General features: G+C 59.5%; 64 protein-coding genes and 2 pseudogenes (1 of these 66 cut by a window edge). 14 read left to right on the forward strand and 52 right to left on the reverse strand.

What is annotated here, in order from left to right:
• Positions 1 to 337 (forward strand): annotated as a pseudogene (locus ACYP2A_RS22390) (permease); the annotation flags it as partial.
• A 110-nt stretch (positions 338 to 447) separates the two neighbouring features.
• Entirely contained in the window at positions 448 to 1152 is a 705-nt protein-coding gene (locus ACYP2A_RS22395) for a hypothetical protein (RefSeq protein ID WP_459748149.1), read from the forward strand.
• A 4-nt stretch (positions 1153 to 1156) separates the two neighbouring features.
• Here ACYP2A_RS22395 and ACYP2A_RS22400 read toward each other — a convergent pair whose 3' ends face one another.
• The 10 genes from ACYP2A_RS22400 to nrdR all read right to left on the reverse strand — a co-directional run bounded on the left by ACYP2A_RS22400 (position 1157) and on the right by nrdR (position 8309).
• Positions 1157 to 1585, reverse strand: coding sequence for an MFS transporter (locus ACYP2A_RS22400; protein WP_459748150.1), 429 nt, complete (start codon positions 1583 to 1585; stop codon positions 1157 to 1159).
• The gene (gene ribA / locus ACYP2A_RS22405; RefSeq protein WP_459748151.1) at positions 1582 to 2199 is read right to left on the reverse strand and encodes a GTP cyclohydrolase II; all 618 of its coding nucleotides are present in this window, start codon (positions 2197 to 2199) and stop codon (positions 1582 to 1584) included. Before ribA ends, ACYP2A_RS22400 begins: the two co-directional genes overlap by 4 nt.
• 97 nt (positions 2200 to 2296) lie before the next feature.
• Positions 2297 to 2806 carry a phosphatidylglycerophosphatase A family protein gene (locus tag ACYP2A_RS22410; protein WP_459748153.1) on the reverse strand — a complete coding sequence of 170 codons (510 nt, stop codon included), beginning with the start codon at positions 2804 to 2806 and terminating at the stop codon, positions 2297 to 2299.
• A complete protein-coding gene (thiL, locus tag ACYP2A_RS22415; RefSeq protein WP_459748154.1) occupies positions 2799 to 3767 on the reverse strand; it encodes a thiamine-phosphate kinase in 969 nt (322 codons plus the stop codon). The genes ACYP2A_RS22410 and thiL overlap by 8 nt, the downstream gene beginning before the upstream one ends.
• A gap of 18 nt (positions 3768 to 3785) precedes the next feature.
• The gene (gene nusB, locus ACYP2A_RS22420) at positions 3786 to 4283 is read right to left on the reverse strand and encodes a transcription antitermination factor NusB (RefSeq protein ID WP_459748155.1); all 498 of its coding nucleotides are present in this window, start codon (positions 4281 to 4283) and stop codon (positions 3786 to 3788) included.
• Positions 4280 to 4756, reverse strand: a complete 477-nt coding sequence (ribH, locus tag ACYP2A_RS22425) for a 6,7-dimethyl-8-ribityllumazine synthase (protein ID WP_056836201.1) — start codon at positions 4754 to 4756, stop codon at positions 4280 to 4282. The genes nusB and ribH overlap by 4 nt, the downstream gene beginning before the upstream one ends.
• A 127-nt stretch (positions 4757 to 4883) precedes the next feature.
• A complete protein-coding gene (gene ribBA, locus ACYP2A_RS22430) occupies positions 4884 to 5975 on the reverse strand; it encodes a bifunctional 3,4-dihydroxy-2-butanone-4-phosphate synthase/GTP cyclohydrolase II (protein WP_459748156.1) in 1092 nt (363 codons plus the stop codon).
• A 16-nt stretch (positions 5976 to 5991) separates the two neighbouring features.
• Positions 5992 to 6654 carry a riboflavin synthase gene (locus ACYP2A_RS22435; RefSeq protein WP_459748157.1) on the reverse strand — a complete coding sequence of 221 codons (663 nt, stop codon included), beginning with the start codon at positions 6652 to 6654 and terminating at the stop codon, positions 5992 to 5994.
• Between the two features lie 57 nt (positions 6655 to 6711).
• The gene (ribD, locus tag ACYP2A_RS22440; protein ID WP_459748159.1) at positions 6712 to 7848 is read right to left on the reverse strand and encodes a bifunctional diaminohydroxyphosphoribosylaminopyrimidine deaminase/5-amino-6-(5-phosphoribosylamino)uracil reductase RibD; all 1137 of its coding nucleotides are present in this window, start codon (positions 7846 to 7848) and stop codon (positions 6712 to 6714) included.
• Positions 7845 to 8309 (reverse strand): transcriptional regulator NrdR, encoded by a 465-nt coding sequence (gene nrdR / locus ACYP2A_RS22445; protein WP_459748208.1) that lies wholly within the window; start codon positions 8307 to 8309, stop codon positions 7845 to 7847. The genes ribD and nrdR overlap by 4 nt, the downstream gene beginning before the upstream one ends.
• A 179-nt stretch (positions 8310 to 8488) precedes the next feature.
• On the opposite strand from nrdR, the gene ACYP2A_RS22450 reads away from it, so the two are divergent.
• The 3 genes from ACYP2A_RS22450 to trxA all read left to right on the forward strand — a co-directional run bounded on the left by ACYP2A_RS22450 (position 8489) and on the right by trxA (position 10527).
• A complete protein-coding gene (locus tag ACYP2A_RS22450; RefSeq protein WP_459748161.1) occupies positions 8489 to 8938 on the forward strand; it encodes a hypothetical protein in 450 nt (149 codons plus the stop codon).
• Complete coding sequence (locus ACYP2A_RS22455; RefSeq protein WP_459748162.1) at positions 8935 to 9579, forward strand: class I SAM-dependent methyltransferase; 645 nt, start codon at positions 8935 to 8937, stop codon at positions 9577 to 9579. The genes ACYP2A_RS22450 and ACYP2A_RS22455 overlap by 4 nt, the downstream gene beginning before the upstream one ends.
• Before the next feature lie 72 nt (positions 9580 to 9651).
• The gene (gene trxA / locus ACYP2A_RS22460) at positions 9652 to 10527 is read left to right on the forward strand and encodes a thioredoxin (RefSeq protein WP_459748163.1); all 876 of its coding nucleotides are present in this window, start codon (positions 9652 to 9654) and stop codon (positions 10525 to 10527) included.
• On the opposite strand, the gene ACYP2A_RS22465 is transcribed toward trxA, so the two are convergent.
• On the reverse strand, positions 10524 to 10883 hold the full coding sequence (locus ACYP2A_RS22465) for a hypothetical protein (RefSeq protein WP_459748164.1): 360 nt from the start codon (positions 10881 to 10883) through the stop codon (positions 10524 to 10526). The two genes, trxA and ACYP2A_RS22465, sit on opposite strands and share 4 nt — an antisense overlap.
• A 157-nt stretch (positions 10884 to 11040) precedes the next feature.
• Here ACYP2A_RS22465 and ACYP2A_RS22470 point away from each other — a divergent pair, with 157 nt between their 5' ends.
• The 5 genes from ACYP2A_RS22470 (at position 11041) to ACYP2A_RS22490 (ending at position 14957) form a co-directional block, all read left to right on the forward strand.
• A complete protein-coding gene (locus ACYP2A_RS22470) occupies positions 11041 to 11631 on the forward strand; it encodes a DUF2796 domain-containing protein (RefSeq protein ID WP_459748165.1) in 591 nt (196 codons plus the stop codon).
• Positions 11632 to 11635: 4 nt separating this feature from the next.
• Complete coding sequence (locus tag ACYP2A_RS22475; protein ID WP_459748166.1) at positions 11636 to 12346, forward strand: ABC transporter ATP-binding protein; 711 nt, start codon at positions 11636 to 11638, stop codon at positions 12344 to 12346.
• A 1-nt stretch (position 12347) separates the two neighbouring features.
• On the forward strand, positions 12348 to 13613 hold the full coding sequence (locus tag ACYP2A_RS22480; protein ID WP_459748167.1) for an ABC transporter permease: 1266 nt from the start codon (positions 12348 to 12350) through the stop codon (positions 13611 to 13613).
• Positions 13610 to 14167, forward strand: a complete 558-nt coding sequence (locus ACYP2A_RS22485) for a DUF3299 domain-containing protein (protein ID WP_459748170.1) — start codon at positions 13610 to 13612, stop codon at positions 14165 to 14167. Before ACYP2A_RS22480 ends, ACYP2A_RS22485 begins: the two co-directional genes overlap by 4 nt.
• 103 nt (positions 14168 to 14270) lie before the next feature.
• Positions 14271 to 14957: an OmpW/AlkL family protein gene (locus ACYP2A_RS22490; RefSeq protein ID WP_459748171.1), complete on the forward strand. Its 687-nt coding sequence runs from the start codon at positions 14271 to 14273 to the stop codon at positions 14955 to 14957.
• 88 nt (positions 14958 to 15045) lie between these two features.
• Here the strand turns inward: ACYP2A_RS22490 and ACYP2A_RS22495 are convergent, their stop codons facing one another.
• The 4 genes and pseudogenes from ACYP2A_RS22495 to ACYP2A_RS22510 all read right to left on the reverse strand — a co-directional run bounded on the left by ACYP2A_RS22495 (position 15046) and on the right by ACYP2A_RS22510 (position 22557).
• The gene (locus tag ACYP2A_RS22495; protein WP_459748173.1) at positions 15046 to 15975 is read right to left on the reverse strand and encodes an NAD-dependent epimerase/dehydratase family protein; all 930 of its coding nucleotides are present in this window, start codon (positions 15973 to 15975) and stop codon (positions 15046 to 15048) included.
• Positions 15968 to 16852, reverse strand: coding sequence for a sugar nucleotide-binding protein (locus ACYP2A_RS22500; protein WP_459748174.1), 885 nt, complete (start codon positions 16850 to 16852; stop codon positions 15968 to 15970). Before ACYP2A_RS22500 ends, ACYP2A_RS22495 begins: the two co-directional genes overlap by 8 nt.
• Positions 16853 to 16885: 33 nt before the next feature.
• Positions 16886 to 19202 (reverse strand): annotated as a pseudogene (locus ACYP2A_RS22505) (mechanosensitive ion channel family protein).
• Positions 19203 to 19317: 115 nt separating this feature from the next.
• The gene (locus ACYP2A_RS22510; RefSeq protein ID WP_459748175.1) at positions 19318 to 22557 is read right to left on the reverse strand and encodes an AAA family ATPase; all 3240 of its coding nucleotides are present in this window, start codon (positions 22555 to 22557) and stop codon (positions 19318 to 19320) included.
• Positions 22558 to 22729: 172 nt separating this feature from the next.
• Between ACYP2A_RS22510 and ACYP2A_RS22515 the strand changes: the two genes are divergently transcribed.
• The 3 genes from ACYP2A_RS22515 to ACYP2A_RS22525 all read left to right on the forward strand — a co-directional run bounded on the left by ACYP2A_RS22515 (position 22730) and on the right by ACYP2A_RS22525 (position 26044).
• The gene (locus ACYP2A_RS22515) at positions 22730 to 24511 is read left to right on the forward strand and encodes an MAC/perforin domain-containing protein (protein ID WP_459748176.1); all 1782 of its coding nucleotides are present in this window, start codon (positions 22730 to 22732) and stop codon (positions 24509 to 24511) included.
• Positions 24512 to 24546: 35 nt separating this feature from the next.
• The gene (locus ACYP2A_RS22520; protein WP_459748177.1) at positions 24547 to 25395 is read left to right on the forward strand and encodes a hypothetical protein; all 849 of its coding nucleotides are present in this window, start codon (positions 24547 to 24549) and stop codon (positions 25393 to 25395) included.
• A 142-nt stretch (positions 25396 to 25537) separates the two neighbouring features.
• Positions 25538 to 26044, forward strand: coding sequence for a hypothetical protein (locus ACYP2A_RS22525; RefSeq protein ID WP_459748178.1), 507 nt, complete (start codon positions 25538 to 25540; stop codon positions 26042 to 26044).
• A gap of 82 nt (positions 26045 to 26126) precedes the next feature.
• Here ACYP2A_RS22525 and ACYP2A_RS22530 read toward each other — a convergent pair whose 3' ends face one another.
• The gene (locus ACYP2A_RS22530; RefSeq protein ID WP_459748179.1) at positions 26127 to 26693 is read right to left on the reverse strand and encodes a single-stranded DNA-binding protein; all 567 of its coding nucleotides are present in this window, start codon (positions 26691 to 26693) and stop codon (positions 26127 to 26129) included.
• Between the two features lie 9 nt (positions 26694 to 26702).
• A complete protein-coding gene (locus tag ACYP2A_RS22535) occupies positions 26703 to 28100 on the reverse strand; it encodes an MFS transporter (protein ID WP_459748180.1) in 1398 nt (465 codons plus the stop codon).
• A 129-nt stretch (positions 28101 to 28229) separates the two neighbouring features.
• Between ACYP2A_RS22535 and uvrA the strand changes: the two genes are divergently transcribed.
• On the forward strand, positions 28230 to 31070 hold the full coding sequence (uvrA, locus tag ACYP2A_RS22540) for an excinuclease ABC subunit UvrA (RefSeq protein WP_459748181.1): 2841 nt from the start codon (positions 28230 to 28232) through the stop codon (positions 31068 to 31070).
• Positions 31071 to 31131: 61 nt separating this feature from the next.
• Here uvrA and bfr read toward each other — a convergent pair whose 3' ends face one another.
• The 35 genes from bfr to rpoC form a co-directional block, all read right to left on the reverse strand.
• Complete coding sequence (gene bfr, locus ACYP2A_RS22545) at positions 31132 to 31596, reverse strand: bacterioferritin (protein WP_459748182.1); 465 nt, start codon at positions 31594 to 31596, stop codon at positions 31132 to 31134.
• Positions 31597 to 31750: 154 nt separating this feature from the next.
• Positions 31751 to 33199: a catalase gene (locus ACYP2A_RS22550; protein WP_459748183.1), complete on the reverse strand. Its 1449-nt coding sequence runs from the start codon at positions 33197 to 33199 to the stop codon at positions 31751 to 31753.
• 177 nt (positions 33200 to 33376) lie between these two features.
• Entirely contained in the window at positions 33377 to 33763 is a 387-nt protein-coding gene (gene rplQ / locus ACYP2A_RS22555; protein WP_056836247.1) for a 50S ribosomal protein L17, read from the reverse strand.
• A gap of 41 nt (positions 33764 to 33804) precedes the next feature.
• Positions 33805 to 34806 carry a DNA-directed RNA polymerase subunit alpha gene (locus ACYP2A_RS22560; RefSeq protein WP_056836250.1) on the reverse strand — a complete coding sequence of 334 codons (1002 nt, stop codon included), beginning with the start codon at positions 34804 to 34806 and terminating at the stop codon, positions 33805 to 33807.
• A gap of 22 nt (positions 34807 to 34828) precedes the next feature.
• Positions 34829 to 35449, reverse strand: coding sequence for a 30S ribosomal protein S4 (gene rpsD, locus ACYP2A_RS22565; RefSeq protein ID WP_056836251.1), 621 nt, complete (start codon positions 35447 to 35449; stop codon positions 34829 to 34831).
• 18 nt (positions 35450 to 35467) lie between these two features.
• Positions 35468 to 35857 carry a 30S ribosomal protein S11 gene (rpsK, locus tag ACYP2A_RS22570; RefSeq protein ID WP_002555466.1) on the reverse strand — a complete coding sequence of 130 codons (390 nt, stop codon included), beginning with the start codon at positions 35855 to 35857 and terminating at the stop codon, positions 35468 to 35470.
• Positions 35858 to 35887: 30 nt separating this feature from the next.
• Complete coding sequence (gene rpsM, locus ACYP2A_RS22575) at positions 35888 to 36244, reverse strand: 30S ribosomal protein S13 (RefSeq protein ID WP_459748184.1); 357 nt, start codon at positions 36242 to 36244, stop codon at positions 35888 to 35890.
• Between the two features lie 130 nt (positions 36245 to 36374).
• Entirely contained in the window at positions 36375 to 36491 is a 117-nt protein-coding gene (gene rpmJ, locus ACYP2A_RS22580) for a 50S ribosomal protein L36 (protein ID WP_002555468.1), read from the reverse strand.
• 28 nt (positions 36492 to 36519) lie between these two features.
• On the reverse strand, positions 36520 to 37851 hold the full coding sequence (gene secY / locus ACYP2A_RS22585; protein WP_459748185.1) for a preprotein translocase subunit SecY: 1332 nt from the start codon (positions 37849 to 37851) through the stop codon (positions 36520 to 36522).
• Positions 37852 to 38286 (reverse strand): 50S ribosomal protein L15, encoded by a 435-nt coding sequence (gene rplO, locus ACYP2A_RS22590; RefSeq protein WP_459748186.1) that lies wholly within the window; start codon positions 38284 to 38286, stop codon positions 37852 to 37854.
• Positions 38287 to 38289: 3 nt separating this feature from the next.
• On the reverse strand, positions 38290 to 38466 hold the full coding sequence (rpmD, locus tag ACYP2A_RS22595) for a 50S ribosomal protein L30 (protein ID WP_459748187.1): 177 nt from the start codon (positions 38464 to 38466) through the stop codon (positions 38290 to 38292).
• A 2-nt stretch (positions 38467 to 38468) separates the two neighbouring features.
• The gene (gene rpsE / locus ACYP2A_RS22600; protein WP_056836263.1) at positions 38469 to 38969 is read right to left on the reverse strand and encodes a 30S ribosomal protein S5; all 501 of its coding nucleotides are present in this window, start codon (positions 38967 to 38969) and stop codon (positions 38469 to 38471) included.
• A gap of 3 nt (positions 38970 to 38972) precedes the next feature.
• Positions 38973 to 39323, reverse strand: coding sequence for a 50S ribosomal protein L18 (gene rplR / locus ACYP2A_RS22605; RefSeq protein ID WP_459748188.1), 351 nt, complete (start codon positions 39321 to 39323; stop codon positions 38973 to 38975).
• A gap of 10 nt (positions 39324 to 39333) precedes the next feature.
• Positions 39334 to 39867 carry a 50S ribosomal protein L6 gene (rplF, locus tag ACYP2A_RS22610; RefSeq protein ID WP_459748189.1) on the reverse strand — a complete coding sequence of 178 codons (534 nt, stop codon included), beginning with the start codon at positions 39865 to 39867 and terminating at the stop codon, positions 39334 to 39336.
• Between the two features lie 13 nt (positions 39868 to 39880).
• Positions 39881 to 40273, reverse strand: a complete 393-nt coding sequence (gene rpsH, locus ACYP2A_RS22615; protein WP_056836269.1) for a 30S ribosomal protein S8 — start codon at positions 40271 to 40273, stop codon at positions 39881 to 39883.
• A gap of 209 nt (positions 40274 to 40482) precedes the next feature.
• Positions 40483 to 40788: a 30S ribosomal protein S14 gene (rpsN, locus tag ACYP2A_RS22620; protein ID WP_459748190.1), complete on the reverse strand. Its 306-nt coding sequence runs from the start codon at positions 40786 to 40788 to the stop codon at positions 40483 to 40485.
• A 14-nt stretch (positions 40789 to 40802) separates the two neighbouring features.
• Positions 40803 to 41342 (reverse strand): 50S ribosomal protein L5, encoded by a 540-nt coding sequence (rplE, locus tag ACYP2A_RS22625; protein ID WP_459748191.1) that lies wholly within the window; start codon positions 41340 to 41342, stop codon positions 40803 to 40805.
• A 20-nt stretch (positions 41343 to 41362) separates the two neighbouring features.
• On the reverse strand, positions 41363 to 41677 hold the full coding sequence (gene rplX / locus ACYP2A_RS22630) for a 50S ribosomal protein L24 (protein ID WP_056836274.1): 315 nt from the start codon (positions 41675 to 41677) through the stop codon (positions 41363 to 41365).
• A gap of 11 nt (positions 41678 to 41688) precedes the next feature.
• Complete coding sequence (gene rplN / locus ACYP2A_RS22635; RefSeq protein ID WP_045484118.1) at positions 41689 to 42057, reverse strand: 50S ribosomal protein L14; 369 nt, start codon at positions 42055 to 42057, stop codon at positions 41689 to 41691.
• A 23-nt stretch (positions 42058 to 42080) separates the two neighbouring features.
• Entirely contained in the window at positions 42081 to 42347 is a 267-nt protein-coding gene (gene rpsQ / locus ACYP2A_RS22640) for a 30S ribosomal protein S17 (protein ID WP_056836323.1), read from the reverse strand.
• A gap of 2 nt (positions 42348 to 42349) precedes the next feature.
• Positions 42350 to 42541, reverse strand: a complete 192-nt coding sequence (rpmC, locus tag ACYP2A_RS22645) for a 50S ribosomal protein L29 (protein ID WP_002555481.1) — start codon at positions 42539 to 42541, stop codon at positions 42350 to 42352.
• Positions 42541 to 42954: a 50S ribosomal protein L16 gene (gene rplP / locus ACYP2A_RS22650; RefSeq protein ID WP_009397508.1), complete on the reverse strand. Its 414-nt coding sequence runs from the start codon at positions 42952 to 42954 to the stop codon at positions 42541 to 42543. The genes rpmC and rplP overlap by 1 nt, the downstream gene beginning before the upstream one ends.
• 12 nt (positions 42955 to 42966) lie before the next feature.
• Complete coding sequence (rpsC, locus tag ACYP2A_RS22655) at positions 42967 to 43653, reverse strand: 30S ribosomal protein S3 (RefSeq protein WP_056836276.1); 687 nt, start codon at positions 43651 to 43653, stop codon at positions 42967 to 42969.
• Between the two features lie 13 nt (positions 43654 to 43666).
• Positions 43667 to 43999 (reverse strand): 50S ribosomal protein L22, encoded by a 333-nt coding sequence (gene rplV, locus ACYP2A_RS22660; protein WP_045484127.1) that lies wholly within the window; start codon positions 43997 to 43999, stop codon positions 43667 to 43669.
• A gap of 13 nt (positions 44000 to 44012) precedes the next feature.
• Positions 44013 to 44288, reverse strand: coding sequence for a 30S ribosomal protein S19 (gene rpsS / locus ACYP2A_RS22665; RefSeq protein WP_459748192.1), 276 nt, complete (start codon positions 44286 to 44288; stop codon positions 44013 to 44015).
• Positions 44289 to 44304: 16 nt separating this feature from the next.
• Entirely contained in the window at positions 44305 to 45129 is an 825-nt protein-coding gene (gene rplB, locus ACYP2A_RS22670; RefSeq protein WP_459748193.1) for a 50S ribosomal protein L2, read from the reverse strand.
• A 14-nt stretch (positions 45130 to 45143) separates the two neighbouring features.
• Positions 45144 to 45443, reverse strand: a complete 300-nt coding sequence (rplW, locus tag ACYP2A_RS22675) for a 50S ribosomal protein L23 (protein ID WP_056836280.1) — start codon at positions 45441 to 45443, stop codon at positions 45144 to 45146.
• Entirely contained in the window at positions 45440 to 46042 is a 603-nt protein-coding gene (gene rplD / locus ACYP2A_RS22680) for a 50S ribosomal protein L4 (protein ID WP_056836282.1), read from the reverse strand. Before rplD ends, rplW begins: the two co-directional genes overlap by 4 nt.
• Before the next feature lie 12 nt (positions 46043 to 46054).
• Entirely contained in the window at positions 46055 to 46690 is a 636-nt protein-coding gene (rplC, locus tag ACYP2A_RS22685; RefSeq protein WP_045484141.1) for a 50S ribosomal protein L3, read from the reverse strand.
• Between the two features lie 81 nt (positions 46691 to 46771).
• On the reverse strand, positions 46772 to 47083 hold the full coding sequence (rpsJ, locus tag ACYP2A_RS22690; protein WP_003186070.1) for a 30S ribosomal protein S10: 312 nt from the start codon (positions 47081 to 47083) through the stop codon (positions 46772 to 46774).
• Between the two features lie 141 nt (positions 47084 to 47224).
• The gene (tuf, locus tag ACYP2A_RS22695; protein ID WP_459748194.1) at positions 47225 to 48418 is read right to left on the reverse strand and encodes an elongation factor Tu; all 1194 of its coding nucleotides are present in this window, start codon (positions 48416 to 48418) and stop codon (positions 47225 to 47227) included.
• A 44-nt stretch (positions 48419 to 48462) separates the two neighbouring features.
• Complete coding sequence (gene fusA, locus ACYP2A_RS22700) at positions 48463 to 50568, reverse strand: elongation factor G (RefSeq protein WP_459748195.1); 2106 nt, start codon at positions 50566 to 50568, stop codon at positions 48463 to 48465.
• 30 nt (positions 50569 to 50598) lie between these two features.
• Positions 50599 to 51069: a 30S ribosomal protein S7 gene (gene rpsG / locus ACYP2A_RS22705; RefSeq protein WP_010490886.1), complete on the reverse strand. Its 471-nt coding sequence runs from the start codon at positions 51067 to 51069 to the stop codon at positions 50599 to 50601.
• A 122-nt stretch (positions 51070 to 51191) separates the two neighbouring features.
• Entirely contained in the window at positions 51192 to 51566 is a 375-nt protein-coding gene (gene rpsL, locus ACYP2A_RS22710) for a 30S ribosomal protein S12 (RefSeq protein WP_056836288.1), read from the reverse strand.
• Between the two features lie 199 nt (positions 51567 to 51765).
• On the reverse strand, positions 51766 to 54958 hold the 3' portion of the coding sequence (gene rpoC, locus ACYP2A_RS22715; RefSeq protein ID WP_459748196.1) for a DNA-directed RNA polymerase subunit beta'. It continues 1007 nt past the right edge of the window; the window shows 3193 of its 4200 coding nt (coding positions 1008-4200); the start codon falls outside the window, past its right edge — the gene reads right to left on this strand; it ends in the stop codon at positions 51766 to 51768.

Below are 54958 nucleotides of genomic sequence, written 5' to 3' on the forward strand. Positions count from 1 at the left end.
CGTGCTGGCGACAATCTTTCTAGGCATTTTTGTCGGCTCGATACTACTGGCCGTCTTCGGTCCGGTGTTCATTCTATTGGGTACGGGCGGGGCCTTGATGTCGTGGCAGCGGCCACTGCCCAAGCACCGTCCAGGCCTGCCTTGGGATAAATTCAACTTCGTCACGGTGGATCGCAAGTACCGCATCATCGTTCATCACTGCACTGACGTCACGCTGGGTTTCGAAGTTCGCTTTCCCGACAACGCTCTATTCGAGCAGTATCTGGCGTTTTTGCGCACCGTGCTACGGCCAACGGTGGAGTACACCGAAAAGGTATGGCCGGGGAGTTACCAGTAACCCTTCAAACCGCTAACGGCAACAGCGGCAGAATGCGGTACAGCATCAGCCTCGCCTGCATTTCCACTCAAGAGCCAGCTCCCCATAAAAACATTTAAAAAAACGAAAACATGAGCACTGACAATCCAGCTACAGAACAAGTCTCCGACAAAGAGGCCCTAAAACTAATGACCTGGTCGCTCAAGGCAATTATCCACCCTCCCCGCGACAGAAAATTTGCCATACTATTTTCTTTTGGCGCGCCCGGAATAGTCTTGGCCGGTATACTCTGGTCACTCGATCTAGCCACTATCGAGAGCTATGACTTTCCGATATTTATCACTGTCGCCCTGCTTTTAACCTCCTTCGCCATCCTGGCTGGGGTTCGCCAAAAAACCCTCTTCAACTACCGGGTTTACCCTGACCATGTAGAAAGCGACGAATGCCTCTACTACCCCGAGTACACAGAAGACCTGTTCAAGGGCATCGTTATTGTCTTTGTGCTGGCGACAATCTTTCTAGGCATTTTTGTCGGCTCGGCATTACTGACCATCTTCGCTCCAATATTCATTCTAGTGGGTACGGGCGGGGCCTTGATGTCGTGGCAGCGCCCATCACCCAGACATCATCCGGGCTTACCCTGGGACGAATTCAACTTCGTCACGGTGGACCGCAAATACCGCATCATCGTCCAGCACTGTGAGGATGTGAATCAGGGTTTCGATGTTCGCTTTCCGGACGACGAACTTTTCGAGCAGTACCTGGCCTTTCTGCGCACCGTGTTGCAGCCTACCGTGAAGTACACGGAAAAGGTCTGGCCGGGAGACTACGAATAAACCCTCAAACCGCCGGCGGCACCGGCACCAGCCGTGGAATGCGGTACACCCCCAACATCCCCAGACTGGCCAGCGCCAGCAGTACCACCGCCACCGCATGCAAGCTGAACAATATGCCAACGGCCGCGAACCAGGCAGGCAAGCTGGCGGCGAGGAAGGCGGTACGGCGTACGGCGGCGAGCCTCAGCCAGGCGGCGGGTTCGTCGGGGGTATCGAGGGCGTTGCGGGTCAGCTCCAGAGCGCGCTTGAAGGCGCCGTAGAGCTTGAAGCTGATGAACAGCGAACCGATACCGGCCAGAAACACCAGCAGCGCCACGATGCCGGGCTCGGAGACCGTAAAGAACACGCAGGCCACCAGCAGCGGCGCCAGGGTCAGGCCCAGTTGCCGCCACCACGCCAGTTCGAGGCGCTGGTAGACCTGGCCGCGGGTCACGCCGGGTCGACCTCGCTCTGGTGCTCGTTGCCCATCATGTGCCCGAGCTTGCCGGCCTTGGTGGCCAGGTAGAGTTTGTTGTGCGGGTTATGACCGGTGTGCAGCGGCACGCGCTCGGCGACCTTGATGCCCATGTCGGTCAGGGCTTTGACCTTGCGCGGGTTATTGGTCATCAGGCGCAGCGACTCGACACCCAGGTGCTGGAGCATCGGCAGGCAGATGGCGTAGTCACGCTGGTCGGCGGCAAAGCCCAGGCGCTCGTTGGCTTCGACGGTGTCGGCACCGCCGTCCTGCAGTTCATAGGCACGGATCTTGTTCATCAGACCGATGCCGCGCCCTTCCTGACGCAGATACAGCAGCACACCCCGGCCTTCGGTGGCGATGGCACGCAGTGCGGCTTCCAGTTGCGAGCCGCAGTCGCAGCGCTGGCTGAACAGCGCATCGCCGGTCAGGCATTCGGAATGCACGCGCCCCAGTACCGGCGCGCCATCGGCGATGTCGCCCAGGCTCAGGACAACGTGCTCGCGCCCGGTGGCCGACTCAAGAAAGCCATGCATGGTGAACTGTGCGAAAGGCGTGGGCAGCTTGGAAGCGGCGACAAAAACGACGGGCACCGTGTGCTCCTCAATAGGGAAACTGGCAAGGCCGGCATTGTAACAGCAGGTTCTGAGCGACGCTTATGCCGAATTTTCGTCCGTTAATATCCAAAAGCTAGATGAGTTCAACGACCCACGCCAGCCCTTGCAGCGACAGCCACGCCAGAACGGCCGCCAAGACATCGTCAAGCATGATGCCCAAACCACCGTGTACATGTCGGTCGACCCAACTGATGGGCCAGGGTTTGAGGATGTCGAAGAAGCGAAACAGCACAAAACCTGCCAGCAACCATAGCCAGCCTTCGGGGGCCAGCCACAGGGTGATCCAGATGCCGACCATTTCGTCCCAGACGATGCCTTCGTGATCGTGCACGCCCAGGTCATCGGCGACCTTGCCGCACAGCCAGCAGCCAAACAGCGTGGTAATGGCCAGCATCAGCCAGTACCCCCAGTCGGGCAGCATTTGCCACAGCGGCATGAACGGCAGGGCGATCAGCGAGCCCCAGGTACCCGGCGCCTTGGGCATCGTGCCGGTGCCAAAGCCAAAGGCCATGAAATGCCAGGGATTGGTCCACACCGAGGGCGGGACATACTCGGCTGAAACTTTGTCGGGGTTGTTATTCACTCAGACTCTCGAAATGTTGATAGCCGCGCACCGCCGGGGTGATGTCCCGGCCAGCAGCATCGATCAGCGCCACGCCCTCGCCCGCCACCACGCGACCGATGACCTGCACCGGCCAGCCAGCCACCTGCAAGCCGCTCAGGTGTTCGGCAGGCAGGGTGAAGGCCAGCACATAGTCGTCGCCACCGCTGAGCGCCGCCTGTTGCGCGGCGTCCTGGCCCAGAAAGCCAAGCAGTGCGGCAGACAACGGCAAGCGCTCGCGCTCGACCAGCAAGCGCACGCCCGAAGCCTTGGCGATATGCCCGCAGTCGGCCAGCAGGCCGTCCGAGATATCCAGCGCTGCCGTGGCCTTGCCACGCAATGCCTGACCCAGCGCCAACTGCGGTTGTGGCGCCCAGTAGCGCGCCAGCAGCGGTTCGGCCAGCGCAGGTTCGGCGCTGCGCTGGCCCAGCACCAGCGGCAAGGCTCCCGCTGCATCGCCCAGCTCACCGCCGACGCACAGCAAGTCGCCAGCTTTGGCAGCACCACGGGTCAGGGCAAAGCCGGTGGGCACGGCGCCGAAGACGGTGAGAGTCAGGCTTAAAGGGCCGCGAGTGGTATCGCCGCCGATCAGGCGCAGGTTGCAGCCTTCGGCCATGCGGTTCAGGCCTTGGGCAAAGGCTTGCAGCCAGTCGGCATTGAAGTCGGGAACGGTCAGGGCCAGGGTGAAGCCGATCGGGCGGGCGCCCATCGCAGCAAGGTCGCTGGCCGACACGCCAAGGGCGCGCTGACCGAGCAGCAGCGGGTCGCAGACCGCCGGAAAATGTACGCCGGCGACCAGCGTGTCGGTAGACACCGCCAGTTGCTCGCCCGGCGCGAGGGTGAGTAGCGCGCAGTCGTCACCAATGCCCAGCGCGACAGATTCGCCAGCCCGCGCACAGGGCGCGGCGGCGAAGTAGTGACGGATCAGCTCGAACTCACCCATGGACAGTACAGGCGCAAATCAGCGCTTGTAAGCCTGCACTTCAGCGGCGCGCAGGTGCGGCGCCAGCTTGTCGAGCACACCGTTGACGAACTTGTGGCCGTCGGTGGAACCGTAGACCTTGGCCAGCTCGATGCCTTCGTTGATCACGACGCGGTAAGGCACGTCGATGCGCTTGAGCAGTTCGAAGGTGGACAGGCGCAGGACCGCCAGTTCGACCGGGTCGAGTTCTTCGATGGTCAGGTCCAGGCAAGGCTTGAGAGCGGTGTCGATCTCGGTCTTGTAGGTCGCCACACCGTGCAGCAGCTCACGGAAATAGGCGCCGTCGACGTTGCTGAAATCGTTGTCGACGCGAAACTGCGCTTCGATTTCGTTCAGCGAATGATTTGCCATGTGCCACTGGTACAGGGCCTGGGTTGCCATCTGCCGGGCTTCGCGACGCTTGGCGCTCTTGCTTTTGGCGACGTCGGGCGACTTGGGTTCGCGCGGGTTGAACTGATCGGTATCGTCGGAAATCACTTGGCCTCCAACTGCGACAGCAGGCTGACCATTTCCAGCGCCGAGAGGGCCGCTTCTGCGCCCTTGTTGCCGGCCTTGGTGCCGGAACGCTCGATGGCTTGTTCGATGGTGTCGACGGTCAGCACGCCGAAGGCGACCGGCAGACCGAATTCCATCGAGACCTGGGACAGGCCCTTGACGCATTCGCCAGCCACGTATTCGAAGTGCGGGGTGCCGCCACGAATCACTGCGCCCAGGGCAACGATGGCCGCGAACTCACCGCGCTGGGCGACTTTTTGCACGACTAGCGGGATTTCGAAGGCACCCGGTGCACGGATGATGGTGATGTCGCTTTCGCTCACACCGTGGCGAACCAGCGCATCGACGGCACCGCTCACCAGGCTTTCGACGACGAAGCTGTTAAAGCGGCCCACTACCAGGGCGTAGCGGCCTTTGGGGGCGATGAAGGTACCTTCGATGGTCTTCAGGGTCATTCGGCTGGGTCTCGTATTAAAGAGCAAGCCCGCCCAGATGGCGGACTTTTAAAAGGGTCAGGTCAGAATGCCAACACGCAACGCGGACCTGCAAAACGTGAGTTTTGGCAGGTCCGCGTGGCAGCTGTCATTCAGAAGGCACGTATTCTACAACTTCCAGATCGAAACCGGATATCGCATTGAACTTCATTGGCGAACTCATCAGGCGCATTTTGCGCACGCCCAGGTCGCGAAGAATCTGCGAGCCGGCCCCTACGGTGCTGTAAGTGCTCGGCATTTTGACCGGTTGCTGGCCGGTGGCTTCACGAATGTGCGCCAGCAGCACGTCGCCGTCGAGCGGGTGACCGAGCAGCAGCACGACACCGCTGCCAGCCTCGGCCACCGCAGTCATGGCGGCGCGCAGGCTCCAGCGGCCGGGCTGTTTGACCAGTAGCAGGTCGCGCAGCGGGTCCATGTTGTGCACCCGGACCAGGGTCGCTTCTTCGGCGCAGATCTTGCCCAGGGTCAGAGCCATGTGCACATCGCCTTCGACCGAGTCACGGTAGGTGACCAGGTTGAAATGCCCCAGCTCGCTGTCCAGCGGCTGCTCGGAAATCCGCTGAACGGTACGTTCGTGGGTCATCCGGTAGTGAATCAGGTCGGCGATGGTGCCGATCTTGATGTTGTGTTCCAGGGCAAAGGTTTCAAGCTCTGCACGGCGCGACATGGTGCCGTCGTCGTTCATCACTTCGCAGATCACCCCGCTCGGCTCGAAACCGGCCATGCGCGCCAGGTCGCAGGCCGCCTCGGTATGGCCGGCGCGGGACAAGGTGCCGCCGGCCTGGGCCATCAGCGGAAAAATGTGGCCGGGGCTGACGATGTCTTCAGCCTTGGCATCCTTGGCCGCAGCCGCTTGCACGGTGCGTGCGCGGTCGGCGGCGGAGATGCCGGTGGTCACGCCTTCGGCCGCCTCGATCGAAACGGTGAACTTGGTGCCGAAGCCGGAACCGTTGCGCGGCGCCATCAGCGGCAGCTTGAGCAGTTCGCAGCGCTCGCGGGTCATGGGCATACAGATCAGGCCGCGCGCGAAGCGGGCCATGAAGTTGATGTGCTCGGCCTTGACGCATTCGGCGGCCATGATCAGGTCGCCTTCGTTCTCGCGGTCTTCGTCATCCATGAGGATGACCATTTTGCCCTGACGAATGTCTTCGATCAGTTCTTCAATCGTGTTGAGCGCCACGCGGCACCCCCTTAATTCAGGACTTCAGGTAGCCGTTGGCGGCCAGAAAGCTTTCGGTGATGCCGCCCTGGCCAGGCTCTGCGGCCTTGTCGCCCAGCAGCAGGCGTTCCAGGTAACGAGCCAGCAGGTCGACTTCGAGGTTGACCTTACGGCCCGGGCGGTAGTCGGCCATGATGGTTTCGGCCAGTGTGTGCGGGACGATGGTCAGTTCGAACTCGGCGCCATGCACGGCGTTGACGGTCAGGCTGGTGCCGTCGACGGTGATCGAGCCTTTGTGGGCGATGTACCTGGCCAGTTCTTTGGGCGCGCGCACGCGAAACTGGATGGCGCGGGCGTTTTCTTCGCGAGAAACGATTTCGCCCACGCCGTCGACGTGGCCGCTGACCAGATGCCCGCCCAGGCGCGAGCTTGGGGTCAGGGCTTTTTCCAGGTTGACGCGGCTGCCGGTCTTGAGGTCGACGAACGCCGTGACATCGAGGGTTTCGCGGCTGACATCGGCCCAGAAACCGTCGCCGGGCAGCTCGACGGCAGTCAGGCATACGCCGTTGACCGCGATGCTGTCGCCGAGCTTGACGTCGCCCAGGTCGAGCTTGCCGGTTTCGACGTAGACGCGCACGTCACCGCCTTTGGGGGTCAGGGCACGGATGCTGCCGATGGATTCGATGATGCCGGTAAACATGGAGGTCCTCCGCAGGAACGGGCTGCACGTCGAGGTGCGTTCGGGCAAAGCCGGAAATTATACGCTGCGTCTCGGCGCCGGGTGAGCGATGACGCGCCAGTCATTGCCGACGGCGCGGATATCAGTGATGTTCAGTTCCAGCGCTTCGCTCATCTGCACCAGCGGCAGGTCGAGCAACGGCCTGGCAGAGGAGCCGAGAAATTTGCCGGCAATGAAAATCTGGAATTCGTCGACCAGCCCTGCCTGCGCAAAAGCGCCGGCCAGGCGCGCACCGGCTTCGACCAGTACCTCGTTGGCGCCGCGTGCGCCCAGCTCGGTGAGCAGGCGCAGCAGGTCGACATGGCCGTCGGCACCGGGCAGGTTCAGCAGTTCATGGCCTTGCTCGCGATAAGTGTTTTCAGCGCTCTGACCGGCACACGCGGCCACCAGCGCAGGGCCGGCCTGAAAGAAGCTGGCGTTCAGCGGCACGCGCAGGCGGCCGTCGATCAATACGCGCAACGGTGGACGTGCGGCGGCCAGGGCGGTGACGTCAGGGGCAAGGCCCAACTCGTCGGGGCGCACGGTCAGCCGCGCATTGTCGATCAGCACCGTGTCGGCGCCGCTCAGCACCACGCTCGATTGCGCCCGCAGGCGCTGCACGGCGGCACGGGCGCCGGGGCCGGTGATCCACTGGCTTTCGCCGCTGGCCATGGCGGTGCGTCCGTCGAGGCTCATCGCCAGTTTGACCCGCACATACGGCAGGCCGGTTTCCATGCGTTTGATAAAGCCTTGGTTCAGCGCCCGCGCCTCGCCTTCGAGCACGCCGCTGTGCACCGCAATGCCGGCGTCCTGCAGACGCTGCAGGCCACGGCCGGCGACTTGCGGGTTGGGGTCCTGCATGGCGGCAACCACACGGCCGACGGCGGCATTGACCAGCGCATCGGCACACGGCGGGGTGCGGCCATGGTGGCTGCACGGCTCAAGCGTTACATAGGCGGTGGCGCCACGGGCGCGTTCGCCGGCCTGACGCAGGGCATGCACTTCGGCATGCGGCTCGCCGGCGCGTACGTGCCAACCTTCGCCGACGACTTGACCGTCACGGACGATGACACAGCCGACCCGTGGATTGGGATGGGTGGAATACAGGCCCTGGCGCGCCAGTTCCAGCGCACGCGCCATGTAATGGGCGTCGAGAATCGCTTGCTCGCTGCTCATTCCTTGCCTGGCTCACGAGCCAGCCGCTCGATTTCTTCGCGAAATTCGTTGAGGTCCTGAAAACGCCGGTACACCGAAGCGAAACGAATATAGGCGACTTCATCGAGCTTTTGCAGCTCGCCCATGACCAGTTCACCGACGACCAGCGACTTGACCTCGCGCTCACCGGTGGCCCGCAGCTTGTGCTTGATGTGCGCCAGCGCCGCTTCCAGGCGCTCGACGCTGACCGGGCGTTTTTCCAGGGCGCGCTGCATGCCGGCACGCAGCTTTTCTTCGTCGAAAGGCTGACGCCGGCCGTCCTGTTTGATCAGGCGCGGCATGACCAGTTCGGCGGTCTCGAAGGTGGTGAAACGCTCGCCGCAGGCCAGGCACTCGCGGCGGCGACGGACCTGCTCGCCTTCGGCAACCAGGCGCGAATCGATGACCTTGGTGTCATTGGCGGCGCAGAACGGACAGTGCATGGTGGCAAGCCACTGGATAAAGAGGAGCGCCATGGTAGCGCATCCCGCCGGCAAGACAAGCCATGTGGGGATGCATCGGGGGATGGACACGCAGGCATTGCAATATGAAACTGCCGCTATTGATCCATACTGCCTGCCGGAGCCGCTTTATGCTCCCTTACCGTTTCGCTGGAGCCTTCATGACACCAAGACGTATTTTGCTGCTCGGTTTTGCGGCCCTGCTGGCCGCCTGCAGCAGTAACGATGCCCCCAAGCAGCCGGCGGCGCCCACGACCGTGCCGGTGATCAAGACCCCGGAAGGTCCGGGACCGTTGCAAGCGCACCAGCGCGAGCTGAGCGGCCAGTTACTTGGCGTGCCGGCCGGTGCCGAGGTCGAACTGGCCATGCTGGTCATCGACGAGCGTGGCCGCCCGCAGAAACTGCTGACCAATACCCTGCTCAAGGGCAACGGCCAGTCCCTGCCCTTCCAGTTGCGCTTCAACCCGGAAGCGTTTCCGACGGATGCCAAAGTCGAACTGCGCGGCCGCGCCATTCAGTCAGGGCAGTTGATCCTGCACTTGCCGTCGCTGCGCATCGACCAGCCGGTGACTCAGGCGCTGGGGCCGTTGCAACTCGTCAAGGCACCGTGAGGGCGCTGCAACAGGCGCTGAGCGCGTTGCTCGGCGATGCGCAACTGGTCGCCACGCCCTTGCCGGACACCGAGCTGAGCCTGTGGCTGATCGACGCTGACAATATGGACCGGGCCTTCAGCCCCGAAGAAACCCGGCGCATTCTCGAAGAGCCGCCGTACTGGAGCTTCTGCTGGGCCAGCGGCCTGGCACTGGCGCGCTTTCTCGCCGCGCAGCCTGAATGGGTGGCTGGCAAGCGCGTACTGGATTTCGGTGCAGGTTCTGGCGTGGCAGCGATTGCGGCAGCCAGGGCCGGCGCGCTGGAAGTGGTGGCCTGTGACCTGGACCCACTGGCGCTGGCGGCTTGTCGGGCCAATGCGGCGCTTAATGGCGTAGAGCTGGGTTATTCGGCAGATTTCTTTGCCGAGGCCGACCGTTTCGACCTGATTCTGGTGGCCGATGTGCTCTACGACCGCGCCAACCTGCCGCTGCTCGACCAGTTTCTGAGTCGTGGCCGCGAAGCGCTGGTGGCGGACTCGCGAGTGCGTGATTTCCAGCACCCGGCGTATCGTCGGCTGGCCGGCTTGCAGGCGCTGACCTTGCCGGATCTGGCCGAGCCGTACGAGTTTCGCAGCGTGAGCCTGTATCACGCCATCCGCTAACGCCCTGCGCCGCTTTCGGCAAAGTCTTGTGACCTTTATAGTTGGCGGCATTACGATTTTGTGAGGCACACAATGAGCCAGGACACTTCCTACATCTACGACGTCACCGTCGCCACTTTCGATCAACAGGTCATCGAGAAGTCGTTCGAGCAGCCGGTGCTGGTCGATTTCTGGGCCGAGTGGTGTGCGCCGTGCAAGGTTTTGATGCCACTGCTGGCGCAGATCACCGAGAGTTATCAGGGCAACCTGATCCTGGCCAAGGTCAATTGCGATACCGAACAGGACATCGTCGCTCGTTTCGGCATCCGCAGCCTGCCGACCGTGGTGCTGTTCAAGGACGGCCAGCCGGTGGACGGTTTCGCCGGTGCCCAGCCGGAGTCGGAAGTCCGTAAGCTGCTGGAGCCGCATGTCGCACTGCCGGCCCCGGTCAGCGCCGATCCGCTCAAGCAGGCACAAACGCTGTTTGCCGAAAGCCGCTTCGCCGAAGCCGAGGCGCAGCTCAAGGCGCTGCTGAGCGAAGACAACAGCAATGCACTGGGCCTGATCCTGTATGCCCGCTGCCTGGCCGAGCGGGGCGAGCTGGGCGAAGCGCGCACCGTGCTCGATGCCGTCAAGAACGACGATGCGCACAAGGCCGAACTGGCCGGCGCCAAGGCGCAACTGACGTTTCTGGCCCAGGCGGCGCAACTGCCTGAAAGCGCAGAACTCAAAAGCCGTGTGGCGCAGAACCCGCAGGACGACGAGGCGGTTTACCAACTGGCGATTCAACAGCTGTCGCGCCAGCAGTACGAAGCGGCGCTGGACGGCCTGCTCAAGTTGTTCACACGTAATCGCAGCTACAGCGAAGGCCTGCCGCACAAAACCTTGCTGCAAGTGTTCGAACTGCTGGGCAACGATCACCCGCTGGTGACCACTTACCGGCGCAAACTTTTTGCAGCCTTGTACTAAGCGACCCAGTGATACAGCGGTGCATCGGCACCGCTTTCAACCTTGACGTTGGCGCTGTGGCGCAGGCGTACCAGCAGGCGCTTGCCGGCGGCAGCGCTGCCGGTCAGGGCTTCCAGCTGGCTCAGTAGGTCCGGGCCATTCAGGCTGCCGGCGGTTTGCAGCAGCTGTTGGGCATCCTGCCAGAGCCGGTCGTCCTGAGTGACCGGGCTGCGCGGGGCGGGCTCGGGCGGCGTTGCAGGCGCCATTTCAGGTGCTACGGCCTTGAGGCTCGCACCCAACTGTGCCCAGTCACTTTCATCCAGTTCAATGGTCAGATCGACCGGCCACTGGCCAATGCTTCCACGAATCCGCAACATGCTCTGCTCCTTTGATAATCAGGCGCCCATGCTCCCATATCTTCCGGTTGCACGCTCACGCGAGCGGTTAAGGAAGCGTTCAGAAAAAAACCGGCCTCTGGCCAGCTTATTGTTATAAGATCACATTACATTTAAAACCACCCGCCCGGAGTACGTTATGCGCCGTCTGCTGCTCGCCCTGCCTTTTGCCCTGCTGCCCCTGACCTTTGCCCAGGCGGCACCTGAGCACGATCACGACCATGATCACGAGCACGGCAGCCTGGGCGCGCATGAACACGGTGTCGGGCGTCTGGACGTGGTGCTGGAAGGCAAGACCCTGGAGATGCAATTCGAAAGCCCGGCCATGAACATTGTCGGCTTCGAGCACGAGGCCACCAGCGACGAAGACAAGGCCAAGGTCGCCAAGGCCCGTGAGCAACTGCTCAAGCCCAACACGCTGTTCAGCATTGCCGAGGCCGCGCACTGCTCGGCGCGTTCAGTGAAGCTGGAAAGCCCGCTGTTCGGCGACAAGGACGACGATCACGACCACGACGCAGCTGCCAAGGCGGGTGAGCACGAGCATGAACACAGTGAAATCCACGGCAAATACATCTTCACCTGCGACGCACCGGCCATCCTGAAAAAACTCGACCTGACCCAGATCTTCAAGACCTTCCCGGCCACCAAAAAACTGCAAGTGCAGTTGATCTCGCCGGGCGGCCAGTCGGGTGCCGAAGTGATCGCCGCCAACCCGATCGTCAAGTTCTAAGACCATGAGCCAGGCACTGATCGAGCTGTCGGACCTGCGTTTCAACTGGCCGGGCCAACCCGCGCTGCTGGATATCCCGGCGTTTCGTCTGGAAGCGGGCGAGACGCTGTTTCTCAAAGGCCCCAGCGGCAGCGGCAAGACCACCCTGCTCGGCCTGCTGGGCGGGGTGCAGACCCAGGGCAGCGGCAGCATTCGCTTGCTGGGCCAGGAACTCAAAGACCTGTCGGCCAGTGCCCGCGACCGTTTTCGGGTCGATCACACCGGCTACATCTTCCAGCAGTTCAACCTGCTGCCGTTTCTGTCGGTGCGTGAAAACGTCGAGTTGCCATGTCATTTCTCCAAGGTCCGCGCCGCGCGTGCCGGTGATCGTCATGGCTCGGTGGCAAAAGCCGCAGTCGCCCTGCTTGAGCATCTGGGCCTCAAGGACCCGGCGTTGCTGGAGCGCCGTGCTGACTCATTGTCGATCGGCCAGCAACAGCGCGTCGCTGCCGCTCGTGCCTTGATCGGCCAGCCGGAACTGGTGATCGCCGACGAGCCGACCTCGGCGCTGGACGCCGATGCCCGCGAAGCCTTTCTGCACTTGTTGTTCGCCGAATGTCGCGCCGCCGGGGCGAGCCTGCTGTTTGTCAGCCACGATCAGAGCCTGGCGCCGCTGTTCGACCGCAATCTGTCACTGGCCGAGCTCAATCGCGCCACCGTCGCCGTGGAGAATTGAGATGTATCTGTTTCGCCTGGCCATGGCCAGCCTGGCCAACCGCCGTTTCACTGCATTTCTGACCGCCTTTGCCATTGCCCTGTCGGTGTGTCTGTTGCTGGCCGTGGAGCGGGTGCGCACCGAAGCGCGGACCAGTTTCGCCAGCACCGTCAGCGGCACCGACCTGATCGTCGGCGCCCGTTCTGGCTCGGTCAACCTGCTGCTGTACTCGGTGTTTCGCATCGGCAATGCCACCAACAATATTCGCTGGGACAGCTTCGAGCACTTCGCCAATCATCGCCAGGTGAAGTGGGCCATTCCCATTTCATTGGGCGATTCACACCGCGGCTACCGGGTGATGGGCACCAACGCGTCGTACTTCGAGCATTACCGCTATGGCCGCCAGCAGCCGCTGGAGCTGGCGCAGGGCCGGCCATTCCAGAGTGATCCGTTCGAGGTGGTGCTGGGGGCCGAAGTGGCCGAGGCGCTGCATTACAAGCTCGGCGACAAGCTGGTGCTGGCCCATGGCGTGGCGGCGATCAGCCTGGTCAAGCATGACGACAAGCCGTTCACCGTGGTCGGTATCTTCAAGCGCACCGGTACGCCGGTGGACCGCACGCTGCACATCAGCCTGGGCGGCATGGAGGCGATCCATATCGACTGGCATAACGGTGCGCCAGCGCGTGGCAACGAGCGAGTCTCCGCCGATCAGGCGCGCAACATGGACCTGACGCCAACCGCCATTACGGCGGTAATGCTGGGCCTGAACAGCAAGATTTCGACCTTCGCCCTGCAACGCGAGATCAATGAATACCGGGGCGAACCGCTGCTGGCGATTCTGCCGGGTGTCGCTTTGCAAGAGCTGTGGAGCCTGATGGGCACTGCCGAGAAAGCACTGTTCGTGATTTCGCTGTTCGTAGTGCTGACAGGCCTGATCGGCATGCTCACGGCGATCCTTACCAGCCTCAACGAACGGCGCCGGGAAATGGCCATTTTGCGTTCGGTGGGCGCGCGGCCCTGGCATGTCGCCAGCCTGTTGATTCTGGAAGCCTTCGCACTGGCGTTGATCGGTGTGATTGCCGGCCTTGCGCTGTTGTATCTGGGCATCGCGGTGGCGCAAGGCTACGTGCAGTCGGAATACGGCCTGTATCTGGCGCTTTCCTGGCCGAGCCAATATGAATGGACGTTGCTTGCTGGCATTCTTGGCGCTGCGCTGGTGATGGGTGTCGTACCCGCCTGGCGCGCCTATCGACAGTCCCTGGCCGATGGGCTGTCGATTCGCTTATGAGGATGTTGACCATGGGGCGCCTGCTCTCTTTGTTGCCGGCCTTGCTGCCAGCCCTGCTGTTATGCCTGCCCTTGTCGTCCTGGGCCGCCGAGCCACGGGTGCTGACCTGGGCCGAAATGATTCCGCCGGACGCACCGGTGGTGGCGCCGGTCACCCAGCCGCTGCACGACATGTCCAAATTGTCCGACGCGCTGGCCATGGAAGCGGCACCGGCAGCCAGCCAGGTAGCGCCCGACGCGCCGGTGGTCAAGGCGCTGGACGGCAAGCAGGTGCGCCTGCCGGGCTACATCGTGCCGCTGGAAGTCAGCGAGGAAGGCCGGGTGACGGAGTTTCTGCTGGTGCCGTATTTCGGCGCCTGCATTCATGTGCCGCCACCACCGGCCAACCAGATCGTGCATGTCACCAGCGAGCTGGGCGTGAAGGTCGAAGAGCTGTACCAGCCGTACTGGATCGAAGGGCCGATGCAGGCTAAACATTCGACCAGTGAACTGGCCGAGGCCGGTTATCAAATGGTTGCCGACAAGATTTTTGTTTATGAGTTGTCGGACTCTTAAACATTCAGGGGCTTGATTGAGATTTCATTGAGCTGAGTCAAAGCCGCGTCGCAGACGCACTTTTACTATGACTCCAGCACTTTTCAATCGCTCTGGAGCCCCCATGAACAAGTCCCTGCTGTGCGCCTCGTTGTGTGCACTCGCCCTCACCGTCCCTGTCGCCGCACAGGCTTATCAGCCGGGCGACTTCATCGTGCGTGCCGGCGTGGCGCACGTCGACCCGCATGAAGACAGCGGCGAACTGCGTCTGGACGGCACGCGCGTGTCGGGTACCAAGGCGTCGGTGGACGGTGAAAACCAGCTGGGGCTGACCTTCGCCTACATGCTCAATGAACACGTTGGTATCGAACTGCTGGCCGCCACCCCGTTCAGCCACACCGTTTCGGTCAGCGGCCTGGGTGCCGGTCTTGACGGCAAACTGGCCGACATCAAGCAACTGCCGCCGACCCTGTCGCTGCAGTACTACCCGATGGCCGCCTCGTCGCCCTTGCAGCCTTATGTCGGCGTGGGCATCAACTACACCAAGTTCTTCGACACCGACCTGACCGGCAACCGCAAGGACCAGGGCTTCAGCAACCTGAAGCTCAAGGACTCGGTGGGCCTGGCCGGCCAGGTGGGCGTGGATTACCTGCTGACCGATAATTTCCTGCTCAACGCCTCGGTCTGGTACGTCGACATCGACACCAAAGCCACCGTTGATGGCCCTTCGGCGCTGAGCATCGGCAAGACCAAGGTCGATGTGGATATTGATCCGTGGGTGTACATGGTGGGGGTGGGTTACAAGTTCTGATTACACCAACGATAAAAAAGGCGCCTCAGCAATGAGGCGCCTTTTTCATTGAGCGCAGAGCCGACCAAGCGGTGCGGGACGTACACGCTCAGCGGCCCAGCAGTTTTGCCAGTCCTTCGCCCAGAGGCGTAGGGGTCTCCAGCGTGAATCGCTCCAGCAGGCGCTGGTTATTGGCGCGGGAGTGGCGGATATCGCCCTGGCGCGGCGCCTGATAGGTCACCGGTGGAAGGCTGCCGAGGACTTCTTCGAGCGTGCTCAGCAATTGGTTGAGCGAGGTGGTGCGGTTCAGACCGACGTTGATCGCGCCTTCCTGCGGTGCCGGTTGCTCCAGGGCCTGGAGCAGCAGCTTGGTCAGGTCGCCGATGTAAAAGAAGTCGCGGGTCTGTTCGCCGTCACCGAAGACAGTGATCGGCCTGCCCTGGCTTGCATAGTCGGCGAAGATGCTGATGACCCCCGAGTACGGTGAGGACGGGTCCTGGCGTGGGCCGAAGATATTGAAGAAGCGAAACACCACCGGCTCCAGGCCATGCTCGCGGCGATAGAAGTCCAGGTATTGCTCGCTGGCCAGTTTATCGACGGCATAGGGTGTCAGCGGGGATTTGGTGGTGTCTTCGCCAATCGGCTCGCCTTCACCATTGTTGCCGTACACCGCAGCGCTGGAGGCAAACAGCACGCGCTTGATGCCCGCCTGGCGCATGGCTTCGCAGACATTCAGGGTGCCGATGAAGTTGCTCTGATGCGTGTGCACCGGATCATCGACCGAGGCTTGCACCGAGGCGACGGCCGCCAGGTGCACCACGGCCTGGCAACCCTGGGCGGCACTGCTCAGCAGCGCGGCATCAGCGACATCGCCTTCGATCAGTTCGACACGCGGGTTGTCCAGCGGCAGGTTGCTGCGCTTGCCGGTGGACAGGTCGTCGACGATGCGCACCGCATAACCCTTGGCCAGCAAGGCGTCGGTCAGGTGCGAACCGATGAAGCCGGCACCGCCCGTGATCAGGATTGGAGCATCAGACATGTCGATAATACCGGTCGAGCAGAACAGGCAACCCGGCGCGCCAGGCACGCGGCTTGATGCCGAAAGTGTGGAGGATTTTCTTGCAGGCCAGTACCGCGTGCTGCGGTTCTTCGTTGGCGTCCGGCTGCGCGGCATGCGCCTGCGCCGTCGGCGATTCGATGGCCAGTTCGTGCAGCAGGCGCGCCTCGGTCAGCACAGCCTGGCCCAAAGCCAGAGGCGTGGTGGCCTCATGGCCGGCGTAATGATAGGTGCCCCACAGCGGCGCTTCGCAATCGAGCTGCTTGAGAACCGAAAGCAACACACGGGCGGCATCGTCGACTGGCGTCGGATTGCCACGCCGGTCATCGGCCAGCAGCAGCTCTTGCGGGGTTTCGGCACGCTTGAGAAAGCGTCCCAGCACGCCATCGGCGCTGTCGTCGAGCAGCCAGCCGAAGCGCACCAGTACATGCAGCGGGCAGGCCGCACGCACGCTTTGCTCGATGCGCCATAGCGCCTGGCCCCGCAGGCCCAGTGGCACCGGCTCGTCTTTTTCGCTGTAGGCGGTGGCCCGCGAGCCATCGAAAACCCGATAGCTGGAAGGCTGGATCAGCATGATGTTATGGTGCTGGCACAGTTCAGCCAGACGCTCTACAGCGCGCTCCTGAGCGTTCAGGCGCGTTTCGCTAACGGTGCCGGCCTGGAACCAGTCGAAGTAATAGGCCAGGTTGATCAAGGCATCGGGGCGGGTGTCATCGAGCAGTTGCGTGAGGCTGGCAGCGTCCCAACCATCTTGTGGCGGACGCGGCGCGAGGAAGCCAACGTCTTCCTCGGCACCCAGACGTATCAGCGCCTGCCCGAGGGCATTCCCGCCGCCCAACAGCATAAGGCGCATTCGCATAAAGTCAGCAGGCTCGGTATCGAATTCATCAGTTCATTGGAATACAAACGCCTGCAAACATATCACGTTGCCCGCGCGGGCCCAACAGTTGCACGGTGTCGGCGCCCGGCGGGCGGGCGCCCAAGGTTCAGGCCGGTGCAGGCGGCCCCTCGAGGGCTGCCGGTGGCGAGCTTGCATGGGCGGCACCCGGCTGCATGACCACCTGTGGATAAGTTTGCGCGAAGCTGACCTTCGGATGCTGGTCGACACGCTTCTTGAGCCGTTCGTTGAACGCCCGGCCAACGCTGTATTGCCCGCCCGACGAAGTGCGGAACTGCGCGGTGAGCACCACGCCGTTGAGGTCCATGCGGTCCACGCCGAACACTTCCAGCGGGCCTTGCAGGTTGTGCTTGAGCAGTATGTCTTCGCTGATCGAATGGCCGGTTTCACGAATCAGCGCCAGCGCTTCGTCGATGTCGGTGTCATAGGTGAACTGCACCGAGAAGAACGCATAGGCGAACTGGCGTGACTGGTTAGTGACTGCCTTGATCTGGCCGAACGGCACCGAGTGCACGAAGCCCTTGCCGTCACGCAGGCGCACGGTACGGATGGTCAGGCTTTCGACGGTGCCGGAATGGCCGGTACTGAGCACCACCCAGTCGCCGATCGAGAAAGTGTCTTCGATGATGATGAACAGGCCGGTGATCACGTCCTGCACCAGTTGCTGAGAACCGAAACCGATGGCCAGACCCACGACACCGGCACCGGCCAGCAGTGGCGCGACGTTGATGCCCAGGTTGGCCATGGTAGTAATCGCGCAGATCACCACCAGGATGATTTTTATCGCATTGCGCAGCAGCGGCAGAATGGTCTTGGTCCGGGTACTGGGCGCCCGCCCCGAACGCTGATTGACCGGTGGCTTGAGCGCTTCCTGAATCGCAGTGTCGAGCACCACCCACAGCAGCCAGGTGACCAGAAAGATCAGGCCGATGCTGCTCAGCGAGTCACTGATCGCCCGCCCCAGCGTGTTGCGCTGGGCGAACTCGAACAGCGAGAAGCCCCAGATTCGCCCAAGTATTTCAATGAATGCCACGGCCAGGCCAATGCGCAGGCAGGCATACAGCAGACTGAGCAGGCGCGCCTTGTAGGCATGCTGGCGGCGCCCGTCCGGATCGACCGGTTGTTTGAAAAAATGCTGGAAAACGGTGCTGAGAAACACCGTGGCAATCAGCAGCAAGGTGGTGAACAGCGCGCAGCGCAAGGTTTCCTGGCTGTCTTCGCCGGCACCGATCAGGTTGATGGCCGAGACCAGGATCATCAGCAGAATCGGCAGGTGCCACAGGTTGGAAAACACTTTGAGCGACTGTTGCAAGGCGGGCTGTTGCCGACGGCTGGTCAAGGCTCGATTGCGAATCAGGTGTGCGACCGGACGGCGCATGCGCACCACCAGCATGCAGAACACCGCCGAGGCGAACAGGCCGGTGAACACCGCCACGCTGGTGGTCACGTTACTGCCGAACTGGCGGGCAATCTGCGGGCTGGTCAGCGCATCGCTGAGGGCGGCCAGAAAGCCGATGATGAACAGCGGGCGCGGCGCGTACTGACGCAGGATATGCACGGCTGCGCGCTTGTGGCCGCCGTTGAACATGACGATGACACACAGCACCACCGAGGTCGAGACGATACCGCTGCTGGTCGCATAGGCAAAACACAGCGCCAGCGCACGGCCCACCGAAGACGGCAGCATCTGGCTGACATACAGGGTCAGCGGCAGGCAGATGATCGCGGGTACCGTAAATGGCAGGACATAGCGCAGCAATGCCTGGATACGCCCACGGGTGCTCATGAAGGCACGCTGGTTCAGACGGCCGGCAAGAAAGCGTCCGGTGAAAAAGAGCACGGCGAACGCGCCGATCCAGACCAGCGACAGCAGTAGAAAATCGCCGACCATTTCCAGCCCGGTGCGCTCGGACGGCTTGTTGACCAGGCGATTCAGCTCATTGGCGGCGCGATCGGTACGTACCCGCCAGGTGTCGACCAGATTGTCGTTAAGGTTCAGTGCCTCTTTCACATCGCCGATGCTGCTGCTCAGTGCGCCCAGCAGGCCGCCTTCAAGCAGGATTTCCGGTTGTGCGGGGTCGGCTTCTTTTTCAGCGGCGGCGTCCGGTTTGTCTTGTGCAGGTTCTTTTTTGTCTGGCGTGGCGTCTTTGTCAGACGTTTTTTCGGCAGGCCCGGAGGCGGCCTTGTCATCGGGTTTGTCGGCGGCCGCAGCCCCCATGGGCAGGGCCGGCACTTCGGCGGCCTGCAACGGCAGGCTGCCGGCAAAGGACAACATCAACACCAGAATCAGGGTTTTCAACTGAGCCGCCACGCCACTCCTCCTGTGTCGAAAAAATCAAAAGACAGGCCATTGCCCACCTGAAACTGATCCTCATTCGTGCTGCAAAGTTCGACCGGACAGCCAACAAATCGCCCGGCCTTCTGGTTCAAAAGGTGTCAGGCCCGGACAGCGCGCTCATCAGGCGCGGCATCGTGGCGATCAGACCGAGCGTTTGGCCTTGCTGCTGCAGCGCACTCAGCCGGGACCGGGCAACGGCGTTATCCACAGGACCGCCACTGGCGAATTCGATCAGGCCAACGTGATGTCCGATCCAGGCGCAAGGTGCCGAATCGGCCAGGGTTTGCAAGGCCTGAGCGTGGCGGACAGCCTGGGGAATATCGCCGACCAGCAGGCAGACTTCTGCCGCCGTGACCTGAAAGCGCAGGGCGTTATGCGCCAGGCAATCCAGCCCAAGCCAGGTCTGACCTTGCGCCAGCGCCTGACGCGCGCGGGCTTCGTCGGTGACGATCAGCGCCAGGCTGGCGCAGATCCAGGGGCCGATATAGCGTTGCAGATGAAATTGCTCGACCAGATGCGCCGCCTCGCCAATCAACGCATTGGCCTGATCTCTCTGCTGGCCTTGCAAGGCCGCCCGTGCCAGCGCTTCGAGCAACAGGGCCTCGAAACGCCGGGCGCCCAGACGGCGCGCCTGCTCCAGCGCCAGTAACAGCGATGGCTCGGCCTCTGCGGCCCGGCCCATGGCCAGCAACCCCCAGCCCAGGGTGAGGCGCGAGAACACTTCAGCGCGGTGATTGCCCAGGCGCTGACTACCGATGATCGCGGCCTCGGCATCGCTGAGTGCCTGGCGCGTCTGGCCCAGATAAAGCTGGGTAGAGGCACGCGCACTGCGGTTGCTGGCGTCGATCTGCGCCAGGCCGTGCTGCTCGCACAACTGCACGCATTGATCGAACACCTCGAAGGCGGTCTGCATGTGCCCTTGGGCATACCAGGAGTCGCCGATGCCGCTCAAGGCCCGGGCGCGGGTTTCCCGATTGTCGCCCTGCACGGCCAGTTGCAGCGCCTGCTGGTGCAGTTGCCGGCAGCGCAAATAGTCGCCGCGCGGAAAATACAGGTTGCCGTGCAGATACAACAACCGCGCCTGGGCCGCAAAGGCCTGCCGGGCCTGAGCCACGGGCATCATGCGCTCGATCAGTCGGGCCTTTTCGTCAAGGCGCTCCAGAAGATTGAGCACCGGCGCCAGTTCCAGCGCCGCCTCGATCTGTTCGTCGGGGCCATCGGCCAGGTGCAGGGCCTGTTGATAATGCGCACAGGCCTCGCTCATGCGTCCCAGCCCTGCGCAGGCCTGACCGCACAGCCAGGCCAGGGTGAAGCTGGACACTGCACGCTCGGCAAAATGCTCGCACTGACGCGCCAGCCCGAGCATGTTTTCATACTGGCACGCCTGGCGCTTGACCTGCATCGCCGCCAGCAGCGCATCGAAGGCCAGTGGGTCATCGGCGCGCAGCAAGTGCCGGGCATAGCGTACCGGATCATGATCGCGATAGACCGCCGCCACTTCCTGATGCAATTGCTCGCGCAACGAGGCCGGCAGTGCATCGTAAATGCAGTGCATGACCAGGTCGTGGACGAACATGTAATGCCCGGGTTCGACCTCACGCAGCAGGTTATGGCGCATGCCGGGGGCCGGCACATAGTCGCTTTGCCCGAGCACCCGGCGCAGCAGCGCCAGCTCGAAACGGTTGCCGAACACCGAGCCATAGCGCAGGGCGCGGCGCTGCTCGGGCATCAGCCGGTCGAAGCGGCTTTGCACCAGATGGCGCAGGCTGTCGGGAAATACCCCTTCCTGGCTGGCGAGCAACTGGGTCAGGAACAGCGGATTACCCTGGGCGCGGGTCACACAATCAGCGCGATAGTGCGGCTCGACATGGGTGAACTGCTCGGCCAGGGCCAGCGCCTCTCGCGGGCGCAGGGCTGCGATGTCGAGCACGCTCATGGGCCTCGAGCAATGCGTGCGCAGCACGCTGTCCAGCGGGTCATCTTCATGGCGTGAGGTCAGCAGCCAGACCACTGGCGCTTCGTTGGTAGCCTCAAGCAAGCGGCCCAACAGCACGAACAGCGCAGGCTCGCCCCAGTGCAGGTCTTCGAGGCACAGTAACAGCGGCTGCTGCACCGCCACGCGCAACAGTAACTCGCGCAGGGCTGCCAACAGCCCCGCATCGCGAACGTCGTTATTCATCTCGGCGTACAGGGCAAACCGCTCGCCCGTGTCGAACTGGCCCATCAGCACTTGCAGAAATACGCCTTGCTCGGCGCTCAAGTGCAGCCGGGCCAGTTCGGCCTGCAAGGCGGCGCTGTCCAGAGCGCCGGCGGCCGGTAACGCCAGCAGGCTGCGCACCAGTTGCCCAAGCGGCCAGTAGACATCGTCCATGCCGAAATCCAGCACATCGCCGCGATGACAGGTCACGCCATTTTGCCGGGCCATCTCGACGAACTCGGCCGTCAGCCGCGTCTTGCCGATGCCGGCCATGCCACGCAGGTAAACCACGTGGCCGTCCTGATACTCCAGCGTGGCTTCGATCACGCCCTTGAATTGAAGAATTTCGATGGCTCGCCCGACCAGTTCGCGCGGGGCGTTGTGTTCGCTGGTACGCGCGTGCAGGCACTGATGCCACAGGGTGTGTGGATCAACCGGGCGCTGGAATTCGAAACGCGATCCCAGTTGCTCGACCAGTTCGCCCGCCACATACACCGCAACGCTGCTGCCCGCTGACGGGGCGTCGCTGATCGACTGGCCATTGACGATCTCGATGTCATCCAGGCGCATCAGGCGCAGATAGACGGCCTGCCCGGCTTTGAACAATCCGGCACGGCACAGGGCAAGCGCACACAGCAGACCACGCTCGCTGTCACTGCGATGCGCCAGCGGCGTGCCGAAATGCGCCAGCATCGTGCCCTGCCTTGGCTCAAGCGCAACACCGCCGAATTGCCGGATGATTTGCACAGCCTCTTCACGGGTTTCAATGGCCGCACTCAGGCACAAGGCCAGGACATAGCGGATCGCATCGAGATCGGCTTCACTGGCTGGAGCGTCAGGCGCCTGAGGCCCCGGCGCTTGCGCCAGCAAGGTGTCGATGTCGACCTCGAACGCGGCTGCCAGATGGCGGGCAGTGCGATACAGCACCGGTTTGCCGGTTTCGGCGCGCTTGATCGAGGCAATCGAGACACATAAGTGGCGATTCAGGCAGGCATCGGCGAGGGTTTCCTGGCTTAGCCCCAAGGTCTTGCGCAATGCCTTGAGCCGGGTCGCATCGAGCTGCACGCGGCCATCGGCCACAACGGGCTCGGCGAGGGGCAACGAAGCGGGAAGCAAAGGATCGGAGGACACGGCACGGCCCTTTTGCGCGGGCAAAGCCGGCACGACGCTAAAGAGTGGCGATTGTACTCCAGCTGTACCCGCCCGTCCCATGGCCATCTGATACCAGACTGAGACTGCGCCACAACTCCCTGCCCGACATACTGCGCCCCAAGATCATTTCAAGCGGCAAGCGGAGAGCAGCATGAGCAATCCCCTGATCGGCAGCCTGTCGAATGTAAAAGACATCGGTGGCCTGGACCTGCTGGGGCGCGGCCTGAATCGCCTGGATTGGGCCAACAGCAACAAGGAATGCCAGAAAGTCGGGGACACGGTCAGCGACAGGCGCCTTCTGACCTGGCAGGACAACGCCTATGCGGCAGGCCAACACGTCGATTTCAGCCTGCACCCAGGCGAGGACTGGTTTGTCGTCACGTTTGACTCCATCGAGCATTACGAGCAACACCTGCGTACACACCTGACGGAACCGGGCTGTTATGGGGCTTTTTCTGCCGGTTTTAGCAGCATATTCGGTAAAAGCCCGGAAAGTTTTATCGACCAGAGCGCGGCGGTGTACAGCCATCGGGTGAGCCTGTGGCAATTGTCGCTGCTCGCCAGCCCGCAGACAGCAACCGCCACCTTCAAAGAGCGGCTCAAGCAATTGCCGCACGCATTCGACAGCACCGATCCCAAGCCTTATGTGGATTTTCTGGTGGAGTTTGGCGTCGACATCGTCACGCAAGTGATCGTCGGGGCGGCACTGAATCATGCCTTGATCGTCGACAGCAGCGAGTCGAACAGCCTGCAAGCCCGGGTCAAAGCCGAGTTTGCGACCTTTGTCGCCCCCGGCATCGACGCCTGGCTTGATTCGGCGCCCAAAGAGCCAAAGGTGGTCACACTGGAGACCACGCCGGTGTTCGGTTTTGTCGAGCCCGGCGCTACCCGCGACGCGCTGGAGCAAGCCTGCCGCTGGTACGCCGGTCATGCCGTGCAGATCGATGCGCACTGGCAGGATTCGCACATCATCATGGATCCGCCGGTGCATCGTGATGAAGTGCACGCCAGCAACGAGCCGTGCCTGCGCATCGTGCTGGTCGACGGGCAAACCAGGCAAGCCGTTGAAAGCCACCACCCGGCGCCTGCAGCAACAGCAGAAAACGATACGTTTGAGCGCTATTGGGCCGCAGTCTCCTTATTGCTGGAGCAGAAACAGCGCAGGGGCTACAAACTACTGCTGAGCACCGACCGCTGGCCACGCGACCCGCGTTACTCCCCCTCATGCCGGATGCGTGAAGCACTGCTGCAATACGGCGCACTGCCGCAAACGCTCGAGCAATGGGATCAACTGAGCAGACACATGCAGCCCTGCGCGCTGGCCGGCCTGACCTATGCGCTGGTTGGCAATGACGCCGGGCGGCGTGGCATCGACGGTGTTGCCGCAGGCTTCGGTACGCCCGGCGAGAGTCTCAAGCCGACGGTCAGGATCAGCGCCCGCTTCGCCCATGACTCGTTCGGCAGGCTGAAAGCGATCAAACAGGCCGAGACCGTGGTGGATGCCCAAACCACGCTGTATGCCATTCACAACCAGCGCGGCAACCGCCTGGCACTGGGTTGCGATCCCGAGGACAAGGGCCGTGTCAGTTTGCAGGTGCCCGACAGCAGCGACCGCCGCCAGCACTGGTACATGCCGCAACAGGAACAGCGCTATGAACTCATCCGGCGCCCGACCCTGCTGATCAACTTCGAGACCGGCGCCTGCTTGCAGGGCCAGCGCGACTGCAGCGAAAGCCGGTTGGTGCCGCTAGGGCCACGCCTGCAGGACGATGTGCTGTGGGACCTGCGCGGTGAAGACGAGAACTTCCATTTGCTGATGGTTTATTTCTATCCCGACGCACTGCACCTGGCGCAATGCGGCAGCAACTACGCAGCGGTGCGCGCCTGGCGTCAGGACGGGATGGACTGGACCCGCAAGATTCTTGTGTCCTGAAAGCACTTCTATTTACCCAATCTGGTTCAGCAACGATGACGAATTTCAATACTGTGCTGTTCATCGACGAGGGCGTCGGGCATCCGCTCGCGACCCACTATCAACCGTATCTGTATAACGACCGGGGCCAGGCCAGGCTGCACGCACACCCCACAGGCGAAGAGATCGATCTCAGCCCGCCAGTACCGGACCTGGAGTACGGCACCCATTACAGCGGCATCGCCTGGCGCGAGAAAATCGTGCCGGCGCAACGGGCACCGTACCGCATCAAGGAATTCGATTTTCACGCCAGCGAAGTGCATTACGAGGCGCTGTGGGCCACTCAGAAAACCGCCCAGGCCTTTGGCATGACCCTGCTGCGCAGCGGCGAATGCATTCACTTCCCCTACCCCAACCTGGTCAAGACACGTTGCCGGTACAGTAAATGGGCCGGGCATCAGTCGCCTTATCTGGGCGATACGCGCCTGCTCGAACTGCTGAGCTATAACCCCACCGACCTTGAGTATCACAACTTCGCGCATGTCTTTCTGTCGCAGCATGTCCACCTGCCGCTGGTGATCAGCGTCGCCCGCTGGCGGCCGTTCGTGAATGAAATCAGCCTGGCCGACCTCTGGGTCCGCCCAGGCGATGCCTTGGTGCTGCCGCCTCAGACATTCCCCGATGCCCCGCCGGCGCACGCCCCTTACACGCAAAAACGCCTGAAAGTCGTCAACCTGCACGGCAATCGCAACTCAGCCCTGGCGTGCTGGTTCAGCGATGGCGTCGACAGCCTGCAGACCGAGACCATTCTGGCCAATCACGAGACCATGGCCAGCGAGGCGTGCCGGCCGCATTACCATCAGGAGCAGACGCCGACGCGGCATGAGCGGCCGCAGGATATGTAGGTTGGTGGCGGCTTAGTCGGTGACGTGAGCGGCCTGCTTATGCCATAAGGGTGGCCAGGACGTTTTCTTGAGAGCCATCTGCATGGAACATCAACACCCGCCGGTGTGGGATTGCACGGACGAAATACCCCGGGAAGGATCCTTGGGCACTGTGCTGTATGTCGTGGCGTTGCTGCTGGCCTTGCCGGTCTACGCGCTGGTAGTGATCGTGATTGATCGGTTTTATGCTGAACCCGGCGCGATGAGTGCCTACCTGGATGTTATCGACAGCGCTATGGCCCTGATGGCGATAATGGTCGGTCCAGTATTGGCAGGTTGTTTGCTTTGGTGGCTCGCTGGCGAGCCTGAAGGGATGGGCTTCTGCTTTGACGAGCGCCAGCAACGCTTCACCTTCACCCAGCGCCGTCCTGCCCGGGCGCCTACACAAGGGTCAGTGCCGTACAGCGATATCGATCAAATCATGCCCTGCCAGATGACCGCCTTCTCCGCCATCTCTCATATTGAGGTGAGCTTCAAGGATGCCAATGGCATGCCGGTCTATCTGCGGTTCGGGATACACGTTTCAGAGAAGGACATGGCATTTCATGCAGCGTGGTTGAGAGAGTCATTTAGCGAGAGGATGCATGAGGTGCTGGATCTCGACAAATAAAAAACCCCAGGCGCAGAGCGCCTGGGGTTTTTGGGGAAACGCGTTACAGACAGGGTCTGAAACGTTTCACTCTTATGTAGGCTTAGAACGGAATATCGTCATCGAAGCTGTCGAAATCCGCTGCCGGCTGCGGTGCCGGTTTTGGCGCCGGGCGCGACTGCTGCGGCTGCTGCCCATAAGACTGCTGTGGCGATTGATCGTAAGACTGCTGCGGTGCCTGTTGTGGCGCCGGGCGCGACTGCTGTGGACGAGGCGCGGACTGGTTGTAGTTGTTGCCGCCGCCCTGGCCTTGCTGATCGCCCTGTGGACGGCCGCCCAGCAACTGCATGGTGCCCTGCATGTCGACGATGATTTCGGTGGTGTAGCGCTTGATGCCGTCTTTTTCCCACTCGCGGGTCTGCAGCTTGCCCTCGATGTAGACCTGCGAACCCTTGCGCAGGTATTCGCCAGCGATTTCAGCGACCTTGCCGAACATGGACACGCGGTGCCATTCGGTTTTCTCGACCTTCTGGCCGCTTTGCTTGTCGGTCCACTGCTCGCTGGTTGCCAGACTCAGGTTGGTCACGGCGTTGCCGTTAGGCAGGTAACGGACTTCGGGATCCTGGCCGCATGTACCGACCAATATGACTTTGTTAACCCCACGGGCCATAACGTTCTCCTAGGCTTCGCACGTTTGAGTGGCTGGATTGTTGACCAGCCTTTCGAGCGACGCACGATCCAATAGTTTTGAATCAAGTTTGATATAGATAGCTGCTTCTTCGGCCACGACCACCGCATCGGTCACACCCGGTACGGACTTCAGGCGCTCTGCCAGGCCTGTTTCGCGCTGCGCCTGGGCCGACAACGGCAGGCGCAGGCTGGTCACGTAGGGCGGTTCGCGCATGCTCAGGGCAAAGATCAGCCAGACGCCAGCCATGGCGGCGCAGCCGAGGAACACCACGTCCAGCCCGCCTTGCTGATACAGCCAGCCGCCGAGAATCCCGCCGACCGCCGACCCCAGGAATTGACTGGTGGAGTACACCCCCATCGCCGTGCCCTTGCCGCCCGCCGGTGCCACTTTGCTGATCAGTGATGGCAGCGTGGCTTCCAGCAGGTTGAACGCTGTGAAGAATACCACGCTGCCGATCACCAGAGTCCGCAGCGTGTCGCCAAAAGCCCAGAAGTATATTTCAGAGAGCATCAGCACCGCGACCGCGCCCACCAGTACCCGCTTCATGCGGCGCTTTTTCTCGCCGTAGATGATGAACGGCACCATGGCGAAGAACGACACCAGCAGCGCGGTCAGGTACACCCACCAGTGCTGCTCTTTGGGCAGACCGGCTTTTTCGACCAGCGCCAGCGGCAAGGCGACGAAACTGGACATGAGCATGGCGTGCAGCACGAAGATACCCAGGTCCAGGCGCAGCAGGTCCGGATGACGCAGCGTAGCGCCCAGCGCCTGTTTGGCGACGCCCGACTCGCGGTGCATCAGCGGACCGTTGGACTTGGGCACCACGAAGGCGACGATAACAATGCCCAGCAAGGCCATCACCCCGGTAGCCAGAAACAGCCCCGAGAGGCCGAAGGCACCGGTCAGCAACGGGCCGATGACCATGGCGATGGCGAACGACAGACCGATGGTCATGCCGATCATGGCCATGGCCTTGGTGCGGTGCTGTTCGCGGGTCAGGTCCGAGAGCAGCGCCATGACGGCCGCCGAAATTGCCCCGGCACCTTGCAGGACCCGGCCGAAAATAATGCCTTCGATCGACTGCGCATTGGCGGCCACCAGACTGCCGAGGGCAAAGATCAGCAGCCCCAGGTAGATCACCGGGCGCCGGCCGATACGGTCGGAGATGAAGCCGAGCGGAATCTGCAGGATGGCCTGGGTCAGGCCGTAGGCGCCTATGGCCAGACCGATCAGCGCGGGCGTGGCGCCGGCCAGGTCCATGCCGTAGGTCGACAGGACCGGCAGGACCATGAACATGCCAAGCATACGGAACGCGAACACCAGCGCCAGACCGCCTGCCGCGCGGGTCTCGACACCACTCATGCGTTCGCTATGGGGATCTTGCATGGAAAAACCTCGTGTGAACCGGCGGCGATTCTACCAGTCCCATCGTCATACAGCACACACGCGGCGCTTTGCCGCGTGATGTCATGGAGCCGTATACTCCGTCGTTTATGCCCGCCAAGCGAGGCCGTAGTGGACAAAATCCTGATTCGTGGGGCTCGAACCCACAACCTGAAAAATATCGACCTGACCCTTCCTCGCGACAAGCTGATCGTCATTACCGGACTTTCAGGCTCGGGCAAGTCGTCGCTGGCGTTCGATACCTTATATGCCGAAGGCCAGCGCCGCTATGTCGAGTCGCTGTCGGCCTATGCCCGGCAATTTTTGTCGATGATGGAAAAGCCCGATGTCGATACCATCGAAGGCTTGTCGCCGGCGATTTCCATCGAGCAGAAATCCACCTCGCACAACCCGCGCTCGACGGTCGGCACCATCACCGAGATCTACGACTATCTGCGCCTGTTGTATGCGCGGGTCGGTCAGCCGCGTTGCCCGGATCACGATATCCCGCTTGAGGCGCAGACCGTCAGCCAGATGGTCGATCTGGTGCTGGCGCAACCCGAAGGCCGCCGGCTGATGCTGCTGGCGCCGGTGGTGCGCGAGCGCAAGGGCGAGCACCTGTCGGTGTTCGAAGAACTGCGGGCTCAGGGCTTCGTGCGTGCGCGCATCAACGGCAAGCTGTATGAGCTGGACGAAGTGCCGAAGCTGGATAAACAGAAAAAGCACTCCATCGATGTGGTGGTCGACCGCTTCAAGGTCCGCGCCGATCTGCAGCAGCGTCTGGCCGAGTCGTTCGAGACCGCCTTGCAACTGGCCGACGGCATTGCCTGGGTCGCACCGATGGACGACGAGCCCGGCGAAGAGATGATCTTCTCGGCGCGCTTCGCCTGCCCGATCTGCGGCCATGCGATCAGCGAGCTGGAGCCCAAGCTGTTTTCGTTCAACAACCCGGCCGGCGCCTGCCCGACCTGCGATGGCCTGGGCGTGAAGCAGTTTTTCGACGTCAAGCGCCTGGTCAATGCCGAGTTGACCCTGGCTGAAGGAGCGATACGCGGCTGGGACCGGCGCAACGTGTATTACTTTCAGATGCTGGGCTCGATGTCACAGCATTACGGATTCAGCCTGGAAGTGCCGTTCAAGGAACTGCCAGCGGATATTCAGAAGGTCTTGCTCAGCGGCAGCGGCACGCACAGTGTCGAGTTCCGCTACCTCAACGACCGGGGCGATATCGTCAAGCGTTCGCACCCGTTCGAGGGCATCGTGCCGAATCTGGAGCGGCGCTACCGCGAGACCGAGTCGACCAGTGTCCGCGAAGAACTGGCCAAGCTGCTGAGCACCCAGGCATGCCCGGATTGCCGTGGCACGCGCCTGCGCCGTGAAGCACGGCATGTCTGGGTCGGTGAAAAAACCCTGCCGGCGGTCACCAGCCTGCCGATTGGCGATGCCACCGATTACTTTGCCGGCCTGACGCTGACCGGGCGCCGCGGAGAGATTGCCGCCAAGATCCTCAAGGAAATCTGCGAGCGCTTGCAGTTTCTGGTCAACGTCGGCCTCGATTATCTGACTCTCGATCGCAGTGCCGATACGCTGTCGGGCGGCGAGGCGCAGCGGATTCGTCTGGCCAGCCAGATCGGCGCCGGACTGGTGGGCGTCATGTACATCCTTGATGAGCCATCCATCGGCTTGCACCAGCGTGATAACGACCGCTTGCTGGGGACGCTGAAACACCTGCGCGATATCGGTAACACCGTGATTGTGGTCGAGCACGACGAGGACGCCATTCGCCTGGCCGACTACGTGGTGGATATCGGTCCCGGTGCCGGTGTGCATGGCGGGCAGATCGTGGCCGAGGGCACGCCTGACGAGGTCATGGTGCACCCTGACTCGCTGACCGGCAAGTACCTGTCGGGCCGGGTCAAGATTGCCGTGCCGGCCAAGCGCACGCCGCGCAACAAGAAGCTGTCGCTGACCCTCAAGGGCGCGCGTGGCAACAACCTGCGCAATGTGAACCTGGAAATCCCTATCGGCCTGCTGACCTGCGTGACCGGGGTTTCCGGGTCGGGCAAATCGACACTGATCAATAACACCCTGTTCCCGCTCAGCGCCACGGCCCTTAACGGCGCCACGACGCTGGAAGCCTCGGCGCATGACAGCATCAACGGCTTGCAGCACCTGGACAAGGTGGTGGACATCGACCAGAGTCCGATCGGTCGCACACCACGTTCCAACCCGGCGACCTATACCGGCTTGTTCACTCCGATCCGCGAGTTGTTTTCCGGGGTGCCGGAGTCGCGTTCGCGCGGTTATGGTCCAGGGCGTTTCTCGTTCAACGTCAAGGGTGGACGCTGCGAAGCGTGCCAGGGCGATGGGCTGATCAAGGTCGAGATGCACTTCTTGCCGGACATCTATGTGCCGTGCGACGTGTGCAAGAGCAAGCGTTACAACCGCGAGACGCTGGAGATCAAGTACAAGGGCAAGAACATCCACGAGGTGCTGGAAATGACCATCGAGGATGCCCGCGAGTTCTTCGAGGCGGTGCCGGCGCTGGCGCGCAAGCTGCAAACGCTGGTCGATGTCGGGCTTTCGTACATCAAGCTGGGGCAGTCGGCGACCACGCTGTCGGGTGGTGAGGCACAGCGGGTCAAGCTGTCGCGTGAGCTGTCCAAGCGTGACACCGGCAAGACCCTGTACATCCTCGACGAGCCGACTACCGGCCTGCACTTTGCCGACATCCAGCAACTGCTCGACGTGCTGCATCGTCTGCGCGACCACGGCAACACCGTGGTGGTGATCGAGCACAATCTGGATGTGATCAAGACGGCAGACTGGCTGGTGGATCTGGGTCCGGAAGGCGGTTCACGCGGTGGGCAGATCATTGCGGTCGGCACGCCTGAGCAGGTGGCCGAAATGGAGCAGTCATATACCGGGCATTACCTGAAACCGCTGCTGGAGCGCGATCGGGATAGAGGATAGCTGCAAGTTTCAAGCTGCAAGCAAAAGCAGACAGTGCCCGCTTTAGCTTGCAGCTTGCAGCTTAGAACTGCGACTGCAGGTAGTTCTGCAGGCCGATGGACTTGATCAGGCCCATCTGCTGTTCCAGCCAGTAGGTGTGATCTTCTTCGGTGTCGGCCAGTTGGGCACGCAGGATGTCGCGGCTGATGTAGTCGCCATGTTGCTCGCACAGGGCGATGCCTTTGCACAGCGCGGCGCGGACCTTGTATTCCAGGCGCAGGTCGCTGGCGAGCATCTCCGGCACGGTAGTGCCGACGTCCAGGTCATCCGGGCGCATGCGTGGAGTGCCTTCGAGCATCAGAATACGGCGGATCAACGCATCGGCGTGTTGGCCTTCTTCTTCCATTTCATGGTTGATGCGCTCGTAGAGCTTGGCGAAACCCCAGTCTTCATACATGCGCGAATGGATGAAATATTGGTCGCGGGCGGCGAGCTCGCCTGTGAGCAACGTGTTGAGATAATCGATTACGTCTGGGTGGCCTTGCATCGCCGTCCATCTCCTGCTGAAAGGCTGTATTTTGAACCAAGGCGTGCCCAAGGTCACGACCGTTGACGCAATAATTCGATAAAAAGCAGCGAAAATCGGGCATCCAGATGCGAAAAACCGCCCAAATGCGGGCGGTTCTGTTTATCACTACGACTTAGCTCAAGGTTACGCCCAGCGCTTTGGCAACGCCTTCACCGTAAGCGGCATCAGCCTTGTAAAAGTGCTGCAATTGACGCTGCACCACATCGCTGCTGACACCGGCCATGGCACCGGCAATGTTGTTGATCAACAGGGCCTTCTGGTCGCCGCTCATCAGGTTGAACAACTTGCCGGCATGGCTGTAGTAGTCAGTGTCTTCACGGTGATCGTGACGATCGGCCGTGCCACTGAGCGCCAGTGCCGGTTCGGCGTAGCGAGGTGCTTGCTTGGGCGCGTCGCTGTAGCTGTTAGGCTCGTAGTTGGGCGCGGCACCACCGTTGGTGCCCAGGGCCATCGCGCCATCACGCTGGTAGGTGTGCACAGGGCTTTGCGAGGCGTTGATTGGCAGGTGCTGGTGGTTGGTGCCTACACGGTAGCGATGCGCATCGGCATAGGCGAATACACGGCCTTGCAGCATGCGGTCTGGCGACAGGCCAACACCTGGCACCATGTTGCTCGGGCCGAACGCCGCTTGCTCGACTTCGGCAAAGTAGTTGAGCGGGTTGCGGTTGAGTTCCAGTTCGCCCACTTCGATCAGCGGAAATTCTTTCTGCGACCAGGTCTTGGTCACATCGAAAGGGTTCTCGTAGTGATTGGCGGCCTGCTCTTCAGTCATGATCTGAATGCACACCTGCCATTTCGGGAAGTCGCCGCGCTCAATGGCGCCGAACAGGTCACGCTGAGCGTAATCAGGATCAGTACCGGCGATACGTGCAGCTTCTGCTGGCGGCAGGTTCTTGATGCCTTGCCTGGTCTTGTAGTGCCACTTGACCCAATGACGCTCACCGGCCTCGTTGATCAGGCTGTAGGTGTGGCTGCCGAAGCCATGCATGTGCCGATAGCCGTCGGGGATGCCACGGTCGGAGAACAGGATGGTGACTTGGTGCAATGCTTCAGGCGAGTGCGACCAGAAGTCCCACATCATCTGGGCACTTTTCAGGTTGCTTTGCGGCAGACGCTTCTGGGTGTGGATAAAGTCAGGGAATTTCAGCGGATCGCGAATGAAGAACACCGGCGTGTTGTTGCCGACGATGTCCCAATTGCCTTCTTCGGTGTAGAACTTGATGGCGAAACCACGTGGGTCGCGCTCGGTGTCTGCCGAGCCACGCTCGCCACCCACGGTCGAGAAGCGCAGAAAAATCGGCGTCTGTTTGCCAACCGACCCGAACAGCTTCGCGTAGCTGTATTGAGTGATGTCGCGGGTGACCGTGAAGGTGCCGTGGGCACCTGAACCCTTGGCGTGTACACGACGCTCAGGGATGTTCTCGCGGTTGAAATGGGCGAGCTTCTCGATCAGGTGAAAATCTTCAAGCAACAAGGGACCACGAGGGCCTGCCGAGCGGGAGTTCTGGTTGTCGGCAACGGGAGCGCCACTGGCGGTTGTAAGCGTTCTGCTCTGGCTCATCTAATTATCTTCCTCAGGCTTGGTGCAGCCGGCTAATGGCTTGAGGGGGAGTATTATCCAGAATCTTTACAACCGTAAATTGATTGATTGTTAAACGTTGATAGGAATTGCCAATGCAAACGCCAGACAACAAAAAACCGGGCGCAAGGCCCGGTTTCTTGTGATCAGACTGACGTCTTATTCAGCAGCTTCTACAGCGCCGCCGACAGGACGATCAACCAGCTCGACGTACGCCATTGGCGCGTTGTCGCCAGCGCGGAAACCGCACTTCAGGATGCGCAGGTAGCCGCCCTGACGGGTGGCGTAGCGCTTGCCCAGATCGTTGAACAGTTTGCCAACCATTTCTTTCGAACGAGTACGGTCGAAAGCCAAACGGCGGTTAGCAACGCTGTCTACCTTGGCCAGGGTGATCAGCGGCTCGGCAACGCGGCGCAGTTCCTTGGCTTTCGGCAGGGTAGTCTTGATCAGCTCGTGCTCGAACAGCGACACCGCCATGTTCTGGAACATGGCTTTGCGGTGGGAGCTGGTGCGGCTCAGGTGACGTCCACTTTTACGATGACGCATGGTTCATTCCTTACCAAACTCTCGTTCGGTGATTACGACGATCAGGCCGTGGCCTTGTCGTCCTTCTTAAGACTTGCCGGCGGCCAGTTGTCGAGGCGCATGCCGAGTGACAGACCACGGGAGGCCAATACGTCCTTGATCTCGGTCAGGGACTTCTTGCCCAGGTTCGGAGTTTTCAACAGCTCTACTTCGGTGCGCTGAATCAGGTCGCCGATGTAGTAGATGTTCTCCGCCTTCAGGCAGTTGGCCGAACGTACAGTCAGTTCCAAATCGTCAACCGGACGAAGCAGGATCGGATCGATCTCGTCTTCCTGTTCGACTACCACTGGCTCACTGTCACCTTTGAGGTCGACGAACGCAGCCAACTGCTGTTGCAGAATGGTTGCAGCGCGGCGAATAGCCTCTTCAGGATCCAGAGTACCGTTGGTTTCCAGATCAATAACCAGTTTGTCCAGGTTGGTGCGCTGCTCGACACGGGCGTTTTCCACCACGTAGGCGATACGACGTACCGGGCTGAACGAAGAGTCAAGCTGCAAGCGACCAATGCTGCGGCTTTCGTCTTCATCGCTTTGACGCGAGTCTGCTGGCTCATAACCACGACCACGAGCTACGGTGAGCTTCATGTTCAGGACGCCATTGGACGCCAGGTTAGCGATTACGTGATCGGGGTTGACGATCTCGACATCGTGATCCAGCTGAATATCGGCAGCGGTAACCACCCCCGAACCCTTTTTAGACAAGGTCAGCGTAACTTCGTCTCGACCGTGCAGCTTGATAGCCAGGCCCTTGAGGTTCAACAGGATTTCAATGACATCTTCCTGTACACCTTCGATCGCGCTGTACTCGTGGAGTACACCGTCGATCTCGGCCTCGACTACTGCACAGCCGGGCATGGAGGACAACAGAATGCGACGCAGCGCGTTGCCCAGGGTGTGGCCGAAGCCACGCTCGAGAGGCTCGAGCGTGATTTTGGCGCGGGTTGGACTGACAACCTGCACATCAATATGGCGGGGTGTCAGGAACTCATTTACCGAACTCTGCATGGATGCACCTATTTTCTAGCCCTTACTTGGAGTAGAGCTCGACAATCAGGCTTTCGTTGATGTCGGCGGATAGATCACTGCGAGCAGGAACGCTTTTGAAAACGCCCGATTTCTTCTCAGTGTCTACGTCTACCCATTCTACGCGGCCACGTTGGGCACACAGATCCAGAGCCTGGACAATACGCAGTTGGTTCTTAGCTTTTTCACGCACAGCAACGACGTCGCCAGCACGTACCTGATACGACGGTACGTTAACGGTCTGACCGTTTACGCTGATGGACTTGTGCGAAACCAGTTGACGGGATTCGGCACGCGTCGAGCCGAAGCCCATGCGATATACGACGTTGTCCAGACGGCATTCGAGCAGTTGCAGCAGGTTCTCACCGGTTGCACCTTTCTTGCTCGCGGCTTGCTTGTAGTAGCCGCTGAACTGACGCTCGAGAACACCGTAGATACGACGTACTTTTTGCTTTTCACGCAGCTGGGTGCCGTAATCGGACTGACGACCGCGGCGCTGACCGTGGATGCCTGGAGCTGCTTCGATGTTGCACTTGGACTCGAGTGCGCGAACACCGCTCTTCAGAAAAAGATCGGTGCCTTCACGGCGAGCAAGTTTGCATTTTGGACCAATGTAACGAGCCATTTCTTACAGTCTCCTGGATTACACGCGGCGCTTCTTCGGCGGACGGCACCCGTTGTGCGGGATTGGCGTCACGTCGGTGATGCTGGCGATCTTATAGCCACAACCATTCAAAGCACGAACGGCGGACTCGCGACCTGGGCCTGGACCCTTGACGTTAACGTCGAGGTTCTTCAGACCGTACTCCAGCGCGGCTTGACCAGCACGCTCGGCGGCTACTTGAGCTGCGAACGGGGTGGACTTACGCGAACCACGGAAACCCGAACCGCCGGAGGTAGCCCAGGACAGCGCGTTACCTTGACGATCGGTGATGGTGACGATGGTGTTGTTAAAAGACGCGTGGATGTGGGCGATGCCATCAACCACTGTCTTTTTGACTTTCTTACGAGGACGAGCAGCAGGTTTTGCCATGACTATATTCCTGTCGAAACGCTGGAGCGATTACTTGCGGATCGGCTTGCGCGGACCTTTGCGAGTACGTGCGTTGGTCTTGGTACGCTGACCGCGTACTGGCAGACCGCGACGATGACGCAGACCGCGGTAGCAGCCCAGGTCCATCAAGCGTTTGATCTTCATATTGATTTCGCGACGCAGGTCACCTTCAGTGGTGATCTTCGCCACTTCGCCACGCAGCTGTTCGATCTGCTCGTCGCTCAGATCCTTGATCTTTGCGGCCGGGTTTACCCCGGTAACTGCACAGATTTTCTGTGCAGTGGTGCGACCAACACCGTAGATGTAGGTCAGCGAGATAACAGTATGCTTGTTATCCGGAATGTTAACGCCTGCAATACGGGCCATTCAGTGGAACTCCAGTTGACAGCTACCTACGCCCCGGAAGCCAAGAAATAGGGCGCGAGATAATATCGCTGTAGTAACAAATAATCAACCCAGCAGCGCACTAGCTGCTGGGCTTAAACACAGCTCACAATCAGCCTTGGCGCTGCTTATGACGTGGTTCCGCGCTGCAAATTACTCGAACGACACCTTCGCGGCGAATAATCTTGCAGTTGCGGCACAGCTTTTTCACCGATGCACGAACTTTCATCACCAACTCCTCGAACCTTATGGGTCTCTCAGCGCAGCATGTTGCTGCCGCCGTAGCCCTTCAGGTTGGCTTTCTTCATCAGGGATTCATACTGGTGCGAAACGAGGTGCGATTGTACTTGCGACATGAAGTCCATCACAACCACGACCACGATCAGCAACGAGGTCCCGCCAAGGTAGAACGGAACGTTGGCTGCGACCACCAGGAACTGGGGAAGCAGACACACCGCCGTCATATAGAGAGCACCGAACAGGGTCAAACGGGTCAACACGCCATCAATGTAGCGGGCCGACTGTTCGCCTGGACGGATACCCGGAATAAAGGCACCGGACTTTTTCAGGTTTTCCGCTACGTCTTTCGGATTGAACATCAACGCCGTATAGAAGAAGCAGAAGAAAATGATCCCTGCACTAAACAGCAGAATGTTCAACGGCTGACCAGGAGCGATCGACTGCGAGATATCCTGCAGCCAGCCCATACCTTCGGACTGACCAAACCAGGAACCCAGCGAAGCCGGGAACAGCAAAATGCTGCTTGCGAAAATGGCCGGAATAACGCCCGCCATATTCACTTTCAACGGCAAGTGGCTGGTCTGCGCAGCAAAAACCTTACGGCCCTGCTGACGCTTGGCGTAGTGCACAGCAATACGACGCTGACCACGCTCAATGAACACCACGAAACCGATGATCGCTACAGCCAGCAACCCGATGGCGACCAACGCGAAAATGTTGATATCGCCCTGACGTGCAGACTCGAAAGACTGCCCGATCGCCCTCGGAAGACCGGCAACAATACCTGCGAAGATCAACATCGAGATACCGTTGCCAACACCGCGCTCGGTAATCTGCTCACCCAGCCACATCATGAACATCGCCCCCGCCACAAAGGTGGTGACGGCCACGAAGTGGAAGCCGAAGTCTGCAGAGAACGCAACGCCCTGACCCGCCAGGCCGACGGACATGCCGACAGCTTGAACCAGGGCCAGGATGACGGTGAGATAGCGGGTGTATTGGCTGATCTTGCGACGACCAGCCTCACCTTCCTTCTTCAACTGCTCCAGTTGCGGACTGACGGCGGTCATCAGCTGCATGATGATCGATGCCGAGATATACGGCATGATCCCCAGTGCAAAGATGCTCATCCGTTCCAGTGCGCCACCGGAAAACATGTTGAACAAGCTAAGAATGGTCCCCTCATTCTGTCGAAACAGTTCGGCCAGCCGGTCCGGGTTGATACCTGGCACTGGGATATGCGCACCGATCCGATAGACGATAATCGCCAGGAACAGGAAACGCAGTCGAGCCCAGAGTTCGGACAACCCGCCTTTGCTGAGCGCTGAGAGAGCACCTTGCTTAGCCATTTATTCCTCGAACTTGCCGCCAGCTGCTTCGATAGCCGCACGTGCACCTTTGGTGACGGCGATACCCTTGATGGTGACAGCGCGAGTCACTTCGCCCGACAGCATGATTTTCACACGCTGAACGTTCTGGTTGATCACGTTGGCATCTTTCAAGGTCTGCACAGTAACGATGTCGCCTTCCACTTTGGCCAGCTCGGACAGACGCACTTCAGCGCGGTCCATGGCTTTCAGGGAAACGAAACCGAACTTCGGCAGACGACGATGCAGAGGCTGTTGACCACCCTCAAAGCCCGGAGCGATGGTGCCACCGGAGCGGGAGGTTTGACCTTTGTGGCCACGGCCACCGGTCTTGCCCAAACCGCTACCGATACCACGGCCCGGACGATGCTTCTCTGGGCGCGAACCCGGAGCAGGACTCAGATCATTGAGTTTCATCGATTAACCCTCGACGCGCAGCAGGTAGTAAGCCTTGTTGATCATCCCGCGATTTTCGGGAGTATCAAGGACTTCTACGGTGTGACCGATGCGACGCAGACCCAGACCCTTAACGCACAGTTTGTGGTTAGGGAGACGGCCGGCGGTGCTTTTGATCAGCGTTACTTTAACGGTAGCCATGATCAGACGATCTCCTCAACACGCTTGCCACGCTTGGCAGCAATGGACTCAGGAGACTGCATGCTCTTCAGACCCTTGAAAGTGGCGTGAACCACGTTTACAGGGTTAGTCGAACCGTAGCACTTGGCCAGAACGTTCTGGACACCAGCGACTTCCAGTACGGCACGCATCGCGCCACCGGCGATGATACCGGTACCTTCGGAAGCAGGCTGCATGTACACCTTCGAAGCGCCGTGAGCGGACTTGATAGCGTACTGCAGAGTGGTGCCGTCCAGATCAACCTGGATCATGTTGCGACGAGCAGCTTCCATAGCTTTCTGGATAGCAGCAGGTACTTCGCGGGATTTGCCGCGACCGAAGCCAACACGGCCTTTGCCATCACCTACCACGGTCAACGCGGTAAAGGTGAAGATACGACCGCCTTTGACGGTCTTGGCAACGCGGTTAACCTGGACGAGCTTCTCGATGTAGCCTTCGTCGCGTTTTTGGTCGTTATTTGCCATAACTTAGAACTCCAGCCCGCCTTCACGAGCAGCATCAGCCAGCGCTTTGACACGGCCGTGGTACTTGAAGCCAGAACGGTCGAAAGCAACTTGCGATACGCCAGCGGCCTTAGCACGCTCGGCAACCAACTTGCCAACCTTAGTGGCCGCCTCGATGTTGCCAGTGGCAGCATCACGCAGTTCTTTGTCCAAAGTCGAAGCGCTTGCCAGGACTTTGTTGCCGTCGGCCGAGATGACCTGGGCATAAATATGCTGCGAAGAGCGGTACACGCAGAGGCGCACGACTTCGAGTTCGTGCATTTTCAGGCGTGCTTTGCGAGCGCGACGCAGTCGGGTAACTTTTTTGACGGTCATTTGCTATGCCCTACTTCTTCTTGGCTTCTTTACGACGGACGACTTCGTCCGCGTAACGCACACCTTTGCCTTTGTACGGCTCAGGACGGCGGAAGTCGCGGATCTCAGCGGCCACTTGACCAACCAACTGCTTGTCGATACCACGAATAAAGATATCGGTCTGGCTGGGGGTCTCAGCGGTGATGCCATTTGGCAGTTCGTAATCCACCGGGTGCGAGAAGCCAAGTGCCAGGTTCAGGACCGAGCCTTTAACTTGCGCCTTGTAACCAACACCGACCAGCTGGAGCTTGCGCTCGAAGCCTTGGCTTACGCCTTGGACCATGTTGTTGACCAGGGCACGGGTGGTACCGGCCATTGCGCGAGTTTGTTGGTCGCCGTTGCGAGCAGCAAAACGCAGCTCACCGGACTCTTCAACAATTTCAACGGACGAATGGACGTTCAGTTCAAGAGTACCCTTGGCACCCTTCACCGAAAGCTGCTGACCGACGAGTTTGACTTCGACGCCCGATGGCAGCTTGACGGGGTTCTTAGCTACGCGTGACATACCTATCCCCCCCTTAGAACACAGTGCAAAGCACTTCGCCACCGACACCGGCAGCGCGTGCAGCACGATCCGTCATCACACCTTTGTTGGTGGAGACGATAGACACACCGAGACCGCCACGAACTTTTGGCAGATCGTCGGAGGACTTGTACTGACGCAGGCCTGGACGGCTGACGCGTTTGACTTCTTCGATGACTGGACGGCCCTCGAAGTACTTCAGTTCAATAGACAGCGAAGGCTTGACTTCGCCGCTGACCTGGTAATCCGCAATGTAACCTTCGTCCTTCAGGACTTTGGCTACAGCCACCTTCAATGTGGAGGATGGCATGCTTACAACGGGCTTTTCGGCCATCTGGGCATTACGGATACGAGTTAGCATGTCCGCTAACGGGTCCTGCATACTCATGGGCTAGACGCTCCTGATACAAATAAAATTAGCCTCGCGGCTACAGCATATCGCCGAGCAACTCCGGTCATGGAAACACGGGCTCAGGCGAGCCGGCAATTCTAGACCTACGCCAGAAATGAATCAAGCCCCAAAAGGGGCTTGATTCAGTCTCGAGCTTCGCGCTGACCGACGGTTTGATCCGCCGGCCTGACGATACGAGAAAGGTATTACCAGCTGGCTTTAACCAGACCTGGTACGTCACCACGCATTGCAGCTTGACGCAACATGTTACGGCCGAGGCCGAACTTGCGGTAAACGCCGTGCGGACGACCAGTCAGGCGGCAACGGTTACGCAGGCGCGAAGCGCTTGCGTCACGTGGTTGCTTCTGCAGAGCTACGGTCGCTTCCCAACGTGCTTCTGGACTTGCGTTCAGATCCACGATGATTGCTTTCAGCTCGGCACGCTTCTTGGCGTACTTGGCAACGGTGAGCTGACGCTTCAGCTCACGGTTTTTCATGCTCGTCTTGGCCATTAGTCCTACTCCAATCAGTTGCGGAACGGGAATTTGAAAGCACGCAGCAGAGCGCGGCCTTCTTCATCGTTCTTGGCAGTGGTGGTCAGGGTAATGTCCAGACCGCGCAGAGCATCGATCTTGTCGTAATCGATTTCCGGGAAAATGATCTGCTCTTTCACGCCCATGCTGTAGTTGCCACGACCATCGAAGGACTTGGCATTCAGGCCGCGGAAGTCGCGAACCCGAGGCAGGGAGATCGACAGCAGACGATCCAGGAATTCGTACATACGATCACGACGCAGAGTGACCTTGACGCCAATCGGCCATCCTTCACGGACTTTGAAGCCCGCGATGGATTTACGAGCGTAAGTCACAATGGCCTTCTGACCGGTGATCTTTTCCAGATCAGCCACAGCGTGTTCGATGACTTTTTTGTCGCCGATCGCTTCGCCCAGACCCATGTTCAGGGTGATTTTGGTAACGCGCGGAACTTCCATCACGTTCGCCAGCTTAAGATCTTCCTTAAGCTTGGGAGCGATTTCCTTCCGATAAATCTCTTTCAGTCGTGCCATGGTCTTCTACCTAGCAGTGTTCAAGCATCAACCGCTTTTTGGGTCGACTTGAAGACACGAATTTTTTTGCCTTCTTCAACTTTGAAGCCTACGCGATCAGCCTTGCTGGTTTCGCTGTTGAAAATGGCTACGTTAGAAGCGTGCAGTGGCGCTTCTTTCTCGACGATACCGCCCTGTACGCCCGACATCGGGTTAGGCTTGGTATGACGCTTGACCAGGTTGATCCCACCAACGACCAGACGGTCGTCAGCGAGCACCTTCAGCACCTTACCGCGCTTACCTTTGTCTTTGCCGGCGATCACGATGATCTCGTCGTCACGACGAATCTTTTGCATGTCGGATCTCCTTACAGCACTTCAGGGGCGAGCGAGACGATCTTCATGAACTTCTCACCGCGAAGTTCACGAGTCACTGGCCCAAAGATACGGGTACCGATCGGCTCTTGCTTGTTGTTCAGCAGAACAGCAGCGTTACCATCGAAGCGAATGATCGAACCGTCGGCACGGCGAACGCCGTGACGGGTACGGACTACAACAGCAGTCATTACCTGGCCTTTCTTCACTTTACCGCGAGGAATTGCTTCCTTGACGGTTACTTTGATGATGTCACCGATACCAGCGTAACGACGATGGGAACCACCGAGCACCTTGATGCACATCACACGGCGAGCGCCACTGTTGTCGGCCACATCGAGCATGGATTGAGTCTGAATCATAAAATTTCTCCGACCCCTAGCCCTTAGACTTCCACAGCGCGTTCGAGGATCTCAACCAGCGCCCAGGACTTGGTCTTGGCTACCGGACGAGTTTCACGAATCGTGACCTTGTCGCCGATATGGCACTGATTGGTTTCGTCGTGCGCGTGCAGCTTAGTCGAACGCTTAACGTATTTACCGTAGATCGGGTGCTTTACGCGACGCTCGATCAGTACGGTGATGGTCTTGTCCATTTTGTCACTGACGACACGGCCGGTCAGCGTACGGACGGTTTTTTCAGCTTCAGCCATGATCACTTACCTGCCTGCTGGTTGAGCACAGTTTTCACGCGAGCGATGTCACGCTTAACTTGCGAGAGCAGGTGCGACTGCCCCAACTGACCAGTTGCTTTCTGCATACGCAGATTGAACTGGTCGCGCAGCAGGCCGAGCAATTGCTCATTCAGCTGCTGTGCTGATTTCTCACGAAGTTCATTCGCTTTCATCACATCACCGTCCGTTTAACAAAGGAGGTGGCGAGTGGCAGCTTTGCAGCAGCCAGGGCAAAAGCCTCACGCGCCAACTCTTCAGAAACACCCTCGATCTCGTACAGGACTTTGCCTGGCTGGATCTGGGCAACCCAGTATTCTACCGAACCCTTACCTTTACCCATCCGCACTTCAAGAGGCTTCTTGGTTACAGGCTTGTCCGGGAATACACGGATCCAGATCTTGCCGCCACGTTTTACGTGACGGGTCAGGGCACGACGTGCCGACTCGATCTGACGGGCGGTGAGACGACCGCGGGCAACAGCTTTCAGCGCGAATTCGCCGAAGCTGACCTTGCTACCGCGCAGTGCCAGACCACGGTTGTGGCCAGTCATCTGCTTGCGGAACTTCGTACGCTTTGGTTGCAACATTTGGCGTACCCCTTACTTGGCAGCTTTTTTACGAGGCGCTGGTGCTTGAGGTTTCAGCTCTTCCTGGCGACCACCAATTACTTCGCCTTTGAAGATCCAAACCTTTACACCGATCACACCGTAAGTGGTGTGAGCTTCGTAAGTGGCATAGTCGATGTCGGCACGCAGGGTGTGCAGTGGCACACGCCCTTCGCGATACCATTCAGTACGTGCGATTTCAGCACCGCCGAGACGACCGCTCACCTGGATTTTGATGCCTTTGGCACCAATGCGGATGGCGTTCTGTACGGCGCGCTTCATGGCGCGACGGAACATCACACGACGCTCCAGCTGCTGAGCAACGCTCTGGGCAACCAGCATACCGTCGAGTTCCGGCTTGCGGATCTCTTCGATATTGATGTGCACGGGCACACCCATTTGCTTGGTCAGGTCCTGACGCAGTTTTTCAACATCCTCACCCTTCTTGCCGATCACGATGCCGGGACGAGCGGTGTGGATGGTGATGCGTGCTGTCTGAGCCGGACGATGGATATCGATACGGCTTACGGACGCGCTTTTTAGTTTGTCCTGGAGGTACTCACGCACTTTCAGATCTGCCAACAGGTAGTCTGCATAAGTGCGGCCGTCTGCGTACCAGACGGAGGTGTGCTCCTTGACGATTCCCAGGCGAATGCCAATGGGATGTACTTTCTGACCCATCTCTTCGACTCCGTTACTTGTCAGCAACCTTGACAGTGATATGGCAAGACCGCTTGACGATGCGATCAGCACGGCCTTTGGCACGTGGCATGATGCGCTTCAGCGAACGCCCTTCGTTGACGAAAACAGTGGAGACCTTCAGGTCATCAACGTCTGCGCCTTCGTTATGCTCGGCGTTGGCTACGGCCGACTCCAGCAATTTCTTCAGGATCTCGGCAGCTTTTTTGCTGCTGAAAGCCAACAGGTTGAGCGCCTCGCCCACCTTCTTCCCGCGGATCTGGTCGGCGACCAAGCGGGCTTTCTGGGCGGAGATTCGAGCGCCCGACAACTTAGCGGCTACTTCCATCGTTCCTTACCCCTTAACGCTTGGCTTTCTTGTCTGCTACGTGCCCGCGATAAGTACGGGTACCGGCAAACTCGCCCAGTTTATGGCCAACCATGTCTTCACTTACCAGAACCGGTACGTGCAGGCGGCCGTTGTGTACTGCGATGGTCAGACCGACCATTTGTGGCAGGATGATCGAACGACGAGACCAGGTCTTAACTGGTTTGCGATCGTTCTTCTCCGCCGCCACTTCGATCTTCTTCAGTAGGTGAAGATCAATAAAAGGACCTTTTTTCAGAGAACGTGGCACTGTCGTATCCCTCTATTTACTTGCGACGACGGACGATCATTTTGTCGGTACGCTTATTACCACGAGTCTTCGCACCCTTGGTTGGGAAGCCCCATGGCGATACCGGATGACGACCACCGGAGGTACGACCTTCACCACCACCATGTGGGTGGTCAACCGGGTTCATGGCAACACCACGAACGGTTGGGCGAACGCCACGCCAGCGTTTGGCACCAGCTTTACCCAGCGAACGCAGGCTGTGCTCGGAGTTCGAGACTTCACCCAGCGTTGCACGGCATTCAGCCAGAACTTTACGCATTTCGCCGGAGCGAAGACGCAGAGTAACGTAGACACCTTCACGAGCGACCAGCTGAGCCGAAGCACCAGCGGAACGTGCGATCTGAGCGCCTTTACCAGGCTTGAGCTCGATAGCGTGAATGGTGCTACCTACCGGGATGCTACGAAGCTGCAGAGTGTTACCAGGCTTGATTGGAGCCAGGGCACCCGAGATCAGCTGGTCGCCGGCACTCACGCCTTTAGGGGCGATGATGTAGCGACGCTCGCCGTCTGCATAACGCAGCAGGGCAATGTGAGCAGTACGGTTTGGATCGTATTCGATACGCTCAACGATGGCAGCGATGCCATCCTTGTCGTTGCGACGGAAGTCGACCAGACGGTAATGCTGCTTGTGACCACCACCGATGTGACGAGTAGTGATACGACCATTGTTGTTACGACCACCAGACTTCGATTTTTTCTCGAGCAGCGGTGCGTGAGGAGCGCCTTTATGCAGCTCCTTGTTGACCACCTTGACCACAAAACGGCGGCCAGGGGAAGTCGGTTTGCATTTAACGATTGCCATGATGCACCCCTTCCTTACTCAGCACTGCTGCTGAAATCGAGATCTTGGCCTGGCTGAAGGGAGATTACTGCCTTCTTCCAGTCATTACGCTTGCCCAGACCGCGAGCAGTACGCTTTGTCTTACCCAGAACATTCAGGGTAGTGACGCGTTCTACCTTCACGCTGAACAGCGCTTCGACAGCCTTCTTGATTTCAAGCTTGGTTGCGTCGGTCGCCACCTTGAATACGAACTGACCTTTTTTGTCAGCCAGAACTGTGGCCTTCTCGGAAACATGCGGGCCAAGCAGAACTTTAAATACGCGTTCCTGGTTCATCCCAGCAGCTCCTCGAATTTCTTCACGGCCGACACGGTAATCAGAACCTTGTCGTATGCGATCAGACTGACCGGATCGGAACCCTGGACGTCACGTACATCGACGTGCGGCAGGTTACGAGCAGCCAGGTACAGATTCTGGTCAACGGCATCAGACACGATCAGAACGTCGGTCAGACCCATGTCGTTCAGCTTGCCCAGCAGGTCTTTGGTTTTCGGCGCTTCAACAGAGAAGTCCTGAACCACAACCAGGCGATCAGTACGTACCAGCTCGGCGAGGATGGAGCGCAGTGCTGCGCGATACATCTTCTTGTTGAGCTTTTGCGAGTGATCCTGAGGACGCGCTGCAAAAGTGGTACCGCCGCCGCGCCAGATTGGGCTACGGATAGTACCGGCACGAGCACGGCCAGTACCTTTCTGACGCCAAGGGCGCTTACCGCCACCGGATACGTCGGAACGGGTCTTTTGCTGTTTGCTGCCCTGACGACCGCCAGCCATGTAGGCCACGACTGCCTGGTGCACCAGCGTCTCGTTGAATTCGCCGCCAAATGTCAGTTCGGAAACTTCGATTGCCTGAGCGTCATTTACGTTTAATTGCATGTCAGCTTCCCCTTAACCGCGAGCCTTGGCTGCTGGACGTACAACCAGATTGCCGCCAGTAGCGCCAGGAACGGCACCCTTGACCAGCAGCAGGTTGCGTTCAGCGTCCACGCGCACTACTTCGAGGGACTGCACGGTCACGCGCTCAGCGCCCATATGACCGGACATTTTTTTGCCCTTGAATACACGACCAGGAGTCTGGCACTGGCCGATAGAGCCCGGGACACGGTGGGAAACCGAGTTACCGTGGGTGTTATCTTGGCCGCGGAAATTCCAGCGCTTGATAGTACCCGCGAAGCCTTTACCCTTGGACTGACCGGTAACGTCTACCAGTTGGCCTGCGGCAAAGATTTCGGCATTGATCAGATCGCCAGCCTTGTATTCGCCTTCTTCAAGACGGAATTCCAGGACGGTACGACCTGCAGCAACGTTAGCCTTGGCGAAGTGACCCGCCTGAGCTGCGGTCACACGCGAAGCACGACGCTCGCCGACAGTGACTTGCACTGCACGATAGCCATCGGTTTCTTCGGTTTTGAACTGAGTGACGCGATTCGGCTCGATCTCAATGACCGTGACCGGAATGGAGACACCTTCTTCGGTGAAAATGCGGGTCATCCCACACTTACGCCCGACTACACCAATAGTCATGTTATAAACCTCATGAGTGTACGGGGCTTTCACCCGCTATGGCCGCCCATTTCAGAGCGTTACACGACTAAGACCCGAGTCTTAGCCGAGGCTGATCTGTACTTCCACACCGGCCGCAAGATCAAGCTTCATAAGTGCGTCAACGGTTTTATCCGTTGGCTGGACGATGTCCAGAACGCGCTTGTGAGTGCGGATTTCGTACTGGTCGCGCGCGTCTTTGTTGACGTGCGGAGAAACCAGAACGGTGAACCGCTCCTTACGGGTAGGCAGTGGAATAGGACCACGCACCTGTGCACCAGTACGTTTCGCGGTTTCCACGATTTCCTGGGTCGATTGGTCGATCAGGCGATGGTCAAAAGCCTTCAACCTGATACGGATTTGTTGATTTTGCATTGGATTCCAGACTCCGATTGCTATTCCCACCGAGCGCAATAGGCCCGATTAAAGGAGGCGCAATTCTATAGATGCCCTTTAATAGTGTCAACCAAATAAAAAAGCCCCCGCAAGGCGGGGGCTCTTTCTTCAAATCAACGCTTAGGCGATGATTTTGGCCACGACGCCGGCGCCGACGGTACGACCGCCTTCACGAATGGCGAAACGCAGACCATCTTCCATAGCGATTGGCTTGATCAGGGTAACGGAAACTTTCACGTTATCACCTGGCATTACCATCTCTACGCCTTCCGGCAGTTCGCAGCTACCAGTTACGTCGGTAGTACGGAAGTAGAACTGAGGACGGTAGCCTTTGAAGAATGGAGTATGACGACCACCTTCTTCTTTGCTCAGAACATAGATTTCAGCTTCGAACTGAGTGTGCGGCTTGACGGTGCCTGGCTTGACCAGAACCTGGCCACGCTCAACGTCGTCACGCTTGGTGCCACGCAGCAGAACGCCGCAGTTCTCACCAGCACGGCCTTCGTCCAGCAGCTTGCGGAACATCTCAACGCCAGTGCAAGTAGTTTTGGTGGTGTCACGCAGACCCACGATCTCTACTTCTTCCTGGATCTTGATGATACCGCGCTCAACACGACCGGTAACAACAGTACCGCGACCGGAGATCGAGAACACGTCTTCGATTGGCATCAGGAACGGCTTGTCGATAGCGCGCTCAGGCTCTGGGATGTAAACGTCCAGAGTCTCAACCAGCTTCTTGACAGCAGTGGTGCCCATTTCGTTGTCGTCTTGGCCGTTCAGAGCCATCAGAGCCGAACCGATGATGATCGGAGTGTCATCACCTGGGAACTCGTAAGTGCTCAGCAGGTCACGAACTTCCATCTCGACCAGTTCCAGCAGCTCAGCGTCGTCAACCATGTCAGCCTTGTTCAGGAAGACAACGATGTACGGAACGCCAACCTGACGGGACAGCAGGATGTGCTCACGGGTTTGTGGCATCGGACCATCGGCAGCCGAGCAAACCAGGATCGCGCCGTCCATCTGTGCAGCACCGGTGATCATGTTTTTGACGTAGTCGGCGTGACCCGGGCAGTCAACGTGCGCGTAGTGACGTACGGACGAATCGTACTCAACGTGCGCAGTGTTGATGGTGATACCACGAGCTTTTTCTTCTGGTGCGCTGTCGATCTTGTCGAAGTCAACTTTTGCCGAACCGAAAACTTCGGAGCAAACGCGAGTCAGAGCAGCAGTCAGAGTGGTTTTACCGTGGTCGACGTGACCGATGGTGCCAACGTTGACGTGCGGTTTGTTACGTTGAAATTTTTCTTTAGCCACGACAGTGAACTCCTAGCTAGCCTAAAGGGGATTAACTCAGCCAATCAGCCTTGTTTTTTGGTTACAGTTTCGACGATGTGCGACGGAGCTGTATTGTATTTTTTGAATTCCATAGAGTAGCTTGCGCGACCTTGGGACATGGAACGAACGTCGGTCGCATAACCGAACATTTCACCCAACGGAACCTCGGCACGAATAACCTTGCCGGACACCGTATCTTCCATACCCAGGATCATGCCGCGACGACGGTTAAGGTCGCCCATCACGTCACCCATATAGTCTTCAGGCGTAACAACCTCTACCGCCATGATCGGCTCGAGCAACTCACCACCGCCCTTCTGGGCCAGTTGCTTGGTCGCCATGGAGGCAGCCACCTTAAACGCCATCTCGTTCGAGTCGACGTCGTGGTAGGAACCATCGAACACAGTAGCCTTCAGGCCGATCAGCGGATAGCCGGCAACAACGCCGTTCTTCATCTGCTCTTCGATACCCTTCTGGATAGCCGGGATGTATTCCTTAGGAACCACACCACCCACGACTTCGTTCACGAATTGCAGACCTTCCTGACCTTCGTCAGCAGGAGCAAAACGGATCCAGCAATGGCCGAACTGACCACGACCGCCGGACTGACGAACGAACTTGCCTTCGATTTCACAGTTCTTCGTGATGCGCTCACGATACGAAACCTGAGGCTTACCGATGTTGGCTTCGACGTTGAACTCACGGCGCATCCGGTCAACCAGGATGTCCAGGTGCAATTCGCCCATGCCGGAGATGATCGTTTGACCAGTCTCTTCATCAGTCTTGACGCGGAAAGAAGGGTCTTCCTGAGCAAGTTTGCCCAGAGCGATACCCATTTTTTCCTGGTCATCCTTGGTTTTTGGCTCAACGGCAACCGAAATAACCGGCTCCGGGAAGTCCATACGAACCAGGATGATTGGCTTGTCAGAGTTGCACAAGGTTTCGCCAGTGGTGACGTCCTTCATGCCGATCAGAGCCGCGATGTCACCAGCGCGAACTTCTTTGATCTCTTCGCGGGCGTTTGCATGCATTTGCACCATACGACCCACGCGCTCTTTCTTGCCTTTGACCGAGTTGATCACGCCGTCGCCGGAGGCCAACACGCCCGAGTAAACGCGGACGAAGGTCAGAGTACCCACGAATGGGTCGGTAGCGATCTTGAACGCCAGAGCCGAGAACGGCTCGTTGTCGTCTGCGTGACGCTCCATTTGAACTTCTTCGTCATCCGGGTCAGTACCCTTGATGGCTGGAATGTCGGTTGGAGCCGGCAGGTAGTCGATAACGGCGTCGAGAACCAGGGGAACACCCTTGTTCTTGAAGGAAGAACCGCAAACAGCCAGAACGATCTCGCCAGCGATAGTACGCTGACGCAGAGCGGCCTTGATTTCCTCGTTGGTGAGTTCTTCACCTTCGAGGTACTTGTTCATCAGCTCTTCGTTGGCTTCAGCCGCAGCTTCAACCATGTTGCTGCGCCACTCGTCAGCCAGTTCCTGCAGCTCGGCAGGGATAGGCTCGCGACGTGGAGTCATGCCTTTGTCGGAATCGTTCCAGTAGACCGCTTCCATGGACATCAGATCGATCTGACCCTGGAAGTTGTCTTCGGCACCGATGGCCAACTGGATCGGCACCGGAGTGTGACCCAGACGCTGTTTGATCTGCCCGATTACGCGCAGGAAGTTGGCGCCGGCACGGTCCATCTTGTTCACGTAAACAATACGTGGAACGCCGTACTTGTTGGCTTGACGCCATACGGTTTCAGACTGAGGCTCAACACCCGAAGTACCACAGAACACAACGACCGCGCCGTCGAGAACACGCAGGGAACGTTCAACTTCAATGGTGAAGTCAACGTGGCCCGGAGTGTCAATAACGTTGAAACGGTATTGGTCTTTGTGTTGCTTCTGAGAACCCTGCCAGAAGGCGGTAATAGCAGCAGAAGTAATGGTAATACCACGCTCCTGCTCCTGCACCATCCAGTCTGTGGTCGCGGCGCCGTCATGCACCTCGCCCATTTTGTGGCTTTTGCCGGTGTAAAAAAGGACGCGCTCGGTGGTGGTGGTTTTACCAGCATCCACGTGAGCGACGATACCAATGTTACGGTAGCGGTTGATCGGTGTAGTACGAGCCATAAAGCCCTCGCAAAAATGTTGATGCGGCGATTAGAAGCGGTAGTGCGAGAAAGCCTTGTTGGCTTCGGCCATACGGTGAACGTCTTCACGCTTCTTCACTGCAGCACCCTTGCCTTCGGCAGCGTCCAGCAGTTCGCCAGCCAAACGCAGAGCCATAGACTTCTCGCCACGCTTACGGGCGAAGTCTACCAGCCAGCGCATTGCCAGCGCGTTACGGCGAGACGGACGTACTTCAACAGGAACCTGGTAGGTCGCACCACCAACGCGGCGCGACTTCACTTCGACCAGCGGAGCGATGGCGTCGAGAGCTTTCTCGAAGATTTCCAGGGGATCGCTGTTCTTGCGCTCTTTAACCTTGTCCAGCGCGCCATAAACGATACGCTCGGCAACGGCTTTCTTGCCGCTCTCCATCACGTGGTTCATGAACTTGGCCAGGATTTGGCTTCCGTATTTTGGATCGTCAAGCACTTCGCGCTTGGCTGCTACGCGTCTTCTCGGCATGGATAAGCCCTCAAACGGTCTTCAGGTTAGCTCGGAACAGGCATTCGATGAATGCGTCCGACCTTACTCTTATCGACTCAAAAAAATGAAATTCTGCAAAATCAATCAAAAACCGAAAGCACTTAGGCCTTAGGCTTTTTGGTACCGTATTTCGAACGGCCTTGGTTACGACCTTTGACGCCGGAAGTATCCAGGGAACCGCGAACGGTGTGGTAACGCACACCTGGCAAGTCTTTTACACGACCGCCGCGGATCAGTACCACGCTGTGCTCTTGCAGGTTGTGGCCTTCACCGCCGATGTACGAGGAAACCTCGAAACCGTTGGTCAGACGCACACGGCATACTTTACGCAGTGCCGAGTTAGGTTTTTTCGGCGTGGTGGTGTACACGCGAGTGCACACGCCACGACGTTGCGGGCAGTTCTGCAGCGCAGGAACGTCGGATTTCTCGACGATACGCTTGCGCGGCTGACGTACCAGCTGGTTGATAGTTGCCATCTACTAGCTCCACTGTTGTCTTGCGACGCTATTGTCGACAAGAAAGCAAATGACAGAGCTTCAAGCCCTGCCAAATTTAGGGGTACAAGAGTCTAAAGAGGATCGAGCCCCCAGTCAAGGCAAAGCCCCGACCTCTTCCTGCGATTGCCGGCAAACAATTGCTCGCCGGAAATCACAAAAAAAGATCGGGGCCTTATCTTCAGTTACCGCTGGAGTTCAACGCCTCGGTCAGAGCGGCCTCGACTTCGCTCGCGCTTACACGCTGAGGCTTGTCGATTTCACGGCGACGCTTGCGCTCGCTGTGGTAAGCCAGACCTGTACCGGCCGGGATCAGACGACCCACGACGACGTTTTCTTTCAGGCCGCGCAGGTAGTCGCGCTTGCCGGTTACCGCCGCCTCGGTCAGTACGCGGGTTGTCTCCTGGAAGGAGGCCGCGGAAATGAACGACTCGGTCGACAGCGAGGCCTTGGTGATACCCAGCAGGACACGCGAGTACTTGGCGACGAACTTGTCTTCGTTCGCCAGACGCTCGTTTTCAACCAGTACGTGCGTGAGCTCGACCTGATCGCCCTTGATGAAGCTGGAATCGCCGACTTCGCTCAGCTCAACCTTACGCAGCATCTGACGCAGAATGGTCTCGATGTGCTTGTCGTTGATCTTCACGCCTTGCAGACGGTAAACGTCCTGAATCTCGTTGACGATGTACTTGGCCAGCGCGCTGACGCCCAGCAGACGCAGGATGTCATGCGGATCGCTCGGACCGTCGGAGATGACTTCGCCGCGGTTCACTTGCTCGCCTTCGAAGACGTTCAGGTGACGCCATTTCGGAATCAGCTCTTCGTACGGCTCGCTGCCATCGACAGGTGTAATCACCAGACGACGCTTGCCCTTGGTTTCCTTACCGAAGGCGATGGTACCGCTGACCTCTGCCAGGATCGACGCCTCTTTCGGACGACGAGCCTCGAACAGGTCGGCTACGCGCGGCAGACCACCGGTGATGTCACGGGTCTTCGACGTTTCTTGCGGGATACGCGCGATAACGTCACCGATCGCGATCTGGGCACCGTCAGCGACGTTGACCAGGGCGTTCGCCGGCAGGAAGTACTGAGCCGGTACGTCAGTACCTGGCAGCAGCAGATCCTTGCCATCGAGGCCGACCATCTTGACCGCAGGACGAATGTCCTTGCCGGCAGCCGGACGATCCTTGGCATCGAGTACTTCGATGTTGGTCATACCGGTCAATTCGTCGGTCTGACGCTTGATGGTAATACCTTCTTCCATGCCCACGTAGGTCACGGTACCTTTCATTTCGGTAACGATCGGGTGGGTGTGCGGGTCCCACTTGGCCACGATGGAGCCAGCGTCGACCTTGTCGCCTTCCTTCACGGAAATCACGGCACCGTATGGCAGCTTGTAGCGCTCGCGCTCACGACCGAAGTCGTCGGCAATAGCCAGCTCACCGGAACGGGAAACCGCAACCAGGTGACCGTCGACACGCTCGACGTGCTTCAGGTTATGCAGACGAACGGTACCGCCATTCTTGACCTGAACGCTGTCGGCAGCAGAAGTACGGCTTGCCGCACCACCGATGTGGAACGTACGCATGGTCAGCTGGGTACCCGGCTCACCGATGGACTGGGCAGCGATAACGCCGACCGCCTCACCGATGTTGACCTGGTGACCGCGAGCAAGGTCGCGACCGTAGCAGCTGGAGCAGATACCGAAGCGGGTTTCACAGCTGATCGGCGAGCGAACGATCACTTCGTCGATGCTGTTGAGCTCGATGAACTCGACCCACTTCTCGTCGACCAGAGTACCGGCCGGAACGATGACTTCTTCGGTGCCAGGCTTGAACACGTCACAGGCGATTACACGACCCAGTACGCGCTCACCCAACGGCTCGACAACGTCGCCGCCTTCGATGTGCGGAGTCATCAGCAGACCGCGCTCGGTGCCGCAGTCGACTTCGGTAACTACCAGGTCTTGTGCCACGTCGACCAGACGACGAGTCAGATAACCGGAGTTCGCTGTCTTCAAAGCGGTATCCGCAAGACCTTTACGAGCACCGTGCGTCGAGATGAAGTACTGCAGAACGCTCAGACCTTCGCGGAAGTTCGCGGTGATCGGCGTTTCGATGATGGAACCGTCCGGCTTGGCCATCAGACCACGCATACCGGCCAGCTGACGAATCTGGGCCGCGGAACCCCGGGCGCCGGAGTCGGCCATCATGTACATCGAGTTGAACGACTCTTGCTCCACTTCAACGCCGTGACGGTCGATGACCTTCTCTTTCGAGAGGTTCGACATCATGGCCTTGGAGACCTCGTCGTTCGCCTTGGACCACAAGTCGATAACCTTGTTGTACTTCTCGCCCTGGGTTACCAGGCCGGAAGCGTACTGGCTTTCGATCTCTTTCACTTCGTCGGTGGCGGCATCGATGATGCGTGCTTTTTCATCAGGGATAACGAAGTCGTTAACACCGATGGAAACACCCGAAATGGTCGAGTAGGCGAAACCCGTGTACATCAGCTGGTCAGCGAAGATAACGGTCTCTTTCAGACCAACCACGCGGTAGCACTGGTTGATCAGCTTGGAGATCGCCTTCTTCTTCATCGGCTGGTTGACGACGTCGTAGGACAGGCCTGGTGGAACAACCTGGAACAGCAGCGCACGGCCGATAGTGGTATCGACGATACGGGTGTTCTTGACGCTGCCGCCATCACGATCGTTGACGGTCTCGTGGATACGAACCTTGATCTTGGCGTGCAGTGCAGCTTCGCCAGCGCGGAATACGCGGTCGACTTCCTGCAGGTCCGCAAAGATACGACCTTCGCCCTTGGCGTTGATCGCCTCACGCGTCATGTAGTACAGACCCAATACAACGTCCTGGGAAGGAACGATGATCGGCTCACCGCTCGCAGGCGACAGGATGTTGTTGGTCGACATCATCAGCGCACGGGCTTCGAGCTGGGCTTCCAGCGTCAGCGGTACGTGAACGGCCATCTGGTCGCCGTCGAAGTCGGCGTTGTAGGCCGCACAGACCAGCGGGTGCAGCTGGATAGCCTTGCCTTCGATCAGAACCGGTTCAAACGCCTGGATACCCAGACGGTGAAGGGTCGGTGCACGGTTGAGCAATACGGGGTGTTCGCGAATCACTTCGGCGAGAACGTCCCATACCTCTGGCAGCTCGCGTTCGACCATCTTCTTGGCAGCTTTGATGGTCGTGGCCAGGCCACGCATTTCCAGCTTGCCGAAGATGAACGGCTTGAACAGCTCCAGAGCCATCTTCTTTGGAAGACCGCACTGGTGCAGGCGCAGGGTCGGACCTACGGTAATAACCGAACGACCGGAGTAGTCAACGCGCTTGCCGAGCAGGTTCTGACGGAAACGA

The sequence above is a fragment of the Pseudomonas sp. 3A(2025) genome (genome assembly GCF_054589175.1).

What these genes read in the sequence shown, in the direction of transcription:
- ACYP2A_RS22395 (WP_459748149.1), top strand. Translation starts at nt 448, where the DNA reads ATGAGCACTGACAATCCAGCTACAGAACAAGTCTCCGACAAAGAGGCC.
- thiL (WP_459748154.1), bottom strand. Translation starts at nt 3,767, where the DNA reads ATGGGTGAGTTCGAGCTGATCCGTCACTACTTCGCCGCCGCGCCCTGT.
- ribH (WP_056836201.1), bottom strand. Translation starts at nt 4,756, where the DNA reads ATGACCCTGAAGACCATCGAAGGTACCTTCATCGCCCCCAAAGGCCGC.
- ACYP2A_RS22435 (WP_459748157.1), bottom strand. Translation starts at nt 6,654, where the DNA reads ATGTTTACCGGCATCATCGAATCCATCGGCAGCATCCGTGCCCTGACC.
- ribD (WP_459748159.1), bottom strand. Translation starts at nt 7,848, where the DNA reads ATGAGCAGCGAGCAAGCGATTCTCGACGCCCATTACATGGCGCGTGCG.
- nrdR (WP_459748208.1), bottom strand. Translation starts at nt 8,309, where the DNA reads ATGCACTGTCCGTTCTGCGCCGCCAATGACACCAAGGTCATCGATTCG.
- ACYP2A_RS22450 (WP_459748161.1), top strand. Translation starts at nt 8,489, where the DNA reads ATGACACCAAGACGTATTTTGCTGCTCGGTTTTGCGGCCCTGCTGGCC.
- trxA (WP_459748163.1), top strand. Translation starts at nt 9,652, where the DNA reads ATGAGCCAGGACACTTCCTACATCTACGACGTCACCGTCGCCACTTTC.
- ACYP2A_RS22465 (WP_459748164.1), bottom strand. Translation starts at nt 10,883, where the DNA reads ATGTTGCGGATTCGTGGAAGCATTGGCCAGTGGCCGGTCGATCTGACC.
- ACYP2A_RS22470 (WP_459748165.1), top strand. Translation starts at nt 11,041, where the DNA reads ATGCGCCGTCTGCTGCTCGCCCTGCCTTTTGCCCTGCTGCCCCTGACC.
- ACYP2A_RS22475 (WP_459748166.1), top strand. Translation starts at nt 11,636, where the DNA reads ATGAGCCAGGCACTGATCGAGCTGTCGGACCTGCGTTTCAACTGGCCG.
- ACYP2A_RS22480 (WP_459748167.1), top strand. Translation starts at nt 12,348, where the DNA reads ATGTATCTGTTTCGCCTGGCCATGGCCAGCCTGGCCAACCGCCGTTTC.
- ACYP2A_RS22485 (WP_459748170.1), top strand. Translation starts at nt 13,610, where the DNA reads ATGAGGATGTTGACCATGGGGCGCCTGCTCTCTTTGTTGCCGGCCTTG.
- ACYP2A_RS22490 (WP_459748171.1), top strand. Translation starts at nt 14,271, where the DNA reads ATGAACAAGTCCCTGCTGTGCGCCTCGTTGTGTGCACTCGCCCTCACC.
- ACYP2A_RS22495 (WP_459748173.1), bottom strand. Translation starts at nt 15,975, where the DNA reads ATGTCTGATGCTCCAATCCTGATCACGGGCGGTGCCGGCTTCATCGGT.
- ACYP2A_RS22500 (WP_459748174.1), bottom strand. Translation starts at nt 16,852, where the DNA reads ATGCGAATGCGCCTTATGCTGTTGGGCGGCGGGAATGCCCTCGGGCAG.
- ACYP2A_RS22515 (WP_459748176.1), top strand. Translation starts at nt 22,730, where the DNA reads ATGAGCAATCCCCTGATCGGCAGCCTGTCGAATGTAAAAGACATCGGT.
- ACYP2A_RS22520 (WP_459748177.1), top strand. Translation starts at nt 24,547, where the DNA reads ATGACGAATTTCAATACTGTGCTGTTCATCGACGAGGGCGTCGGGCAT.
- ACYP2A_RS22530 (WP_459748179.1), bottom strand. Translation starts at nt 26,693, where the DNA reads ATGGCCCGTGGGGTTAACAAAGTCATATTGGTCGGTACATGCGGCCAG.
- ACYP2A_RS22535 (WP_459748180.1), bottom strand. Translation starts at nt 28,100, where the DNA reads ATGCAAGATCCCCATAGCGAACGCATGAGTGGTGTCGAGACCCGCGCG.
- bfr (WP_459748182.1), bottom strand. Translation starts at nt 31,596, where the DNA reads ATGCAAGGCCACCCAGACGTAATCGATTATCTCAACACGTTGCTCACA.
- ACYP2A_RS22550 (WP_459748183.1), bottom strand. Translation starts at nt 33,199, where the DNA reads ATGAGCCAGAGCAGAACGCTTACAACCGCCAGTGGCGCTCCCGTTGCC.
- rplQ (WP_056836247.1), bottom strand. Translation starts at nt 33,763, where the DNA reads ATGCGTCATCGTAAAAGTGGACGTCACCTGAGCCGCACCAGCTCCCAC.
- ACYP2A_RS22560 (WP_056836250.1), bottom strand. Translation starts at nt 34,806, where the DNA reads ATGCAGAGTTCGGTAAATGAGTTCCTGACACCCCGCCATATTGATGTG.
- rpsD (WP_056836251.1), bottom strand. Translation starts at nt 35,449, where the DNA reads ATGGCTCGTTACATTGGTCCAAAATGCAAACTTGCTCGCCGTGAAGGC.
- rpsK (WP_002555466.1), bottom strand. Translation starts at nt 35,857, where the DNA reads ATGGCAAAACCTGCTGCTCGTCCTCGTAAGAAAGTCAAAAAGACAGTG.
- rpsM (WP_459748184.1), bottom strand. Translation starts at nt 36,244, where the DNA reads ATGGCCCGTATTGCAGGCGTTAACATTCCGGATAACAAGCATACTGTT.
- rpmJ (WP_002555468.1), bottom strand. Translation starts at nt 36,491, where the DNA reads ATGAAAGTTCGTGCATCGGTGAAAAAGCTGTGCCGCAACTGCAAGATT.
- secY (WP_459748185.1), bottom strand. Translation starts at nt 37,851, where the DNA reads ATGGCTAAGCAAGGTGCTCTCTCAGCGCTCAGCAAAGGCGGGTTGTCC.
- rplO (WP_459748186.1), bottom strand. Translation starts at nt 38,286, where the DNA reads ATGAAACTCAATGATCTGAGTCCTGCTCCGGGTTCGCGCCCAGAGAAG.
- rpmD (WP_459748187.1), bottom strand. Translation starts at nt 38,466, where the DNA reads ATGGCTACCGTTAAAGTAACGCTGATCAAAAGCACCGCCGGCCGTCTC.
- rpsE (WP_056836263.1), bottom strand. Translation starts at nt 38,969, where the DNA reads ATGGCAAATAACGACCAAAAACGCGACGAAGGCTACATCGAGAAGCTC.
- rplR (WP_459748188.1), bottom strand. Translation starts at nt 39,323, where the DNA reads ATGACCGTCAAAAAAGTTACCCGACTGCGTCGCGCTCGCAAAGCACGC.
- rplF (WP_459748189.1), bottom strand. Translation starts at nt 39,867, where the DNA reads ATGTCACGCGTAGCTAAGAACCCCGTCAAGCTGCCATCGGGCGTCGAA.
- rpsH (WP_056836269.1), bottom strand. Translation starts at nt 40,273, where the DNA reads ATGAGTATGCAGGACCCGTTAGCGGACATGCTAACTCGTATCCGTAAT.
- rpsN (WP_459748190.1), bottom strand. Translation starts at nt 40,788, where the DNA reads ATGGCCAAGACGAGCATGAAAAACCGTGAGCTGAAGCGTCAGCTCACC.
- rplE (WP_459748191.1), bottom strand. Translation starts at nt 41,342, where the DNA reads ATGGCACGACTGAAAGAGATTTATCGGAAGGAAATCGCTCCCAAGCTT.
- rplX (WP_056836274.1), bottom strand. Translation starts at nt 41,677, where the DNA reads ATGCAAAAGATTCGTCGTGACGACGAGATCATCGTGATCGCCGGCAAA.
- rplN (WP_045484118.1), bottom strand. Translation starts at nt 42,057, where the DNA reads ATGATTCAGACTCAATCCATGCTCGATGTGGCCGACAACAGTGGCGCT.
- rpsQ (WP_056836323.1), bottom strand. Translation starts at nt 42,347, where the DNA reads ATGGCTGAAGCTGAAAAAACCGTCCGTACGCTGACCGGCCGTGTCGTC.
- rpmC (WP_002555481.1), bottom strand. Translation starts at nt 42,541, where the DNA reads ATGAAAGCGAATGAACTTCGTGAGAAATCAGCACAGCAGCTGAATGAG.
- rplP (WP_009397508.1), bottom strand. Translation starts at nt 42,954, where the DNA reads ATGTTGCAACCAAAGCGTACGAAGTTCCGCAAGCAGATGACTGGCCAC.
- rpsC (WP_056836276.1), bottom strand. Translation starts at nt 43,653, where the DNA reads ATGGGTCAGAAAGTACATCCCATTGGCATTCGCCTGGGAATCGTCAAG.
- rplV (WP_045484127.1), bottom strand. Translation starts at nt 43,999, where the DNA reads ATGGAAGTAGCCGCTAAGTTGTCGGGCGCTCGAATCTCCGCCCAGAAA.
- rplB (WP_459748193.1), bottom strand. Translation starts at nt 45,129, where the DNA reads ATGGCAATCGTTAAATGCAAACCGACTTCCCCTGGCCGCCGTTTTGTG.
- rplW (WP_056836280.1), bottom strand. Translation starts at nt 45,443, where the DNA reads ATGAACCAGGAACGCGTATTTAAAGTTCTGCTTGGCCCGCATGTTTCC.
- rplD (WP_056836282.1), bottom strand. Translation starts at nt 46,042, where the DNA reads ATGCAATTAAACGTAAATGACGCTCAGGCAATCGAAGTTTCCGAACTG.
- rplC (WP_045484141.1), bottom strand. Translation starts at nt 46,690, where the DNA reads ATGACTATTGGTGTAGTCGGGCGTAAGTGTGGGATGACCCGCATTTTC.
- rpsJ (WP_003186070.1), bottom strand. Translation starts at nt 47,083, where the DNA reads ATGCAAAATCAACAAATCCGTATCAGGTTGAAGGCTTTTGACCATCGC.
- fusA (WP_459748195.1), bottom strand. Translation starts at nt 50,568, where the DNA reads ATGGCTCGTACTACACCGATCAACCGCTACCGTAACATTGGTATCGTC.
- rpsG (WP_010490886.1), bottom strand. Translation starts at nt 51,069, where the DNA reads ATGCCGAGAAGACGCGTAGCAGCCAAGCGCGAAGTGCTTGACGATCCA.
- rpsL (WP_056836288.1), bottom strand. Translation starts at nt 51,566, where the DNA reads ATGGCAACTATCAACCAGCTGGTACGTCAGCCGCGCAAGCGTATCGTC.